Genomic DNA, 50595 nt, shown 5'->3' with positions numbered 1-50595 from the left:
GAGCAGGATAGCTTATCGGTAGCTAACCGTCCCTCCATCCACATGACCAAGCGTTGCACTTATTATCTGAATTCGCGTAAACCATTACGTGCAATCAGCTTATCAAATGCCGGTTTTACTTCCGCAGAGGTGACACCGTAACTGAATGGCAATACCGCTGCGTTAGGACGTTTTGAACCACTCATAATATAGACATCGGGTTTCATCGCGATGATCTTCTCTAGCGCCACGAAGCCGGAGCCGCCTGGCAGCAGGCTGGAACCGATATTCTCGCCACCCGCCGCTTCCACCAGCTTGCCCCAGCCATTGTGGCCGTGCGTGAAGCAGCAGTTTTCGGTGTTACCGGCAATCGGTTCGATAAACACCCGTGCTTTGGTCGGCTGTTTACTGACACGCTGGGCGATCAGCTCAGCACGCTGCTGCCAGAAATCGGTATATTGCTGCGCGCGCTGTTCCTGGTTGAGGATTTTGCCCAGCAGCGTGACGCTTGGCACAGTGTTCTTCGCAGGGTCCATCTCATAATCGACAAACACCACCGGGATACCCAGCCGGTTAAGTGAGTCAATAACGCCGGTTTCTTTCAGGGCCGCTTTGGCGCGTAGCTGGGCAATCATCAGGTCTGGTTTCTGGGCAATCACACTCTCCAGATTCACTTCGCCATGATCGTTGAAGCCCATATCCAGAATGTTTGCGGCCTGCGGCCATGCTTTACTCAGCATCTGCCAGCTCTGCACATCCTGCTTTTTCGGCAGGTTGTTCCACGCCACCACACGGCGGAAAGGATTCTCGCGATCGAGCAGCGCCAGCGCGTAGATATCGCGGCCATCCTGCAGAATCACATGTTGCGGTTCGTGTTTGATGGTAATGGACTGGTTGTCCAGGTCGGTAATCTGCAGCGGCCAGGTCGTCGCCAGTGCGCTGAAGGAACTCAGCGTGGCGCAAGCCAGAAATAACCCTTTAATTTTCACCTGGTTATCTCACCTTATTGTAATGATAGTGAGAATTATTATTAGCGCGGGACACAATGTAAACACTTTATCGGTGAGTGAGTTCAACAGATTGTAAACGAAATTAAAACAGAACAGTCTGGAAAGGCAGGCGGTGAACGCCTGCCGGGGGGCAAACTTATGGTGCCGGTTTCTGCATCACTGCGGTGGTCAGGCGCGAGCTGCAGCACAGCCGGTTTTGAGGGTCGAAAATATCGATTTGCCAGACCTGATGACTGCGGCCAAGGTGCAATGCGCGACAAACGCCACGCACTTCACCGTCGCGCGCGGAACGGATATGGTTAGCGTTAATCTCCAGCCCGACAATATAATCATCGCCGCGCGTGCAGAGATAACCGGCCATTGACCCCAGCGTTTCCGCCAGCACCGCCGAAGCGCCACCGTGCAGCAGGCCAAACGGCTGGGTGGTTCGCGCATCAACCGGCATCACCGCTTCCAGACTCTCCGACTCCAGCGCGGTAAAACGAATCCCAAGGTGGCCGACCATGCAGCCCGCGCTGCACTGATTCAGTTGTTCCAGTGTGGCTTCACGTTGCCAGATAGCCATTTATACGATCTCCAGCAGTGCCTGTAACGGATGTCGCATCCCGCTGCCCTCAACACGTTTTACCTGACTGCGGCAGGAGTAGCCGGTCGCCAGGCAACGCTGACGCGGCAGTTTCTGCAACGCCTGATGCCATGACAGTTCGTAAATCCCCAGTGAGTTCTCGAGGTTTTTACTTTCATGGCCGTAGGTGCCCGCCATGCCGCAGCAGCCGACGCTGATGTTTTCCAGCGTCGCACCAAAGTGAGCAAAAATCCCCTGCCACTGCTTCGGCGTCGATGGCAGCGCCGTCACTTCAGTACAGTGACCAAACAGATACCACGCTTCGCCGCTGGCCGCTGGCGCTTCACGGCGTTCCAGCGCATCCTGCAGCCACTCATGCACCAGCTGTACATGGAAATCACCGCGCGCATCGCCCAGCACCTGCTTATACTCATCGCGATAGCATAGCACCAGCGCCGGATCGACGCCCACCAGCGGCATGCCCAGCTGCGCCACACGGTTGAGGAACTCCGCCGTTTTCTGCGCCGTGCGCGCAAAACGCTGCAGGAAACCTTTAATATGCTGCGCCTTGCCGTTCGGCGAGAAAGGCAGCAGCACCGGCTGATAACCCAGTTTCTCAATCAGGCGCACAAAATCGGCCACCAGCTGTGCTTCGTAATAGCTGGTGAACGGGTCCTGCACCACCAGCACACATTTCGCACGCTGCTCCGCACTCAGCTGTTCGAGGCTTTCCAGCGTATGCTGGCTGGCGCTGTGTCCGGCCAGTTGCTGTTTCAGCGTCGGCGCAGACAGCAGCGGCAAATCCACCATACCAATATGTTTTTTACTCAGCTCACGCACCCACGGCTGCTTCAGGAAGAAGTTAAACGTCTTCGGCGCACGCGCCATCAGTGGCGCATAGCTTTCCACGGTGGCCACCAGATGATCACTCAGCGGACGCAGATAACGGGTGTGGTACAGCTGCAGGAAACGGGAACGGAAACCCGGTACATCGATTTTAATCGGACACTGGGTGGAGCAGGCTTTACAGGCCAGACAGCCCGACATCGCCTCCTTCACCTCATGGGAGAAATCATACTCCCCGCGTTTAGCATGCCAGCTGTTGCGCGTACGCTGAATCAGGCCACGCAGGCTGACGCTGTTTTTCGGCAACTGCTGTTCCAGCGCCAGCGGATCGACGCCCTTCTCTGCCAGCAGGCGCAGCCATTCGCGTGTCAGCGTGGCGCGGCCCTTCGGTGAATGGATACGGTTGCGGGTGATTTTCATCGACGGGCACATCGGGCTGCGCACATCAAAGTTGAAGCACAAGCCGTTGCCGTTACACTCCATAGCTCCGCGCCAGTCGCTGCGGACGTTCACCGGGATCTGACGGTCCCATGTGCCGCGTTTTACCGCGTCCACTTTCATCATCGGGTCATCAACGCCGAGTGGCGCACAGATTTTCCCTGGGTTTAAGCGGTTGTCCGGGTCAAATGCCGCTTTGATGCGGCGCAGTTCGTTATACAGCGTTTCGCCAAAGAAGGCCGGACTGTACTCGGCACGGAAACCTTTGCCGTGTTCGCCCCACAGCAAACCACCGTAACGCGCTGTCAGCGCCACCACCTCATCGGAGATCTGTTTCATCAGCATCTCCTGCTGGGGATCGCACATATCCAGCGCCGGACGCACGTGCAGCACCCCGGCATCCACGTGACCAAACATGCCGTAACTCAGGTTGTGGCTGTCGAGCAGTGCGCGGAAGTCGACAATATAATCCGCCAGATGCTGCGGCGGCACCGCGGTATCTTCGACAAACGGAATCGGTTTGGCGCGCCCTTTGGCGTTGCCGAGCAGACCGACCGCTTTTTTACGCATCGCGTAGATACGTTCAATGCCATCAATGTCATTGCACAGCTGCCAGCCAATCACACCGCCTTCGCCCGCCGCCATCAGCGAATCGAGGCGGTTACACAGTGTATCGACCTGGTTATTAATCAGCGCCAGATCGTCACCGGCGAATTCAACAATATTCAGCCCGAGCATCTGCTTATCCGGTACATCGGTAATCAGTTCATTCACCGAATGCCAGACGATATCTTCACGCGCCAGATTCAGCACTTTGGAATCGACGGTTTCTACTGACAGTGCTTTCGCGTCCACCAGGAACGGGGCGTTACGCAGCGCGGAGTCAAAGGCGTCATATTTGATATTCACCAGACGGCGCACTTTCGGCAGTGGCGTGATATCGAGACGGGCTTCGGCGATAAACACCAGTGTGCCCTCGGCACCGCAAAGAATGCGCGTCAGGTCGACATGCTGCAGGTCGTCGCTGATCACATGGCGCAGATCGTAACCGGTTAAAAAGCGGTTCAGTTTGGGGAATTTTTCGATAATCAGATCGCGCTGGTCACGACAGCTGGACAGCACGGTCTGGTAGATTTTGCCTTCCGCTGAGTGCTCCTGCGCCAGCGTTTCCGCCAGACTGACCGGGATTTCACGCGTGTCGATAATATCGCCGCCGAGCAATACCGCGCGCAATCCCAGCACATGGTCGGAGGTTTTACCGTACACCAGTGAACCCTGGCCGGATGCATCGGTATTAATCATCCCACCGAGCGTGGCACGGTTACTGGTGGAGAGTTCCGGCGAAAAGAAGTAGCCGTACGGTTTCAGGTAAGCATTAAGCTGATCTTTAATCACCCCCGCTTCCACCCGTACCCAGCCCTCTTCAGGATTGATCTCCAGAATACGGTTCATGTGGCGCGACATATCCACCACAATGCCCTGATTCAGCGACTGACCGTTGGTGCCGGTTCCGCCGCCACGCGGGGTAAATACCAGACTGGTAAAACGCGCCTCTCCGGCCAGGCGGGCAATCAGCGCCACATCGGCGGTGGAACGCGGAAAGAGGACGGCATCAGGTAACAGCTGATAGATACTGTTATCAGTCGACATGGTGAGGCGGTCGGCATAGCTGGTGGCGGTATCGCCGGTAAAACCTTGCTGCTCTAACGCTTCCAAAAATGTCAGCACCAGCTGAACGAGACCAGGTGCCTGGGAAATCTGTGGGATCATTATCGGGTGACCAGGATGTTGTGCGAAACGTTTGCGTTTTTTTGTAGTTATTCGTTTTATCACATTTTTTTATGACCTGTCGTTTTTTCAGGAAAGGTAAATGGCGTTTTTTTTCTGCCACTGTCGTTATTGTCATAAATGCATCATGATTAGCAGGTAGCCCTGAGGGCTAAGCGGATGAAAAGCAACTGTGAAGGAATAACCGAGGTAGCAACTTTCGTATGAAAAACCTGCAACGTGGTACGGATATACCGCAAATGCTGTTCTCGCTGATGTTCATCACCATCATGATCGTCGCTTGTTTTTGGGTCGTCCAGCCGTTTATTCTTGGTTTCGCCTGGGCCAGCATGGTGGTGATTGCCACCTGGCCGTTAATGCTGAAACTGCAGGGCTGGCTGTGGGGGCGGCGTGTGCTGGCGGTCACCGCCATGACACTGCTGCTGATACTGCTGTTTATTATTCCTATTGCCCTGCTGGTCAACAGCCTGATTGATAACAGTGCACCCGTGATTGCATGGGCGACATCCGGCCATATTCAGCTGCCACAGCTGCAGTGGCTGAACGATATCCCGATGGTCGGTCAGCGACTGTACCGCAGTTATCACAAACTGCTGGGGGGCGGTGGCGCAGCGCTGATGACCACCATTCAGCCCTATATCGGCCGCACGACCGGGTTCTTTGTCGCCCAGGCCGGTCATTTTGGTCGCTTTATGATGCATCTCGGTCTGATGCTGCTGTTCAGTGTGCTGCTCTACTGGCGCGGTGAGCAGGTTGGCAATGGCATTCGTCATTTTGCCTACCGGCTGGCAGCGCGGCGCGGCGATGCGGCGGTGCTGCTTGCCGCTCAGGCGGTACGCGCAGTGGCGCTCGGCGTGGTGGTTACCGCGCTGGTGCAGGCGGTGCTGGGTGGCATTGGCCTGGCGATGGCCGGGATCCCCTATGCCACATTGCTGACTGTGGTGTTACTGCTATGCTGCCTGGTGCAGCTCGGCCCCTTGCCGGTGCTGGTGCCCGCCATTATCTGGCTCTACTGGAGTGGCGACACCACCTGGGGCACCGTGCTGCTGGTGTGGAGCTGTGTGGTCGGCACCCTAGATAACGTGCTGCGACCAATGCTAATCCGTATGGGGGCGGATTTACCGCTGATTCTGATCCTTTCCGGCGTGATCGGCGGCCTGTTTGCTTTTGGCATGATCGGCCTGTTTATCGGCCCGGTGGTGCTGGCGGTCTCCTACCGGCTGGTGTCGGTGTGGATGCATGAAGCACCACCGCCTGACGAAGCGCCAGAAGATGTGGTGGAGGAACTGGCGGAGATCGAGCGGGAACACGCAGAGCAGGCAGAACAGCACAAATCTCAGCACTGATGCTGTGTCAGGCGGTCATCCTCTGGCCGCCTGAAAAATTTACATGTCACTTCCAAAAAAACATCAGATTAATCCTGCTTACCAGTTTCCAGCTTATTTTGCTGGTTTCAGATGATTTTTTGTCCAAAAGATTATTTTTCACACAGTTTTAGCATTCCGTTTACGTCGGTTGTGTCACAAATGATTATCGCCTTTAAACTAATAAGAGGATTCTTAATGACGCCTGCCGCGCTGATGCATAACATAAAACACATGTTCAGATATCAACTCTCTGATTTCTAAACAACCTTTTCCCCTGAGTGAAGTAAACGAATTGCTGTGTGTAGTCTTTGCCCATCCCATGCGATGGGCTTTTTTTTTGCTTTTTTTCGCACAGTTAACGACTGGCTAATGGTTAACAGAAGGATGTTGTATTGATGTGAATAACGCGGTCTGGTTGCCCCACCAGTGGCAGGGAAAGGATCGGGGAAGGCGCGGCTGGGATGGCGTAGTTTATTCCCCCATCCCAGCCTTCCCCCACTCCATGGGGGAAGGAGCAGTAAGCGTCCTATTTAATCTCAGCCAGATTCAGCCAGGTCTGCACCACGGTATCCGGATTGAGTGACAGACTGTCGATACCTTCCGCCATCAGCCAGGCCGCGAAGTCTTCGTGATCCGAAGGCCCCTGACCGCAGATACCAACGTATTTCCCCTGCTGCTTCGCTGCGCGGATCGCCATCGACAGCAGTGCTTTCACCGCCTCGTTACGCTCATCAAACAGCTCAGAGACCACACCGGAATCACGATCCAGCCCCAGCGCCAGCTGCGTCATATCGTTGGAACCGATGGAGAAGCCGTCAAAGTATTGCAGGAACTGTTCAGCCAGCAGCGCATTAGACGGGATCTCGCACATCATAATCAGTTTGAGACCGTTCTCGCCGCGCTTCAGCCCCTGACGTTCCAGCTCTTCCACTACCGCCTTCGCCTGCGCCACCGTACGCACGAACGGCACCATGATTTCGACGTTAGTCAGTCCCATCTCGTTACGCACGCGTTTTACCGCGGCGCACTCCAGGGCAAAGCAGTCGCGGAAGCTGTCAGAGACATAGCGCCCGGCGCCACGGAAACCAAGCATCGGGTTCTCTTCCTCTGGCTCGTAACGTTCGCCACCGACCAGATTAGCATATTCGTTTGACTTAAAGTCAGACAGACGCACAATCACCCGCTTCGGTGCAAAGGCGGCGCCGAGAGTGGCGATCCCTTCCGTCAGACGCGCAATATAGAACTCAACCGGATCGTCGAAGCCTTTCATCAGCTCGCGGATTTGCTGCTGCAGCTGCGTGGTTTGCTGGTCAAACTCCAGCAGCGCCTTCGGATGCACGCCAATCATACGGTTGATAATAAACTCCAGACGCGCGAGTCCCACGCCCTCATTAGGCAGGCAGGCGAAGTCAAATGCACGGTCCGGGTTACCGACGTTCATCATAATCTTCAGCGGCAGCGCGGGCATTTCGTCAACCTGCGAGCTGCTGATATCAAAGTCCAGCAGATCGTCATACACGTAACCGGTGTCGCCTTCGGCACAGGAGACGGTAACTTTATGACCATCTTTCAGCCGTTCCGTCGCATCACCGCAACCGACCACCGCCGGAATCCCCAGCTCACGGGCGATGATCGCCGCATGGCAGGTACGGCCACCGCGGTTAGTGACAATCGCCGCCGCTTTTTTCATGATCGGTTCCCAGTCCGGGTCGGTCATATCGGTGACCAGCACATCGCCTTTCTGGATACGGTTCATTTCGCTGATATCGTGAATCACCTTCACTTCACCGGCACCGATTCGGTGACCGATGGCGCGGCCTTCCACCACCACCTGACCTTTGCCCTGCAGCGAATAGCGTTCCATCACCTGGCCGTTAGAGCGCACAGTTTCCGGACGCGCCTGCACAATAAAGAGCTGGCCGGTGTGACCATCCTTCGCCCATTCGATATCCATCGGCCGCTGGTAGTGTTTCTCAATCTGCACCGCCTGGCGCGCCAGCGCCTGCACTTCATCATCGCTCAGGCAGAAGCGATCGCGCGTGGCCTGCGGCACATCTTCCACCCGCACCTGCTCGCCGTGTTCCTGCGAATCGGCGTACACCATACGCAGCTTTTTCGAGCCCATATTGCGCCGCACAATCGCCGGACGATCCGCCGCCAGCGTCGGTTTATGGACATAAAACTCATCCGGGTTCACCGCGCCCTGCACCACCATTTCCCCCAGCCCCAGTGCAGCGGTGATAAACACCACCTGGTCGAAGCCGGATTCGGTATCAATGGTAAACATCACGCCAGATGACGCCAGATCGGAGCGCACCATACGCTGCACCCCGGCGGAAAGCGCCACGCCGCGATGGTCATACCCCTGGTGCACACGGTAGGAGATCGCACGGTCGTTAAACAGTGAGGCATACACATGCTTCACCGCCACCATCACCGCATCGATACCCTGCACATTGAGGAAGGTTTCCTGCTGACCGGCAAAGGAGGCGTCGGGCATGTCCTCCGCGGTCGCCGAGGATCGCACCGCAAAGGAGGCGTCCGCATCATCGGCCGAAAGCTGCTGGTAAGCATCGAGGATCGCCTGCTCCAGCACCGGCTGGAACGGGGTATCGACAATCCATTGACGGATCTGTTTGCCGGCCTGCGCCAGCTGATCAACATCATCAATATCGGTCTGGTCCAGCAATTCATAGATACGCTGATTGAGGCCGCTTTGGTCAAGGAATTGGTTGAATGCATCCGCCGTGGTGGCAAAGCCATTTGGCACTGACACGCCCAGGGAGGACAGGTTGGTGATCATTTCACCCAGAGAGGCATTTTTGCCTCCCACCCGATCAACATCATTCATACCGAGCTGGTTATACCAGAGTACGAGCGGCACTTCGCCTTTATTGGACATTGAAGCTATCCTTTATCAGATTTAAATGAGAAGCAGAGAACATTTAAACGTGTTGAAAACACATCTCAGCCTGGCACATCCATTTGGCAAAGAGAAAGTGGTGAATCGTTCAAGCAGGGCAAAATTGTGATTTTAAGAAAACTACCTGTTTATTTATCGTTGTTGCGCAACAGAATAAAAAGCCATTTTGTGAAGTAAAATCATGGTGATATTGTAAAAGTCTATTATCTGAGCACTATTCTTTTTGCGCAACAAAAACGCGTAAAAAAATAACAGTTTAAGCGGTAAAAAAAGCATTAAACTCAACAAATAAAAGCAAAACATCATTTCATTTCGAAATGTTTCTCATATTCAGTTTTATCTGATAAAAATGAAAAATCCATTTTTATTAATTTTGGATAATTCATTTTAATACTGCCGCTGCGATTAATTATTCGCTACCCTACTCTGCATAATTCGGGTTGCAGGATAAAAAACCTGGTGGCATTTTTGAACAGCGCCTGCGCTGGCCACAATGGGTCGAATCACGCAGCAAGCCGCGGGAGCACAAAAAACTATGTGACCAGGGTGACCGGGCACAGCCAGCGCACCAACAGTAGGCGAGCCAAAGTATGACGGGTATATCAACAACAGAGCAGGCCAGAAACGGGAAAGACAACATGGATATCGCGGGCGAACGTACTGTTTTTTATATCTCTGATGGTACTGCCATCACCGCCGAAGTGCTGGGTCATGCGGTGATGTCGCAATTTCCGGTCGGTGTCACCAGTGTCACCCTGCCGTTTGTGGAAAATGAGCAGCGCGCGCAGGCGGTGAAGGGTCAGATTAACGCCATTTTTCAGCAAAGCGGTATCCGGCCCCTGGTGTTTTACTCCATTGTTACGCCAGAAGTGCGCGAAATCATTCTGCAAAGCGACGGATTCTGCCAGGACATCGTGCAGGCACTGGTCGCACCGCTGCAGCAGGAACTGGGCATCGCGCCAGCCCCTGTTGCTCACCGCGCACATGGCCTGAATGCCAGTAACCTGAGTAAATACGATGCACGTATCGCGGCGATTGATTATGCCCTTGCCCACGACGATGGCATTTCACTGCGCGGACTGGAAGATGCGCAGGTGATCCTGCTCGGCGTGTCGCGCTGTGGCAAAACGCCCACCAGCCTCTATCTGGCGATGCAGTTTGGCGTGCGCGCAGCGAACTATCCGTTTATCGCGGATGATATGGATAACCTTAAGTTGCCGCCCGCGCTGAAAGCCCACCAGCACAAGCTGTTTGGTCTGACCATTGACCCGGAACGGCTGGCTGCGATTCGCCAGGAGCGCGCGGAGAATACCCGTTATGCATCAATGCGGCAGTGCCGGCTGGAAGTGGGTGAAGTCGAAGCGCTGTTCCGTACCCATCAGATCCGTTACCTCAACAGCACCAACTACTCTGTTGAGGAGATCGCGACCAAAATCCTCGATATTATGGGACTGAATCGCCACATGTATTAACCACGTCCAGCAGATAACTGAGATTTTTTCGGGTAATGCTGGCGGGCAGTCCGGCGAAATGATGCGTATCGTCCAGCGCCTGCTGCAGGATCTTGTTTGCAGCGTCGAGGAATTCAGCGTGGTCCTGATACTGCGCCCGTGCCCGCGCCAGCCTCTCCGCCACGCCTTTGCCCCACGGCACAGGCATCGACATATACGGGGCCAGCACCTGGCGGTACTCCTGTAAACGCTGCCAGAGCAACGGAAAATCAACCCGCACTTTTTCCAGATCCGTTCCCGCTTTATTCAGCAGCTCCAGTTCACAACGCACAACACGCCGTGCACGCTCCGCATTATTAAGCCGGTCAAACTCCCCCGACTGCTGCAAACCAGCCAGCGTCGGCCACTGATCGCTGCAGTAAAATTCCTCCAGGATATGACCCGGACTCAGCTGCTGAATCAGTTTATCGCGTTCTCCGGCAGGCATATTCAGCATCCGCTCCATCATCACCGAGGCATGCTGCAACATCTGGCTATGCAACTGTGGCAGTTTTTCAAGATCCAGTTCCCCTTCCACCGCAAGGGTAAAGGTCTTCGCTAAGGAAGGTGCGATTAATTCGATGGGAACCATTTTTTCGTCCTGTCATCGTATGGTAAATGAACAAAGAACCGCCCAAAACACTGAAAACGATAGATGAACGGCAATCATTGTAGTCATGAACAGAACTTTGAATGATTAAATCGCACCTTCCCTAATTTGGGGTTGCCACGACGAGTGCGGTTTTGCCGCGCTACCAGGTTAGCCAGTTTCGGCAATACCGTGCGGGAAAGCACTCTGACCAAATCGCCGTCGTAGTCGGCCGCCAGCCAGCCAATGGATGGCAGATCGCCATCCGAAGTATCGGTTCCAGCCTTATATGGCACCGCCACCAGTTCATGCATCACCTCTTTAAGCACCAGGCCACCGCGTATTTTTTCCTTTCTGGCTTGCTTTGCATTCTGCCGCTGCTGACGGCTGTCCTGACTGACAAAGCCGGAATGAATCTTCTCATCCAGGGATGACAGTGCTATCGGGCATTCCTGATATTCCTCCGGCCAGAACTGAGAAGGCACCACCACCAGCAATTCTTTGAAAAAGGATGACTTTGGCAGCGCTCCTGCCACCTCCGGTTTCAGCCATCCGGTCAGGCTGTACTGGATCGCGCGTGCACTATCGAGTTGTTTTGCATAACCGATATGCTGCGGGGCGATGCTCATCAGGTTGCGCGTATCATGCGGCGCACGCGTCAGGATGACGCCCTGGTCCGTTATCGCTCGCCAGGCACGGGTATCCGGAAACAGTAACTGGTCCCCCGCGGCTGGCACGACAGTCGCATGGTACGTCGCCGGTCCGCCAGTGCGTGCGGCACTGGCAAGGGCGGTAACGGTGGGGATGTCGCTGCGTTCCGCCAGCGGGCGCCCCATCTGCAGCCGGGCATGGAGATGAAACTCACTGGCAATCTGCTCACACTCGTCAGCACTGGCGTCATAATGCTGCAGCGACTGCGCCGGCAAACTGCCTTCGGCACGTACCGGCCCGGCGGCTGGCCGCGGCGCATCATATAGATCACCCAGCAACTGCCGCGCCAGATCTTCACGAATAAAACCGCAGCCGTCATGCGCGCACAGAATATCCCAGCCCCCCGTCAGTCTGAAGTCCTGCAGCGAGGGCGAATCAGGGATCACCGCGACGTTAAATTCGCCCACCAGCGTTGGGGAAAGGGGCGCAGGCTGACTTTCATTGCCGGTCGCCTCTGGAAACAGCATACGCTGGCCATAAACGCGAGATTCAGTTGAGGTAAACAGCTGCTGTGTCAGGAATGTGCCCATTTCCACCGGCACACCCCATAGTGAGCCATTTTTGTTCACGCTGCCGCGCAGCAGCTCAGTGCGATACAAGCGGCTACCGTGACGAACGAACAACGGCGGGTCACGGTGTCCAGTCTCAATCAGAATCGGTGAATACTGACGCTGCGGATCAAACAGAATGTTATAGAGAGAACTGGCCAGTTGTCGTTCGCGCGGTATTTTCATCTCATTTTTCAGCGGGATACCGCGCGTGTTGACCAGCGGAATCCGCAGTTCCGTTTCGCCATCGGGTATCCGCGGCCCGCCCGCCAGCCGCTGACAGGCATGACGGATAACCTGATTGCCTTCTTCAACACTCCACGGCGTAAACTCAGGCAGCAGCCATTGTTCTGGTGGCAGATAACGCTGGAATAACTGCATTTCCCGGCTGGTGACATCAAAGCTTCCCGTTCGCTGGCGCAGTTTTACCGCATGGCGCAGCATCGGCACCGCACGCGTTTTCAGTACCGGGCGCAATTGCGCCAGCATATTTCGCTTCACGCTGCCTTTTTTCCCCTTGCGCAGCATTTCAAGCACATTTTCCAGTTCCACGCACATCAGGTGCAGTTCCACCGCCAGTTTTCGCTCATGGAACACTTCCCACGGTATTTCGTTAGCCAGCCTGACGATGTGATTCAGCAGTAGCTGAATATCCATTGCCGCGTTGCTGCGCCACGCGCAATATAATCGGCAACTGGCGCAAAACAGCGCCGCACGTTGTCCGATGTTGCTGCATTTCTCCAGCGCACCGGCATGCAGTGTCTGCCACAGCTTCCCGCTACGCTGTGCATCCACCCAGCCCACGCTCATCATTTGCTGCAGCTGCACCAGCATGCCGGTAAGAATTTCTGCCTTATCCCTGCCAGACCCTTGCGCCACCAATGCGTCAATACGCTTTAGCAGCTGTTTCCCCTTTGCCTGCAGCAATCCGTTATCGATCAACTGCGGGAACTGCTGATGCAAAAGCATGACGGTGCGAAAAAAATAGTGAATATTCAGACCCGGCGCCTGATCCAGCGCCCCGCCGACACCCAGCTGCAACAGCACCTCGGTCGCCGCCTTTAGTACTGGCGCTTCAGCCGGCATCACGCCCTGTTCCGTCAGCGTCAGCACGACATTCAGCACATTGGTGATATTCTGCGCGACGACGGCCTGTGTAAAATCCGGCAACGCGACTATCGTCAGCAGCCGCTCCGCCACCTGCTCTACCTGCGGATTATCCGGCGGCAACACTTTATATTTCAGCAGCGCGCGCAGGCCGTTTAGCGTATTGGAGATGCCCTGCGCCACCGTTCCGGTAAAGTTCGCAGACAACGTCAGTTGCAGTAACTGGCTGGCAACTTTGCTGACCAGTTTGCTGTCTGGCAGTAACACCTGATAATCCAGCGCGGCTTTTAGTGCGTTAAAAATATTGCTGATAGTCTGCGTTCCCGCCTGCATCAGCAATGTGCTCTGCTGCGATGTCATTTCCGTTGTCAGCGCCAGTAAGCGGCTGATGGCCCCCCTGACCTGTTTGTTGTCGGGCTGCAATACGCCATATTCCAGCATCCTTTTCAAACCATTCAGTGTATTGGCAATGCCCTGTCCATCATTTTTGCCGTACCAGGAGGCGTTGACCTGCGCCAGTAATCCTTCCGCCGTTTGCTGCAGCGTCACGCTATCCGTTGCGACGACACCCGACTCCAGCATCGCGCTGATACCGTTAAAGATATTGGAGATGGTTTGTGTGTCCTCATCAGCGAAGTCGTAGCACGCCGCACGTTGTACTAATGTGCTGACCACCTGCTGCAGAGGGGTGTTTTGCGGCGCGACCACCTGCTGCTCCACCAGTGTTTTCAGGCAATTAAACACATGTGCAATATTGCGCCCATCCGCTTCACTAAACAGCCCAGACACCACCAGATCCAGCATCTCGCGGATTGCCTTACCCACTCGTTTATCATCAGACGCGACCACCTGATGATCCAGCATGGTTTTCAACCCGCTAAACACATTGGCGATATTCAGTGCAATGCTTCCGGCCTGCTGCTGTTGCGCTGCCAGCGTGCGCGTGATCGCGTTGCGGAACACCTGCGTGGCCACCAGCCTCAGTAACTGGTAGCCAGCCTTGCGCAGTTCCGGGTTATCGGGCGGCAATACCCGATAATCCAGCATCGCCTTAAAACCGGTAAAACCGTTAGCGATACGCTGTTCGTCTGCCTGGGCAAACGCCGCTGACGCCATCAGCTGCATCAACTGCTCAACGGCCTGGCACAAAACCGGGTTATCAGGCTGCAGCACCCCATGCGCCAGTATCGCTCTCAGTCCCATCAGGGTATTGGCAATATGTTGTGCGGTTGCCTGCTGGAAGGCGCTACCGGCTATCATCGTCATCAACCGCCCGGTGACGCCGACGGCGAGGCTATCTTCCGGCGGCAGCACCTGGTAATCCAGCAGCGCCCGCAGCACGTTAAACACATTGGTCGTTCCCTGTGAATTTGCCGTCCTGAAAAACGGTTGCTGTGTTTTCTCCAGCAAATGTTCTGCCGCCAGACACAGCCGTGGATCATCAGGTGGCAATATCTGATGTTCCAGCAGCGACTTAATGCCATTCAGGCTGTTGGCAATATGCTGTGATGAAAACGCCTTCAGGTGCGGAGAGGACACCAGTACCAGTAACTGAGCAGCGGCGGCACTGATTTTTTCACTGTCAGCGGGCAGGAGCTGATAATCCAGCACTGTTTTCAGTGCGGTCAGGGCATTGGCAATGTTCTGCTCACCGGCGCGTTCGAAAGCGCCCGATGCCACGATCTCCAGCAATGTTCCGGCAGCCTGCTGCACCTGATGACTGGCGGGCAGCAATACCGCATTATCGAGCAATGCTTTCAGTCCGGTCAGAATGTTGGCGACCAGTTGAGCATCACCGTGCGCAGAGAGTGTTGAGCTTGCTGCCCCCTGCGCCCGCATCACAATGAATTTCACGCTATCCGTCAGCGCCAGCAGACGAAGGGCTGCCCGTCGCATCGGCTCACTGTCAGACAGCACCACCCTGTAGTCCAGCAACGCTTTCAGCCCGTTCATGCCATTGGCGATTTCAATGGGCAGCGCATTGTCAAAGTGGCTGCTGCAGAGTAACGTCAGCACGCCTTTGCTCGCTTCCTGCAACTTAACGTCATCCGCCTTCAGCACCTTATAATCCAGCAGGGTTTTTATACCATTCAGGATATTGGTGATGTTCTGCGGTCGTGGCTCTCTAAAATGCTCAGTTGCCGCCAGACCAATCAACCCGCTGGATGCCGCGACAGTCGCCACATCATCTGCCAGCAACGCCCCGTTTGCGCCCCCCTCTTTTAAACCATTCAGGCAAACCGCAATCATGCGGGCATTACACTGTTCGGGCGTGCAAACCTTCAGTACCGCGATTGCCGCTGTGTAAGCAGTACGCAGCGTCACGCTGGCCTGGTCACTCACCCGGGCAAAGCCGACTTTCGCCAGCGCACGCAGCCCGTTGAAGATAGCTGCGATGGTAATAGCATGAGCGTCGCTATTCAGCGCCCGTGTGCCCATAACCGCCATCACTTGCGCCACATCGCTGCCGAAGGTATCCATCAACTTAATCTGCTGATCTTCTGCCTCCTCTGCGGCCATGACGATATCGCACAGCCCTTCCAGGGCCTGCCCCAATGCCTGGTTCAGTTTTCCCATTTCGCTATTGAGCTGCCGGAGGTTCATCTTATAGGCAGAGAGCTTAATGTTTTGCCAGTAGCCAAACAGCTCACGGTAGTCCTGAGCAGACATGCTGGCGTGATTCTCCGCCGGATTACGCTGAGGCAGTGTCAGTCGCCATGCAACCATCGCGATATCCGCCCTGCTGTTGCGACCTCTGCCGCATACTGCGCCGCGGCGCGTGACTGCCCCACGCTGTTGCTGTGCCTGCCAGTAACGTGTCGAACGCTGCCAGCCCGGCGGGGAAATCCCCGCCGGGCAGGTCATCGGCATGCCCGTATTCGCGACAAACGTGACCTTCTGTCCGTCTGTCTTTTTCGGGCACTGACGATTAAAGGCGGCTTCTTTGCTGGCGGCGGCGCACATCGCGTGGGGTGCAGAAGGAATGGCAGAACTATCCGATGACAATGGTGCAGGCTTATCATGCAGCTGTGCCGCAGCAATCTGACTCCAGCTGAGTGCAGGCTTTTGCGACACGTTACCCGTACCGGAAAGATGCGCCACCGCGCTGTTTCCCGGCAGGGAGGGTGTCGCAACTGCCTGAAAGGGTGTCGCCGCAACACAACGCTGCTGATTGTCATAAACTTTGGGCATGCACTGATCGGCCTTTATTCGCTGTCATTATTCGTCGCGCCCGGCAACCTGAATGACGACAGGGAACCCGGTGTAACCCGTCACAGCCTATGAGCTATCGCCCTGATGCAATACAACAAAGCACTGATGCCGGTAATCATTATGATGAGCAGCGACCATTACGCGGTGTTGCTCTGTCCGCCTGCAGACAGTCGTTACCGCTGCGATTTTGTGTCGCCAGACGCGTTTCGCCTGCTTAGCGGTTGAATTCGGCGTGATTTGCTTTATTGTGATCGCCATCACTTCCCGGCACTACTGCCGCTGCGAAGAACAAAATTCAGAGAGTCCCATGAACAAAACAGATGAACTGCGTACGGCGCGCATCGAGAGCCTGATCACGCCAGGAGAACTGGCGCAGCGGCATCCGATCACTGACGCCATCGCAGAAAACGTGACAGCGTCACGTAAACGTATCGCACGTATCCTGTCCGGCGAAGACAAACGCCTGCTGGTGGTTATCGGTCCCTGCTCACTGCACGACCCGGCCGCAGCGCTGGATTACGCCGCCAGACTGAATGAGCTGCGTCTCCGGCATCAGGATCGCCTTGAAATCGTGATGCGTGCCTACTTTGAAAAACCACGCACGGTGGTCGGCTGGAAAGGCCTGATTTCCGATCCGGACCTCGACGGCAGCTACCGCGTCAACCATGGCCTGGATGTGGCGCGTAAACTGCTGCTGGATATCAATGCGCTGAGCATGCCAACCGCCACCGAATTCCTCGATATGGTGATCGGACAGTTTATTGCCGACCTGATCAGCTGGGGAGCCATTGGCGCCCGCACCACCGAAAGCCAGATTCACCGTGAAATGGCTTCGGCGCTCTCCTGCCCGGTCGGTTTTAAAAATGGCACTGATGGCAATACCCAAATCGCCGTCGACGCCATTCGCGCCGCACGCGCCAGCCATATGTTTTTATCGTCGGATAAACAGGGACAGATGACCATCTACCAGACCAGCGGTAATCCCTCCGGCCACATCATTATGCGCGGCGGTAAAGAGCCTAACTATCATCCCCAGGATATCGCGGCGGCAGTTGCCCGTCTGCGCGAATGTCATCTGCCGGAACAGCTGGTGATTGATTTCAGCCATGCAAACTGCCTGAAACAGCATCGCCGTCAGATGGATGTCGCACAGTCAGTAGCACAGCAAATCCGCGACGGTTCGCGCGCCATCGCCGGCGTTATGCTGGAGAGCTTCCTGCAGGAAGGCACGCAGAAAGTGGTAGCCGGGCAGCCGCTGGTCTACGGCCAGTCGATTACCGACCCGTGCCTGGGCTGGGATGACAGCGCTGAAGTCCTGGCGCTGCTGGCCGATGCCGTCGGCAGCCGCTTCAGCTGACAGCCGCTAATCCGCAGGCGCTGGTGAGCGATTTACCAGCGCCGTTTTCCCTTGCGTTCCTCCGCCATTTTCACCGCCTTTTATTAACAAATCTTTACTTGCCTGCCCCGATCAATTGTTGATAATGATTATCATTGTTAAAACGATTGACATTTATCAGGCGAACCAGCACTGCCGCTCGCTCCCGCCAGGTTAACAACTGACAATCACCTGCCAGAACTGCCAAAAATCATGGTAATAAGGAAGCCAGAATGACGACCCCCTATCAGCAATACCAGGCCCTGAAAGCCGCGAATCCGAAAAAATATGCCCGCGACCTGGCCCGAGACATGGGGATTAGCGAAGCGGAACTGACCGATGCGCGCACCGGCCATGAAGCACAACGTCTGCGCAGCGAAATGGCCGATATCCTGCAGGCGCTGGAAGCCGTGGGTGAAACCAGGTCGATCACCCGCAATGAATATGCGGTGCATGAACATGTCGGCCACTACACTAATCTGAACCTCGGCCCGCATGCTGGCCTGGTGCTCAACCCGCGTGCGCTGGATCTGCGTCTGTTCGTCAGTCAGTGGCACAGTGTGTTTGCCCTGCAGGAGCAGAGCCCGCGTGGCGAACGTAACAGTGTGCAGTTCTTCGATGCGCACGGTGATGCGGTGCTGAAAGTGTATGCCACCGACAATACCGATCGCGCGGCCTGGGATGCGCTGATCGCCCGTTTCAGTGCCACAGAAGCCAGCCCGCTGAGTGTGACGCCCGCCAGCGCCGCCCGCTTCAGTGAAAGCGTCGATGCTGCGCAGATTGAGCAGGAATGGCGAGGCATGACCGATGTACATCAGTTCTTCCCGTTGCTGAAACGTCACAATATCAGCCGCCAGCAGGCTTTCCATGCCGTGGCGGACGATCTGGCGTACCAGGTCAGCAATGACGCACTGCGTCAGTTGCTGACTGCCGCGCAGCAGCAGGCGAATGAAATTATGATCTTCGTCGGCAACCGGGGTTGTGTGCAAATTTTCACCGGCAAAGTGGAGAAACTGCTGCCGATGGATAACTGGCTGAATATCTTTAATCCGCAGTTTACCCTGCACCTGATTGAAGACAGCATTGCCGAAAGCTGGATCACCCGGAAACCGGGCTCTGACGGCATCGTCACCAGTCTGGAACTGTTCGCCGCCGACGGCACGCAGATTGCTCAACTGTATGGCCAGCGTACCGAAGGCGAAGCAGAACAACCTGTCTGGCGTGAACAGCTCGCCAGCTTAACCCGCGAAGGAGAAACCGCATGAAATCCTGGCTGATCGCCCTGCTTGCCCTGCCGCTGTCTGCCCTTGCCGCGGAACGCGTCGTCTCTATTGGCGGTGATGTGACACAGATCGTTTACGCGCTGGATGCGCAGCAGGATCTGGTGGGCCGCGACAGCACCAGCCTGCTTCCGGCACAGGTGACTAAACTGCCTGACGTCGGTTATATGCGTCAGCTGAATGCCGAAGGCATTCTGGCGCTGAAACCGACGCTGGTGCTGGCCAGTGAACTGGCGAAACCGTCTCTGGTGCTCGACCAGGTTCAGCAGGCCGGGGTGAAAGTGGTCACCGTGAGCGGAAAGTCCGAGCTGAGCGCCATTAATGACAAGATTACGACCATCGCCCAGGCGCTGCATCGTGAAGAGGCCGGCAAAACGCTGCAGCAGACACTGGATAAACAACTGGCGTCGCTGCCTGCACAGAAGCTGCCGGTCAAGGTGCTGTTTATTATGACTCACGCCGGTATGAGTGCCATGGCTGCAGGCCAAGGCACCGCCGCCGATGCAGTGATTACCAGTGCTGGCCTGCAGAATGCGATGGCGAATGTCCAGCGTTACCAGCCACTGGCGCAGGAAGGTGTGGTCGCCAGTGCGCCAGACCTGGTGGTGATCAGCACCTCAGGCATGGAAAAACTGGGCAGCGAAGCCAATGTCTGGCAGTTACCTGGCCTGGCGCTGACTCCTGCGGGCAAAAACCACCAGCTGGTGGTGATTGACGATATGGCGCTGCTCGGTTTTGGTATCGACACTCCGGGCGCGATTGTGAAACTGCGTAAAGCAGCGGAAGCGGCAGCGAAATGATTGCACGCGTACCGCTGCGCTGGTTGCTGCTGATGCTGGTGGCATTGCTGGTGGCTGGGGTGCTGGCGGCTAATCTCGGCGCGATGCGCCTGTCGCTGACGCAGGTCTGGCAGGCGTCACAGGACAGTATGCTGTGGCAAATCTGGTGGAATATCCGTTTGCCGCGTGTACTGCTGGCGGTACTGGTGGGCGCCGCGCTGGCGCTCTCCGGTGCCGTGATGCAGGGGCTGTTCCGTAACCCGCTGGCCGACCCGAGCCTGCTGGGGATCAGCTGTGGTGCATCGCTGGGTGTCGCAATCGCGATAGTGGTGCCGCTGACGTTACCGTTTATCCTGACGCTGTATCTGCCGATGCTGGCGGCGTTTATCGGCAGCCTGGCGATCACCCTGATCATCTTTGCCATGAGCCGCCTTGATCCGACCGGTTTATCACGGCTGTTACTGATGGGTATCGCCATTAATGCGCTCTGCAGCGCGGCAGTGGGCGTGTTGTCCTGGGTCAGTAACGACCAGCAGCTTCGTCAGTTATCGCTGTGGGCCATGGGCAGTCTCGGTCAGGCACAGTGGTCGACCCTGCTGGCCTGTGCCTCGCTGATTCTCCCCGCCACGCTTCTCATTCAACGCTATGCCGCACGGCTGAACCTGCTGCAGTTCGGTGAAGAAGAGGCCCACTATCTGGGGGTTGATGTTGAGCGTACCCAGCGCCATCTGCTGATCCTTAGCGCTCTGCTGGTGGCCGCCGCGGTGGCGATTAGCGGTGTGATTGGTTTCCTTGGTCTGGTGGTACCGCACCTGATGCGTATGTGTCTTGGTGCCGATCACCGCTGGATGCTGCCAGGTTCCGTGCTGGCCGGGGCATTACTGCTGCTGATTGCCGATACGCTGGCGCGCACCCTTGTCGCCCCGGCAGAGATGCCCGTCGGCCTGCTGACCAGCCTGCTGGGCGGTCCATGGTTCCTGTGGCTGATTTTGCGCCATAAAGGAGGTGTCCGTGGATAAACCCTTACAGGCAGTGGGTCTGCGCTACGATGCGGGCGGACGGGTGCTGATTAACGATGTTTCGCTGCAGCTGAATCGCGGTGAAATGGTGTCGCTGATTGGTCCTAACGGTGCGGGTAAATCGACACTGTTACGGCTGCTAACCGGCTATCTTTCGTCATCGGCGGGTCACTGTGAAGTCGACGGCATACCGCTCGGCCACTGGCCACGACAAAAACTGGCGCGTCAGCGCGCGGTGATGCGTCAGCAGAGCACGCTGGTGTTCCCGCTGAGTGTGGAAGATGTGATTGCCATGGGCCGCGCGCCCTGGCCGCAGCAACCGGTGATGCCGGTGGTGAAAGAAGTCATGGCGCTCACCGACTGCAGCGCCCTCGCACAGCGTGATTACCGCCAGCTTTCCGGCGGTGAACAGCAACGTGTGCAACTGGCGCGCGCGCTGGCGCAGTTGTGGCAACAGGACGGTCCGCAGGGCTGGCTGTTTCTCGATGAACCGACCTCGGCGCTCGATCTCTACCACCAGCAGCATGCGTTGCGTTTACTGCATCAGCTGACCCGCAACGGCAGACTGACGGTATGCTGTGTGCTGCACGACCTCAATCTGGCAGCACTGTGGTCAGACCGCATGCTGTTGCTGCATCAGGGCCAGCTGGTTGCCAGCGGAACGCCTGCCGACGTGATGACAGAAGAAGCGCTGACACGCTGGTATCGCGCCGATCTGCAGGTGGTGCCGCACAGCAGTGAAGCCGTGCCGCAAATTGCCCTGCGTCGTTAACTGGAACAGCTGACGACGATCTTTTTCCCCCAGTCCGGCGCGCGTTGCGCCAAATCGGCATACTCAGGCGCATAGTCAAACGGACGGGCGAGCGCCTGGTGCAACCGCGTCAGTACGCTGATATTCTCCCGCTCCGCCTGCTCAATCGCCTGCTGCGCCAGGTAGTTACGCAGTATCAGCGCCGGGTTGACTGATTTCATTAACTGCTGGCGTTGCTCGTCACTGCGCTCCTCACGCAGCAGACGCTGGCGGTACAGTTGATACCACTGATCAAACGCCTCGCGATCGATAAATTCATCGCGCAGCGGCGATCGGCTTTCCTGCTGTTGCGTGGCACTCAGTAAACGAAAGGTGCGCGTATAATCACTGCCCTCTCGTGTCATCAGCGCCAGTAAGCCGGTGAGAATATCGTTATCCGCTTTCTCTGCCGTCAGCAGCCCCAGTTTGGCTCGCATCTTCTCGCCCCATGCGCGCATCAGTTCGGGTTCATATTCCGCCAGTGCGCTTTTCAGCTGTTCCGTGCTCATCAGCCCCGACAGCGCATGCGCCAGACGATTGAGATTCCATAACCCCACAACCGGCTGGTTATCAAAAGCATAACGTCCCTGATGATCCGAGTGATTGCAGATAAAACCAGGCTGGTAATCATCGAGGAAGCCATACGGACCATAGTCGAGCGTGATGCCGAGAATCGACATGTTGTCCGTGTTCATCACGCCATGGGCAAAGCCAATACTTTGCCAGTGGGCAATCAGACGGGCAGTACGTTTCACGACGTCGCTGAACCATAGCAGATAAGCGTCAGCTTCGCTGACCAGTTCAGGCCAGTGATGTGCGATAACATAATCGGCCAGCTGCTTCACCTTCTCCTGCTCGCCGCTATAGAAGAAATGCTCGAAGTGACCAAAGCGCACATGACTTTCCGCCACACGTAACAGCATGGCACCGCGTTCGGCACTTTCACGATAGACCGGCTCATCACTGGTCACCACGGTTAACGCCCGTGAGGTCGGCACGCCAAGGTGGTGCATCGCTTCAGAGGCAAGGAATTCACGTAAGGTGGAGCGCAGCACGGCGCGACCATCGCCCATGCGTGAATAGGGTGTCAGACCTGCACCTTTCAGATGCCAGTCCAGTTTACGACCGTCTGCCAGTTGCTGCTCGCCCAGCAAAATGCCGCGCCCGTCGCCCAGCTGCCCGGCCCAGACACCAAACTGATGGCCACTGTAGACCTGTGCCAGCGGTTGCATGCCCGGCAGCAATGCTGCACCGCTCCACAGCGCGACACGATCATCACTGAACCAGCTGGCATCGAGCTCCAGTTGCTGGGCCAGCGGCTCACTGTAATAAAACAAACGCGGATTTTTTAATGGGGTGGGATTCAGCGCGGTGTAAAAGCCTGGCAGCTCATTAAACCAGGTATTATTAAACTGCATAGCGCCTCCTTAGCTGCACAACCGAGGCTATTTTTCACGGAAGTTTGGGAAATTATCTCACAGTAAAGCACAGCGGCGGGTTTACCTCAAGGTCAGCCGCGGCGCGGCTTCCCTGCTCTCCCTGCCCGCACAACCGGGCAGGGAGAGGGGCTTACCAGACGAAACTATCGGAAAGTTCTCTTGGCGGACGAATCAGCGCGGCTAATGCCAGCTCATCCACAGGCGGGAACAGCGAACTCTGAATACCGGAAAACGCATACTGACTGACTTTCGCCAGCGTTTGCGCATCATCCACACCCTGTACAACAACCTGATGGCAGTGTGGCGAGATATTGTCCAGTACAGCACTGATAAAAGGTTCAAAAGACAACCTCTTGATATTGTGCTGAATAAAACCTTTATCTAATTTGATGCGGTAAAACATGTTGTCATAAACCGCTTTTGCGGTTGCTTTACCTGCGCCAAAATTTTGCAAGCCGAGATGAAACCGCTCACACAAGGCAGTGAGTAACGGATTATCTTTACCCGCCGATAAATTACCAAAGCTTTCATTAATTTCCAGTTCCAGACAATCGAGTATTGTCATTTTATGCAGCAAAAACTCACTGTCTAAAATCGCCTGGGCGATCGTTTCGTCAATATGAATTGCGACATGCAGATCATGGTGACTAAAGAAATCATGATGCTTTTCAATCAAACTAATTTGACTTTGTAACAGAGAAATGCGCTGTTCAAATGTCAACTGTGCAATCAGCATTTCAACCGGAATGGCAACATTTGCCGTTTCATGCGAGAACCAGGAAACCAGTTCTACTGCAGTCAACTGACCCGTTAGGGTGTAAATAGGATAAAATGCTGCGCCAATACGATAGTCAGCAGCTAAATGGATTTTCATTTTGTTAAGCCATTATTAAGTGGCAATTAGCGCATCCTATAACAACAAAATATGACAATCAATAGCGCTAATGGCTATTCAGGCGGTGATAGTATTATCCAGAGAGAAAATGATCACCTGATGCATAAATAATATTAACGTTTCAAAATCATCAATCGTGCTGATCCGCAGATATCAGGATGCGCAGGAACGGTTTTTTTTCTGTCGCAGCGAGTGACGAAGAAGGAAAATCTGAGTTAAGTAAATATAAAAAGAACGTTTAATTGAAATAGTATCATTCACCCCGCTGTAAACCAATGAGATTATCCTCTCATTTTGTCATGTTTTAAATACGAATTTATCTGAAACTATTCGCAGACTATTAGATAGTTTCATGGATTATTATATGCGTCTGGCCTGCCAGAATACTTTTCGCCAATAAACATTATCCAGTGAGGAACGAATCACCCCCTGGCTGGTCGAGGCGTGAATAAACTGGTTGTCAGTATCATAAATGCCAACATGTAAACCGTTTTCCCCGCTGCCGGTTTTAAAAAACACCAGATCACCCGGTAAGAGGTCTGCTTTGTCGATACGGGTGCCTATATCGGTTTGCGCTTCAGTGGTGCGTGGTAATTGCAGATCGAAACGGTCACGAAAAGTAAGATAAACAAATCCGGAACAGTCAATTCCACCGCGGCTCATGCCACCATAATGGTAAGGCGTGCCACGCCATTCGCTTAGCTGGTCATTTAGCTGGGCAATAACCGTAATAGAATCAGACAGTCGGCCATTCGGTGGCGGTGCAGGATGATGGCTGCTACACCCCGCAATAATAAGAACCATCAGTAACAGCCAGATGCGCATAGCCACTCTTCCGGGAAAACACGAGAGAAGTTACTTTAGCGGTAAATGATTGATTCTGGCAACAGAATAGCAGTCAATCCACCAGAGTGGTCAGGATTTGCTGCCCTTCCACGCTCAGTTTACGGAAGGGAACACCATACACGGATGCGAGGATCTCAGGCTGTAATACCTGCTGCGCATCCCCCTGTGCCACCATCGCGCCACGCTGCATCAGCCATACCTGTTGCGCATGATGCAGGCTGTGATTGAGATCGTGGCCGCTCATTATCACCGTAATGCCCGCCTCACACAGTGCCGCTAACAACCGGTCCAGCGCCACCTGTTGCGCCACGTCCAGCCCGGCCATCGGCTCATCCAGCAGCAGCAAACGCCCCTGTGAATTCACCCCGGGATGAATCTGCAACAACACCGCCGCCAGTCGCACCCGCTGCCATTCGCCACCAGAAAGCAGGTGCAATGACCGCGCCAGCTTATCATCCAGCTGCAGTTCGCCGCTAATCTGCGCCAGTGCGCTGTCACAGGGGCGATCGGCATGGTGGAGATACTGCTGCAGGTAGTGATATACCGCCATCATACCCGGCGGCAGTTGTTGCTGATGCAGCCAGCCGCGGTGACGCGCCAGTTGCTGACCGCTCCAGCTTTCCAGCAGCTGGCCGAGAAACTGAATGTCGCCACTGCCCGGCAGTAAACCGGACAGTCTGGCCAGCAGCGAGCTTTTGCCCGCGCCATTGGGTCCCAGCAGATGGATCATCTGCCCCCTGCCGACGCAGGCGCTGAACGGCGCCACACGGCCGGCAACGGCGGCATCATGCATCTCCAGCAGCATTTACTGCGCCAGCGCCTGTTTAATACTGTTCACCACTTCAGGGGCATCAGGCGCCATGTCCGGCGAGAAACGCTGCACCACATTGCCTTCGCGATCGATCAGGAATTTCTCGAAATTCCACAGAATATCGCCGGTCGCTTTTGGCGCACGCCCTTTGCTTACCATACGCTCAAGGAAACCGCTGCCTTCCGGCGCAATCGCCTGCGGCTGCGCCGCAGTCAGCTGAGCGTACAGTGGATGACGATTCGCACCATTCACCTCGATTTTGCTGAACATCGGGAAGGTCACGCCATACGTCGTGCTGCAGAAGGTTTTAATCTCGTCATTGCTGCCCGGTTCCTGCTCCAGAAACGCATTGCAGGGGAAACCCAGCACGCTGAAGCCCTGTGCCTGCCAGCTTTTTTGCAGTGCTTCCAGCTGTTCATATTGCGGGGTTAAACCACATTTCGATGCCACGTTAACCACCAGCAGCACCTTACCCTGCCATTGCTGCAGCGTGGTTTTCTCGCCATCCAGCGTGACCAGTTCTGTATCAAAAATACTCATACGGTTTTCCTGTTTTTGCGATGAATGTGAAATAAATCGGCCAGTTGTCACTGGCGACGATTATTCAGTAACAGCCAGATAAAAATCGGTGCGCCAAGCGTCGCGGTAACCACACCAATCGGTAATTCTGCGGCGGTGAGCACCACGCGCGCCACGATGTCAGCGGCCAGCAGCACACCCGCGCCCGCCAGTGCACAGCCCGGCAGCAGTATGCGATGATCGGTCAGGCCATTAAGGCGCAATACGTGCGGGATCACCAGACCGACGAAGCCAATCGCGCCCGCCAGCGCCACGCTGACGCCCACCAGCCAGCCAATCGCCGCCACCAGCAGGTTGCGCCACAGTGCCAGTGGCAATCCGAGCTGGCGTGCAGAGGTCTCGCCCAGCGCCAGTAAATTCAGCGCCCGCGCCTGATAAGTCAGCCAGAGAAGCACCGGTAACAACGCCAGCATTAACCCGCGCCAGCGCCAGTCAACGCCACTGAACCCGCCCATCATCCAGTACATCAGCTGACGCAGATCGAGACTGCTGCTGAAGTAGACGGCCCAGGTCATCACGGCGCTGCAGATAATGCCCAGCGCAACACCCGCCAGCAGCAGGCGGCTGACTGAAAGCTGGCGACGGGCAAAACGCAGCAGGATCAGGGTAGCCAGTAGAGCCCCGGCGATAGCCGCCAGGCTGAGACTCCACGGGTGCCCGTTACCCAGTAACACACACAGCACCAGTCCAACCCCGGCGCCATTCGATATGCCGAGCAGCCCCGGTTCCGCCAGCGGATTTTCAAACAGCGCCTGCATGACGGCACCCGCCACCGCCAGCGACGCGCCCACCAGCAGTACTGCCAGCGTACGCGGCAAGCGCAGTTGCCAGACAAACAGTTGTCCTTCGGGGCTGAACCAGCTGGCTGGCGCGATCCAGCGCTCACCGGCGCACAGGCTGACCAGCGTCATCAGCAGAGTGAATGCCAGCAGTCCCCATAGCCAGCGGCGGCCGTTTCGATAAGCGCGTTGCGCCAGGTCGGAAAGCAGAGTCATCGGGCGTCTTGGTGAAAGAAAACAAGGATTTGATTGTAGTGGCTGTGGTGGAAAAAGAAAGCATTGCCTGATGGCAGGCATCAGACCATTAACGCCAGACTCGCAAGCGAAAATCACTGAAGTGGTCGAATATTGACCGCAGACGGCTGCTAAACATAAAGCACAGGGCTTAACAGCAACAGAGCCAGCATTCGCTGGCTCTGAGAAAGTAACTTAGTGGCGTTGTTCCTGTGGCGGGATACGCTGATGGTTATCCCCTTTGCCCTGCCCCTGCTGGCCGCCATGTCCCTGCTGACCGCCCTGCTTACCCGGGCCATTATCGTGACGCGCCTGCTGTGGTTTAGGCTGCTGCCGCGGTTGTGGTTTTGGCTGTGGCTTAGGCTGTGGCTTTGGCGCATGCGCCTGCCAGCCATTACCATTCCAGTAGTCGCCACGCGGTCCACGTTCGCCGACACGTTTGCCATGGTGCTCATGCCACCATTTCGGCGCACGCCAGTCATAACCGTCCCAGTAATAACCGCGGTTGTCGCGATCGCCAATACTGATGGATAACCCAGGGGTGCTAATGTTGATGGAAACACCGGCATTTCCCAGCAGCGGCATCCCTAACAGGACGCAAAATAACAGTGCCGTCTTTTTCATCAGGCTTACCTCTCTTGATAAGATGCGCTTGTTATAGCAATCCCTTATGCCGCTCACTATCAGCTAACAGATGATTTTCATGATAATTCCCAAAGGCTTACACAATCCTGACACTGTGGAGAGAGCATGAAGCACGGAATGATGGAAAAAGCGTCAATCGGGGAGAAAAAATGCAGGAAAAACGACACAGAACGGGAACAATCGACATGAAAAAGGCCGCGTAAGCGGCCTTTTGTATAATCTGACGTTAGTCTTCTTTTGGCGAGGCGTTTTCAACGCGGCTTTTCAGCTTCTGACCCGGACGGAACGTCACCACACGCCGTGCCGTAATCGGAATATCTTCGCCAGTTTTAGGGTTACGCCCCGGACGTTGATTCTTGTCGCGAAGGTCAAAGTTACCAAAGCCTGACAGCTTCACCTGTTCACCATTTTCCAAAGCGCGTCTGACTTCTTCGAAAAACAGCTCTACAAGCTCTTTGGCATCCCGTTTGCTAAGTCCCAGCTTCTCAAACAGGTATTCTGACATTTCAGCTTTTGTAAGCGCCATAGGTTCAATCCCTCAAGGATGCTTGGAATCGCTCTTTCAGTGCCTCTACGCATCTTGCAACGGTAGCGGCAATCTCCTCTTCTTCCAGTGTCCGGCTGGTGTCTTGTAAAATCAGGCTGATAGCGAGGCTCTTATAACCCTCATTTACACCCTTACCACGGTACACGTCAAACAAGTTTACGCCAACTACCTGATTTACGCCAACTTTCTTACACTCAGCGATGATATCTGCTGCAGGAACGTTTTCCGCCACGACTACCGCGATATCACGACGGTTTGCCGGGAAGCGCGAAATCTCACGCGCATCAGGCAGCACGCGGTCTGCGAGCTTATTCCAAAGCAGTTCAAATACTAAGGTGCGACCATTAAGATCCAGCTTGCGTTCCAGTTCCGGATGCACCACACCGATAAATCCGATTTGCTCGCCGTGCAGATAAATTGCGGCGCTCTGACCCGGATGCAGGGCCGGATTCGCAGCGGCACGGAATTCAATCGACTCCAGTTTACCGGTCAGCTCCAGAACGGATTCTAAATCACCTTTTAAATCATAGAAGTCAACGCCCTGACGCGCCAGATCCCAATGCTCTTCATAGCGATTACCACTAATCACGCCGGACAGCATAAGATCCTGTCGGATACCCAGGTCTGCCTGAGTATCAGGGACAAAGCGCAGACCGCTCTCAAACAGGCGCACACGACTCTGCTGACGGTTCTGGTTATACACCACCGCTGACAGCAAACCGCTCCACAGCGACAGGCGCATGGCGGACATTTCCACCGAAATCGGGCTTGGCAGCAGCAGGTTTTCTTCACCCGGATGCAGCAGTGCCTGAACTTTTGGATCAACGAAGCTGTAGGTAATCGCTTCCTGGTAGCCTTTATCCACCAGCATCGCTTTCACACGTTTCAGGGAGAGATCCGCTTCACGGTGCTGTGTCATCACCAGACCAGCCTGTACCGGCACGTCCGGGATATTGTTGTAGCCGTAGACACGCGCCACTTCTTCCACCAGGTCTTCTTCGATTTCCATATCGAAACGCCAGCTCGGCGCAACCGCCTGCCAGCTGCCGTTACCGGTGGTCACTTCACAACCGAGGCGCTGCAGAATATCGGTCACCTGCTCGTCGGCAATCACATGGCCGATCAGACGATCCAGCTTTTCACGACGCAGCGTGATGGTGGCCGCTTTTGGCAGCGTGGCGTCATTCGTCACATCAATCACCGGACCGGCTTCACCGCCACAGATGTCCAGCAGCAGACGGGTCGCGCGCTCCATCGCTTTGTACTGCAGCGCAGAGTCAACACCACGCTCATAGCGATGAGAGGCATCGGTATGCAGGCCATGGCGACGCGCACGACCAGTAATGGCCAGCGGGCTGAAGAACGCACACTCCAGCAACACGTTCTGCGTTTCGCTATTCACACCTGAGTGTTCACCACCGAAAATACCGCCCATCGCCAGCGCTTTACCATGGTCAGCAATCACCAGCGTGTCGTTGTTCAGCTTCGCTTCGCTGCCATCCAGCAGTGTCAGTGCTTCACCATCCTGCGCCAGACGCACCACGATGCCGCCGTCGATACGGTCGAGATCGAAGGCATGCATCGGCTGACCCAGCTCCAGCAGTACATAGTTGGTGATATCCACTACCGGATCGATAGAACGAATACCGCAGCGGCGCAGTTTCTCACGCATCCACAGTGGTGTCGCCGCCTGCACATTGACACCTTTCACCACACGACCGAGATAGCGCGGGCAGGCTTCTGGCGCGTCAACGCGGATCGGCAGCGTGTCGGCGATAGTGGCCGCAACTGGCGCGATTTCCGGCGCATTCAGCGGCAGCTTGTTCAGTACCGCCACATCACGGGCAATACCGATAATGCCCAGGCAGTCGGCGCGGTTTGGTGTCACGCTGATTTCGATGGTGTTATCGTTCAGCTGCAGATAGTCGCGAATATCGGTGCCAACCGGTGCATCCAGCGGCAGTTCGATGATGCCGTCATGATCAGAAGAAATCGCCAGCTCAGAGAAAGAGCACAGCATGCCTTCTGACGGCTCGCCACGCAGTTTCGCGGCTTTGATTTTAAAATCGCCCGGCAGCACTGCGCCTACGGTGGCGACAGCGACTTTCAGGCCCTGACGGCAGTTAGGTGCGCCGCAGACGATATCGAGCAGGCGTTCGCCGCCAACATTCACTTTTGTCACACGCAGTTTGTCAGCGTTTGGATGCTGGCCGCACTCCACCACTTCACCCACGACGACGCCATTAAACGCGCCAGCGACAGCGTCAACGCCGTCCACTTCCAGGCCCGCCATGGTGATTTGATCGGATAACGCTTCGCTGTCAATGGCTGGGTTTACCCATTCGCGTAACCAGAGTTCACTGAATTTCATTGGTATAACCTGCCCTTATTTAAACTGTTTGAGGAAACGTAAATCATTTTCGAAGAAGGCGCGCAGATCGGTCACGCCGTAACGCAGCATGGTCAGACGCTCCATTCCCATACCGAAGGCGAAGCCGGAGTACACTTCCGGGTCGATGCCGACATTGCGCAGCACATTTGGGTGCACCATGCCGCAGCCCAGCACTTCCAGCCATTTGCCGTTTTTGCCCATCACATCCACTTCCGCTGAAGGTTCAGTGAACGGGAAGTAGGAAGGACGGAAACGGATCTGCAGGTCTTCTTCAAAGAAGTTGCGCAGGAAATCGTGCAGCGTGCCTTTCAGGTTGGTAAAGCTGATGTTTTTATCAACAATCAGGCCTTCCATCTGATGGAACATTGGCGTGTGGGTCTGATCGTAATCGTTACGGTAAACACGGCCTGGCGCGATAATACGAATCGGTGGCTGCTGTGTTTTCATGGTACGGATCTGCACGCCGGAGGTCTGGGTACGCAGCAGGCGTGTGGCGTCAAACCAGAAGGTATCGTGATCGGCGCGCGCCGGGTGATGGCTCGGAATATTCAGCGCATCAAAGTTATGGTAGTCATCTTCGATTTCCGGACCTGTCGCCACCGCAAAGCCCAGCTCGCCGAAGAAGGTTTCAATCCGGTCGATGGTACGGGTTACCGGGTGCAGACCACCATTTTCAATACGACGACCTGGCAGGGAAACGTCGATGGTTTCAGCCGCCAGACGCGCATTCAGTACCGCCGACTCCAGTGCTGCTTTGCGGGTGTTCAGCGCATCCTGCACCTGCTGTTTCGCTTCGTTGATTACCGCACCTGCCGCCGGACGCTCTTCCGCGGGCAGATCGCGCAGTGAGGTCATCTGGAGCGTGAGATGCCCTTTCTTACCTAAGTATTCGACGCGTACCAGATCTAACGCGGCGACATCCTGGGCATCTTCTATAACTGCCTGTGCACTGGCAACCAGGTCTGCGAGATGTGGCATTGTTTCCTCTTCTTCCCGCCGCAATGGCAGGTCTGTTTTTTTGTTGGGACACGGAGTCCGGTTATCGTTCGCCAAAAACAAAAAAGCCTCCACAGGGGAGGCTTTTCCGCGCGATTTTCCGTTTCTTTTCTTTGCGCAAAAGCCCCCGATTGTCAGGTGCTAAAGTAAAAAAAGAAACGGAAAATAGCAGCATTCATGCTTGCATTACCTTAATGGTGAAATCTCAACGGTACTATTGAACGGCTTGCGGGCAGAAAAGTCAATCTTTTCGCAGCCTTAGTAAAACAAAAGAGGGAGCAAGCTCCCTCTTTCATCTGACTTACGCCAGAGCTGATTTCGCTTTTTCGACCAGTGCTGTGAAAGTCACTTTATCGAATACGGCGATATCGGCCAGGATCTTACGGTCGATCTCAACAGACGCCTTTTTCAGACCGTTGATGAAACGGCTGTAAGAGATGCCGTTCTGACGAGCCGCTGCGTTGATACGCGCGATCCACAGCTGACGGAACTGACGCTTACGTTGACGACGGTCACGGTAAGCATACTGACCAGCTTTGATAACAGCCTGGAAAGCAACACGATAAACACGTGAACGTGCACCGTAGTAGCCTTTAGCTTGTTTTAAGATTTTCTTGTGACGTGCGCGAGCAATTACACCACGTTTTACGCGAGCCATTTACGCTCTCCTGTTTCTATATTCTGATTTAAAAAAAAATTTAACTTAAGCGTACGGCAGGCAGGCAATAACCAGACCCAGATCGCCTTTAGACACCATGCCTTTCGGACGCAGGTGACGTTTACGCTTAGTTGATTTTTTGGTCAGAATATGACGCAGGTTAGCGTGTTTACGCTTGAAGCCACCAGAGGCGGTCTTCTTGAAGCGCTTAGCCGCGCCACGTACAGTTTTAATCTTTGGCATTTCAAAAATTTCCACTTCGCATTGTTAATAAAATGAATCAGACAGGCGCGTTACCACACGGCACAAGGCTGTGCGGCAACGACTTGAATGGCCTACTGTTTCTTCTTCGGAGCGAGCACCATGATCATCTGGCGGCCTTCGATCTTCGAAGGGAAGGATTCGACAGTGGCCAAATCCAGATCTTCACACAGGTCTTTACGGACGCGGTTAAGCACTTCCATACCGATCTGCTGGTGCGCCATTTCACGACCACGAAAACGCAGCGTGATTTTGGCTTTATCGCCATCTTCCAGAAAGCGAATCAGGTTGCGTAGTTTGACCTGATAGTCGCCATCATCGGTTCCAGGACGGAATTTAATTTCCTTAACCTGAATAACTTTTTGCTTCTTCTTCTGTTCCTTAGAAGATTTGCTTTTCTCATAGAGGAACTTGCCGTAGTCCATAATACGGCATACAGGCGGTTCGGCGTTAGGGCTGATTTCTACTAAATCAACACCTGCTTCTTCAGCTTTTTCAATCGCTTCACGCAGACTGACAATTCCCAGCTGTTCGCCTTCGACGCCTGTCAGACGTACCTCGTTAGCACGGATTTCACCGTTAATCTTATTAGGTCTCGTCGGTAGAACTCGTTTTCCGCCTTTAATACTTTATTCCTCCAATTGATGAAGATTGCGGCTGCGTATCTCTTGCTGCAGCTTCTCGATAACATCATTTACGTCCATGCTTCCAAGGTCTTTACCACGGCGGGTGCGAACGGCAACCTTGCCTGCTTCCACCTCTTTATCACCACAGACCAGCATGTAAGGGACACGACGTAAAGTGTGCTCGCGGATTTTAAAGCCAATCTTCTCGTTTCTCAAGTCCGCTTTTACACGAATGCCCGCATTTTGTAATTTACGGGTCAATTCTGCAACATATTCGGACTGACCATCAGTGATATTCATAATCACTGCCTGTACCGGCGCCAGCCAGGTTGGGAAGAAACCAGCGTACTCTTCGGTCAGAATACCGATAAAGCGCTCCATCGACCCAAGGATGGCACGGTGAATCATCACCGGCACCTGACGCTCGTTGTTTTCGCCGACATAAGAGGCGCTCAGGCGGTTTGGCAGCGAGAAGTCAAGCTGCACGGTGCCGCACTGCCAGGCGCGATCCAGACAATCGTGCAGGGTAAATTCAATTTTCGGGCCGTAGAACGCCCCTTCACCCGGCTGATACTGGAACTCGATACCATTTTCCTGCAGGGCATCTGCCAGATCCTGCTCGGCACGATCCCACATTTCATCGCTGCCAATGCGTTTTTCAGGACGGGTCGACAGTTTCACCACGATTTTTTCAAAACCGAAGGTGCTGTACATGTCGTAAACCATCTTGATGCAGCTGTTCACTTCAGCGCGCACCTGCTCTTCAGTACAGAAGATATGGGCGTCATCCTGGGTGAAACCACGAACACGCATCAGGCCATGCAACGCGCCTGATGGCTCGTTACGGTGGCAGCTACCGAACTCCGCCATACGCAATGGCAGGTCGCGGTATGATTTTAGACCCTGATTGAAAATCTGCACGTGGCCAGGGCAGTTCATTGGCTTGATGCAGTATTCACGGTTCTCTGAAGAGGTGGTGAACATCGCTTCTTTATAGTTGTCCCAGTGGCCGGTTTTTTCCCACAGCACACGGTCCATCATAAATGGCCCTTTCACTTCCTGATACTGGTACTCTTTCAGCTTGGTGCGCACAAACACTTCCAGTTCACGGAAGATGGTCCAGCCATCGTTGTGCCAGAACACCATGCCCGGCGCTTCTTCCTGCATATGATACAGGTCGAGTTGCTTACCGATTTTGCGGTGGTCGCGTTTTGCCGCCTCTTCCAGGCGCTGCAGATAGGCGGACAGCTGTTTTTTGTCGCCCCATGCAGTGCCGTAAATGCGCTGCAGCATTTTGTTGTTGCTGTCGCCGCGCCAGTAAGCGCCGGACGTTTTCTGCAGCTTAAAGTGATGGCAGAAACGCATGTTCGGTACGTGCGGACCGCGGCACATATCGATGTATTCTTCGTGGTGATACAGGCCAGGACGGTCGTCATGGCTGATGTTCTCATCCAGAATGGTGGTTTTGTAGCTCTCGCCACGGGCGGCAAACACATCACGTGCTTCCTGCCAGCTCACCTTTTTCTTGATAACATCGTAATTGGTCTCAGCCAGCTGATGCATACGCTTTTCGAGCAGCTCGAGATCTTCCTGCGTCAGGGTGCGATCCAAATCAACGTCATAATAGAAACCGTTGTCGATAACCGGACCGATAGCCATTTTGGTATCCGGCCACAGCTGTTTAATCGCGTGACCTAACAGGTGCGCACAAGAGTGACGAATGATTTCCAGACCTGCTTCATCTTTTGCGGTGATGATCGCCACCTGCGCATCGCTGGTAATCGGATCAACAGCATCCACCAGCTCGCCATTCACACGGCCGGCAATACAGGCTTTCGCAAGGCCCGGGCCGATATCGAGGGCAATGTCCATCACGCTGACAGGACGGTCGAAAGTACGCTGACTTCCATCAGGAAGAGTAATAACGGGCATGTTACATCCTTAATTGCAGTGGTAACCCACACCAAAGGTTACATACAAAACAGAGTTTTCATATTTAAAACAACAGGTTATCACATCAATTTAACTCACATTTGTTAAATGGGTTCATAACCGGGTCACGGGCATCAAAAGCCAGCATTATTATTGGCTTAAGAAGTCAGACAGTTTACACAGAAATGGGATAACGATAAAGGAACGAAGCGAAAGGAATACCGCAAAATAAAAACGGGCCACGCGAAGTGGCCCGCTATACGCTTACATCGCGTAAGATAACAAAATGGTGGTTTTGGTATCGGTGTGATCAGGTGCAGAAGCCGGTGGATTCTGGTTCCAGGTCACGTTGTACGCCATTTTCAGCGAGAAATGTTCATTGATGCCAATCTGCACGCCGGTTTCGGAGTTCACAGTGGTATCGTCGCTACCCAGCACGGACACACCCTGAATGAATTTGGTGTTGTCGGTCAGCTGCCAGTTATAGCTGAATGCGCCATAAGCCAGCGCCTGAGTTTCGTGGCCGCCTGCATGGTAATCGTCGTAACGCACACCAGGACCGGCTTCCACACGCAGTGAGTGGATTGGACCGTTGAGGATCTGACGACCATAACCAGCCGCCAGTACAGAACGACCATCATAACCGTTGAAACGGTCGCTCAGCCAGCTCGCCTGACCAAACAGGTAGTCACGTTCAGTCATGTTATAACGGGTACGGCCACCGACCTGGTAAGTCTCGGAAGAACGCTCATCGTTAGAAGAGGTGTTCGCCGCGTTGCCCCACAGGCTGTACGCCATGCTGGACTGGTACCAGGTCATATTGGTCGCCGCTGTCGCGGAAGAGCTGGTGGTATTGCCGCTCTGGGACAGGTAGCCCGCAGAAGCGCTGCCTTCGAACGGTTTCTTGGCGGTGGACGGGTCATCCATCGAGGTAAAGACGTTATTGTCCGCCCATACCTGCTGGCAAAACGCTCCCGAGGAGAGCAACAGAACAACTGACAACTTTTTAAGCGCTTTCATGTAAATGTGACCTGTACGGCAGTTTAAAAATGAATAAGTCTGAAGCGTTTTCAGAGCCGATCAATCCAATTTACGGTAAGTTTTGTAAAAAAATATGAAATCGCTTTTTTTACTAAGCATCCGGGCAAAACGCTTCATTAATAAGAAACTTCCCATTAACGGCGCGCATTATAGAGGTTATTAAGCGCGGTTACAGCGGGTAAGCGAGAAGAATTTTTGCCGGCACCGAATGGCATCACTGCATGGTATTTCCCTCCCGTCTTTCCGCGCCATGGTCTACGCTAAAAACATCTTTGATAACAACGAGGTAATTATGAGCTCAACATCATTAACCCGTTATGTCGTAACCTTCCACTACCAGGAAAAAGGCCTGAGCGACCTGAACAAGCTCACCAGCACCATGACGGAAGCGGGATTTTCCCCCACCCTGAATGACGATGAAGGCAAATCCCATGAACTCGGCACCAACAGCTTTGGCTTTATCAGCGCACTGAGCGCTGAGGAAGTGAAGGAGATGGCGGCAGGTTTGGGTGAAGTGGCGCTCGGTGAGCGACCGGAAGTGGATATTCAGGACTGGGAATCCTGGCAGCAGCACGAGCTTTCAGCGTAAAGTTGCGCAATATCTGCGCATTAAACTGGATTTGATGAATATTTAAGCGTTAGAATTGAGCCGATACAGCGAAAAAGAGGAAAACCCAATGTGGTCAGCCATTAGTCGTCTGTTGAGTGAGCAGTTAGGCAACGCCGAAATCCTGCAGCGCAATGAGTTGCGCGGCGGCGATATCCACCCCGCCTGGCATATTCGCTACGGTGAATATGACGTCTTCGTCAAATCCAATCACCGCGATATGTTGTCGCTGTTTACCTGGGAAGCTGACCAGCTGGCACTGCTGGCGCGCAGTCAGACGGTACGTGTCCCCAAAGTGTACGGTGTCGGCAGCGATCGCGACGACAGCTTTTTGCTGCTGGAATATCTGCCCGTTAAACCCCTTGATGCTCACAGCGCCTGGCAACTGGGACAACAACTGGCGCGACTGCATCAGTGGAGCGAGCAACCACACTTTGGCCTCGATTTCGACAACAACATCACCACCTCTCCGCAACCGAACAGCTGGCTGCGTCGCTGGTCAGTGTTCTTCTCCGAACAGCGCATCGGCTGGCAGCTGCAACTGGCAGCGGAAAAAGGCGTGCTGTATGGCGATATGGACCTGATTGTCGACTGCGTAAAACAATCGCTGGCCTCACACCATCCGCAACCGTCTCTGCTGCATGGCGATTTGTGGCCAGCCAACTGCGCGGGCGGCAGCAATGGTCCGTGGATTTTTGACCCTGCCTGCTACTGGGGCGACCGTGAATGCGATCTGGCCATGCTGCCGTGGTACAGCCAGCTGCCGCCACAAATTTACGATGGCTACCAGTCCGTCTGGCCATTGCCGCACGATTTCCTGCAGCGCCAGCCGATTTACCAGCTGTATTATCTGCTGAACCGCGCCAACGTGTTTGGTGGCAGCTGGCTGGGTGAAGCGCAGCGCGCGGTCGGCACCCTGCTGGATCAGGAAGAACTGGGACAAAAACAGGCAAGACCGGCCTGATGCATCAGCATCAGGCCCGCGTTTAACGCAGAAAACCTAACAGTGACAGGAAGAAATAGCCCGCGACGGCAATAATAACCGGCAGGATATAGAGCGGGAAAATTTGCAGGAAAATGGTGTGATGCGGCATCACAATTTTCTCTTCCAGTTGCTGGCGGGTGCGGCCTTCACTGCCCTTCGCCTGCTCCAGAATCATTTGATCCTCAATCCCCTCTTTCAGATGGCGCGACTGCCGCCACATGCGTGCGCCGGATGCCTGTAGCGCCATACCAACAAAAATCAGGATATAGATCAGCCAGAACAGGATATTCAGTCCCCCCTTAAACTCGGGTACGGGTGAATTCTGCCAGAACAGATTCAGGAACGACGTGTTAAAGCGGATCATATCAATCATCACATGGACAAAATCGAGCATTACCGCATCAATTCCCGGCTGCTTTTCACTGTGCTTAAACATAAAGTTAAGCAGTGAAATCAGCGTGGAGATCAGCGCCGGGATAAAAATAATCCAGCCAGCAATTCGCTTGATAATGGCAACGTTGCCAGCCTGTTGGTAAGTCATAGGTTCTCCTTGCACCTCAGATTTCGCTGTAAGTCTACCCGCTGGCGGACAAAACTGCCTGTAAAAAACGTTGCCAGAGATAAATTTAGCGTGGCCCCCCATCTGCACGCCCTTCGCCCGTGGCGCGGCTTCATGCTAAGGTGTGGCAAACCCGCGAATGGAGCTGCTTTATGTCTTATACCCGCCCGGTGCACGCCGCCATTTTTGATATGGATGGTCTGCTGATTGACTCTGAGCCGTTATGGAAACGCGCAGAGATGGACATTCTGGCTACGCTGGATGTCGACCTCAGCCGCCGTCATCAGCTACCGGATACCCTTGGTTTACGCATCGATCAGGTGGTGCGCATGTGGTATGAAGTGCTGCCATGGCACGGGCCGGACCAGGCTGAAGTGGCGCAGCGCGTGATCAGCCGCGCAGTGGCGCTGGTAGAAGAACACCGCCCGCTGCTGCCTGGCGTGGAACACGCCCTCGAATTATGCCGCCAGCAGGGACTGAAAATTGGTCTGGCATCGGCATCGCCACTGCATATGCAGGAACGTGTGCTGGCGATGTTTAATCTGCGCGACTATTTCGATGTGCTGGTCTCCGCTGAATTTCTGCCTTACAGCAAACCTCATCCACAAGTGTATCTCGATGCGGCGACCAGACTGGGCGTTGACCCGCTTAACTGCATCACGCTGGAAGATTCTTTTAACGGCATGATTGCCACCAAAGCGGCACGCATGCGCTCGATTGTGGTGCCACCAAAAGAACTGCGCACTGACGCGCGCTGGTCGCTGGCCAATGTGAAGCTGGATACGCTGGTACAGCTCAGCGAAGCACATCTGCAAGGGTAACTCACAGGCCCCTCACCACCAGATACCCCGATGCCCATTATTCGGGGACACATCCCGATGGCTCCGGAACGGCTTGTCCGTGGAGGACCGCGGGATGGTCGCCCCGCTGTATCTTGATCAAACAGACAACACACGACGCCTTAATCAATACTATCAATATTTGATCTCACCACCAAATAAATAAAACATCATTTCATTTTTATTGAATTGATATACCAACATACCTATCATCAGATCATCCGGAGCATAACGCTGCGCCAGCAAAAAAATCTGAAATAAATTGAGAGGCACTACCATGCAAGTTCGTCAAAGTATTCACAGTGACCACGCCCGCCAGCTCGATACCGCCGCCCTGCGCCGCGAATTTGTCATCGAAACTATCTTCGATGCCGACAACTACACCATGACCTACAGCCATATCGACCGCATTATTGTCGGCGGCGTGATGCCAGTGAGCAAAAGCGTCACCATTGGCAGCGAAGTGGGTAAACAACTGGGGGTCAGCTACTTTCTGGAACGCCGTGAACTGGGCGTCATCAACATCGGCGGCCCGGGCCTGATCGATGTCGATGGCAAAACCTGGGAAATCGGCAACCAGCAGGCGCTGTATGTCGGTATGGGCGCACAGTCGGTCGTATTCCGCAGTGTGGATGCCGCAAAACCGGCGAAGTTTTACTACAACAGCGCCCCGGCGCACACCACATATCCGGATAAAAAAATCACCCTCGAAGAGGCGGTAAAAGCCACACTGGGTGATGCCGCGACCAGCAATCGTCGCACCATTAATAAGTTCATCATCCCGGACGTCCTGCCAACCTGCCAGCTCACCATGGGTCTGACCAGGCTGGAAGAAGGTAACCTCTGGAACACCATGCCATGCCACACTCACGAACGCCGTATGGAAGTCTACTTCTATTTTGATATGGACGAAGAGACCGCCGTATTCCATATGATGGGCCAGCCGCAGGAAACACGTCATCTGCTGATGCATAACGAGCAGGCCGTGATCTCGCCAAGCTGGTCGATTCATGCCGGTGTCGGCACCAAACGTTACACCTTTATCTGGGGCATGGTGGGCGAAAACCAGGTGTTTGATGATATGGACCATGTAAAAGTCAGCGAACTGCGCTGATCCCACGCCAGAACACTCTGGCATCACGCCCTGTACTAAAGAGAGTGAATATGATCCTTAACGCATTTGATCTGACAGGAAAAGTCGCGCTGGTCACCGGCTGCAATACCGGTTTAGGCCAGGCCATGGCGCTCGGCCTCGCGGAAGCAGGCTGCGATATTATCGGCGTCAACCGCAGCGCGGCTCCGGAGACCCAGGCACAGGTGACCGCACTCGGCCGCCGTTACTGTCACGTGGAAGCCGACCTGATCAACAGCGCTAATGTGCCGCAGGTAGTGGAACAGGCGGTCGCCGCATTTGGCCGCCTTGATATTCTGGTGAATAACGCCGGGATTATCCGCCGCAACGATGCCCTGAACTTCAGTGAACAGGACTGGGATGATGTGATGAATATCAACAGCAAAACGGTATTCTTCCTGTCGCAGGCCGTCGCCCGGCAGTTTATCCGCCAGGGTCAGGGCGGCAAGATCATTAATATCGCTTCCATGCTCTCTTACCAGGGCGGCATCCGCGTGCCCTCTTACACCGCGTCGAAAAGCGCAGTGATGGGACTGACGCGACTGATGGCAAATGAGTGGGCGCAGCACCACATCAATGTCAACGCCATTGCGCCAGGCTATATGGCAACCAACAACACCGAACCACTGCGCAATGATGAATCACGTAGCCTGGAGATCCTCGGGCGTATTCCGGCAGAACGCTGGGGCACGCCCGAAGATATGAAAGGCCCGGTGGTTTTTCTCGCCTCGTCTGCTGCCGATTACGTCAATGGCTACACCATTGCGGTGGATGGCGGCTGGCTGGCGCGCTGATGCTCAGATGTCACCGCACTGCACGGCGGTGACGTCTTCATCACTAAGGCAAATTTTTTATTTTTAGTTACAGCGTCACGTATTTAATCTACTGGATATATCCCCTATACTGGATGCATTGACAGTTATGCAGCCAGGTTACCCCCATGACGGCCGAAGGCCATATTATTTTTGCCATTGCCAGCGCCATTTTTGCCAAACGCGCCGAACTGACGCCCGTACTGGCGGAAGGTGACTGGTGGCATATTATCCCGGCCGCGCTGCTGACCTGTCTGTTACCGGATATTGACCATCCTAAATCGGTGCTGGGGCAGCGATTAAAATGGATTTCCGGCCCGGTGGCGCGCGCCTTTGGTCACCGTGGTTTTACCCATAGCCTGCTGGCGGTGCTGGGCGCACTGGCGCTGTTTCAGATCAATGTACCGGCAGATGGCCTGATCCCGGCCGATGCCTTACAGGGAATGGTGCTGGGTTATCTCAGCCATATTGCCGCTGATATGCTGACACCCGCAGGCGTGCCGCTGCTGTGGCCCTGTCGCTGGCGTTTTTGCCTGCCGCTTCTTAATAGTCAGAAAGGCAATCAGCTGGAGCGGGTGTTATGTATGGGACTGGTGTGCTACGCGATGTGGTTTTCACCACAAATGCCATGGCTGGGTGCCAATGGCTGGCCTGCACAGTTAATTAATGTGGTGCAGAATGGCCTGAATCGCATCACCAGCAAACAAATCGTGCAATAATGGTACTGATTAATATCATAAAGTTATAATCAATTACTTTTGGATATAATGCTGTGGCCTGGCTCACTGATAACATACGCCACCAGCTAAGGCTTAATACGCGATACAAAATATCGCAATTTTCTCTGACGATAACACCGTCAGACTTCCACCGGAGAAATGGGATGAATCTGCCTCTGATTCTCAATATTGTGGCGTTTCTCGCGCTGCTGTTTATTCTGTCTCGCACCAGTCGCACTGACTGGAGCTTATCGAAGAAAGTGCTCGCCGGCCTGGTGCTGGGTGTGGCTTTCGGTCTCGCACTGCAACTGATCTATGGCGAAAATGCGCCAGTGGTCAAAGAGTCAATCAGCTGGTTCAATATTGTCGGCAATGGTTACGTCCAGCTGCTGCAAATGATTGTGATGCCTCTGGTATTCGCCTCGATTCTCAGTGCGGTTGCACGTCTGCATAATGCTTCTTCGCTGGGCAAAATCAGCCTGCTGACCATCGGCGTGCTACTGTTTACCACCGCGATCTCAGCAGTTGTTGGTGTATTCGTGACTAACCTGTTTGGCCTGACTGCTGACGGTCTGGTACAGGGCGCGCAGGAAACCGCACGTCTGGCGGCGATCCAGAACAACTACGCCGGTAAAGTGGCTGACCTGACCGTGCCGCAGTTGCTGCTCTCCTTTATCCCGAAAAACCCGTTTGCCGATCTGACGGGCGCGAATCCAACCTCGATTATCAGTGTGGTGATTTTTGCTGCCTTCCTTGGTGTGGCGGCACTGCAGCTGCTGAAAGACGACCAGGAAAAAGGCCAGCGCGTGCTGGCCGCGATCGATACCCTGCAGTCATGGGTGATGAAGCTGGTACGTCTGATTATGAAGCTGACCCCGTACGGTGTGCTGGCGCTGATGACCAAAGTGGTTGCCGGTTCTAACCTGCAGGACATCATTAAGCTGGGCAGCTTTGTTATCGCTTCTTATCTGGGTCTGGCAATTATGTTTGCGGTACACGGTCTGCTGCTGTCAGTTAACGGCATCAATCCGCTGCGCTTCTTCCGCAAAGTGTGGCCAGTGATTACCTTCGCATTCACCAGCCGCTCCAGCGCCGCCAGTATTCCGCTGAATGTGGAAATGCAAACCCGTCGTCTGGGCGTGCCAGAATCGATTGCCAGCTTCTCTGCTTCTTTCGGTGCCACTATCGGCCAGAATGGCTGTGCAGGTCTGTACCCGACCATGCTGGCAGTCATGGTTGCGCCAACAGTTGGTATTAACCCGTTCGATCCGCTGTGGATTGCCACACTGGTCGGTATTGTGACGCTCAGTTCCGCTGGTGTGGCTGGCGTGGGCGGTGGTGCCACCTTTGCCGCGCTGATTGTACTGCCCGCAATGGGCCTGCCGGTGACGCTGGTCGCGCTGCTGATTTCCATCGAGCCGCTGATTGATATGGGTCGTACCGCACTGAACGTGAATGGCGCGATGACTGCCGGTTCCCTGACCAGCCGCTGGCTCGGCCAGACTGACCAGGCAGTGCTGAACAGCGACGAACGTACTGAGCTTTCCCACCAGTAACACGCTGTCCGTTATCCAAATAAGGCCGGATTTTCCGGCCTTATTTATTATGAGCACAGCAATACCCGCTTTCAGTGCCCCGCCCTGTTCATCTGTCTGATAATGCCCCCGTTTTGCCGCTAATCACGGCAAATCCCTGCTGTTTACGGGCGTATACCTGTCACTGTTCTATAGTTAAGGATGCCTAATTACGACAGCAACGGGAGCACGCAACAATGTCGAAAGGAACAGAGCACAAGGAGCTGAGTCACCACGCACCCGCAACCGGACCTGAATCGGCGAAACCCGGACTGGATTCGCTGGCCCCGGAAGATGGTTCCCACCAGCCAGCCGCGCAACCGAGCGCGCCTGGGAAACAACCCACGGCGCCAGGCAGCCAGAAAGCGCCGAATACCCGCAATGGCAAACTCGATCAACTCGACGCTTATCGTAAAGACAATGGCGAAAGCTTTCCGCTAACCACCAGTCAGGGCACGCGTATTGCCAATGATCAAAACTCCCTGCGCGTCGGAACCCGTGGCCCCACGCTGCTCGAAGATTTTATCCTGCGGGAAAAAATCACCCATTTCGACCATGAGCGTATCCTGGAGCGCATTGTTCATGCGCGTGGCTCCGCGGCACATGGGTATTTTCAGGTTTACCGCTCGCTGCGGGATATCACCAAAGCCGATTTCCTCTCCGATCCGGATCTGATTACGCCCGTGTTTGTCCGTTTCTCTACCGTACAGGGTGGCGCAGGTTCTGCGGACACCGTGCGTGATATCCGCGGATTCGCCACCAAGTTCTACACCCAGGAGGGAAACTTCGATCTGGTGGGCAACAATACGCCAGTGTTCTTTATTCAGGATGCGCATAAATTCCCTGATTTCGTCCATGCGGTGAAACCGGAGCCACACAATGAAATCCCGCAGGGCGCCAGCGCACATGACACGTTCTGGGATTACGTCTCGCTGCAGCCCGAAACCCTGCACAACGTGTTCTGGGCGATGTCCGATCGCGGCATTCCGCGCAGCTACCGCACGATGGAAGGTTTCGGCATTCACACCTTCCGCCTGATCAATGACGAAGGAAAAGCCACTTTTGTGCGTTTCCACTGGAAACCGGTGGCCGGGAAAGCCTCACTGCTGTGGGATGAATCGCAGAAGCTGATCGGCCGTGATGCGGATTACCACCGTCGCGATCTGTGGGAAGCGATTGAAGCCGGAGATTACCCGGAATATGAGCTGGGCCTGCAGCTGATCCCCGAAGAGGATGAGTTTAAGTTTGATTTCGACCTGCTGGATGCCACCAAACTGATCCCGGAAGAGCTGGTGCCGGTCGAATTAGTCGGCAAAATGGTGCTGAATCGCAATCCGGATAACTTTTTCGCTGAAACCGAGCAGGTGGCGTTTCATCCAGGCCATATTGTTCCGGGCCTCGACTTCACCAATGATCCGCTGCTGCAGGGACGCCTGTTCTCCTATACCGATACGCAAATCAGCCGCCTCGGCGGCCCTAACTTCCATGAAATTCCGATCAACAGTCCGGTCTGCCCGTACCATAATTTCCAGCGTGGCGGCATGCACCGCATGGAGATCGACAGCAACCCGGCTAACTATGGTCCCAACTCGATTAATGACAACTGGCCGCGTGAAACTCCGGCCAGTCCGCATCGTGGGGGGGTCGAAAGCTATCAGGAACGTATTGAGGGCCACAAGGTGCGTGAGCGCAGCCCGTCATTTGGCGAATACTATTCGCAACCGCGCCTGTTCTGGCTCAGTCAGACACCCGTCGAGCAACAGCATATTATCGATGCTTTCTCCTTCGAACTCAGCAAAGTCACGCGCGCCTATATCAGAGAAAGGGTCGTCGATCAGCTGGCGCATATCGAAATTCAGCTGGCGCACGCCGTCGCAGAAAACCTGGGGATTGCGCTGACCGATGAACAGCTGCAGATTGCGCCACCGAAGGATGTCAACGGACTGAAAAAAGATCCCAGCCTGAGCCTGTATGCCGTGCCTGGCGGCACCATCAAAGGGCGTCAGGTGGCGTTGCTGATCAGCGATGGCGTCAAAGCCGCCGATGTACTGGCCATTTTGCAGGTGCTGGAAGCCAGTGGCGTTCATGGCAAACTGCTGGCGGCGCATATGGGTGACGTACGTGCTGATGACGGTTCCACCCTGCCAGTGGATGGCACATTCAGCGGTCTGCCCTCTCTCACCTTCGATGCGGTGATTGTGCCGGACGGCAATATTGATGCCCTGCTGCTGCGCGGTGATGCGCGTTACTTCCTGCTGGAAGCGTATAAACACCTGAAGGTAATCGGCCTGAGCGGTGACGCGCGTCGCTTTAAGGCGCAGTTTGGTCTGGCGGATGAAGAACATGAAGAAGGCATTGTCGAGGACAGTAAGGCCGAAGGTGTGCTGATGAGTGAATTTATCGCAGCGCTGGCGGCACATCGCATCTGGTCACGCAGTCAGAAAGCGCTGTCTGTACCGGCATAATTTCAGCTTATTCTGCTGGTATCTTCTGCACAATGGTTCGCGATTCTGGAGCGACAGTCAGCAAAGCGTTAAGCGCTGTAAGCATTAGATAACAGACGGTAGTGACGTCTTGTAATTTTCCTGCTGCGGGATAATGTTACAGCCATGTATGCAGGAGTCATCATATGAAAAAGATCGTCGCTTCATTACTGGCATTAACCTTAGTCAGTCCGCTGGTCGCCAGCGCGCATCCTGGCGGCTGGGGTCCCGGTGGTCCGGGTCCTGGCTGGCATGGTGGTCCGGGTGGCCCAGGCCCGCTGCGTTTTTTACCTTCCGCAGCCGAAGCTGTGCTGATTGGTGGCTTAACCTACTATCTGCTGAATGGCAGCTACTACCAGCGGCAGGGAGATACTTACGTGGTAGTGGAACGCCCGGTCGATACGGCACCGACACCGATGCGCGCGCTGGATTATAACGGTGAACGCTTCTATGTTGCCGATGGCCATTACTACCGTCGTGATATTAACGGCAGCTATATCGAAGTCCCGCGTCCGCCGGGACTGTAAAGAAAAAACCGGGAGTTGATGCTCCCGGTTTTGCTGTCACCGTCAGGGGCAGAGTTTTACCTCAAAGTTATTTTCACGCAAATTCGCGATCAGTTTGACATGATAAAGGCTCACATCCCCGCTGGCATTGCTATTCCCGCGTGCCACTTCCTGCACTCCATTCCAGTTGCGGTAAAGACAAACCGCGACACCCTCTGCAGGCTGCCCGTTTCTGGTCACATTGGCCGTAAAGTTAAACCTTCCACCTAAGTAATCAGGGTAGATCCCTCCGGTGAAACCGGTATAGCGCCAGCTCAATACCGGCGGCACAACGGCCTTAACGGTTACGGTAATATTTAATGGCGTTGGGCTGGTTTCTTGCTCCGTCGCCGCCTGGCTCACCGTAATCACCGAGATCCCCGTACCGCCAAAGGTCATGACACCGTCGCTCGTCACTTTCACCACGGGCAGATTATGAGAATGGAACGTCAGCGCACCACCATTATTGCCACCGGTGATGTTGAGCTGCTGTGCTGCGGCGCCCTGATCAACCGTAATCGGCTCAGGTCCTTGCAGCGGCGCAGAATTTTTTAACGCTGCAGTGACATTGAATACCGTTGATTGCCCCAGGTAATTATCGCTTTCCTTTTCTGTCACGGTGACAGCGACGGGCTGACTGCCGGTGCCTTTTCTGGCCGTCACCACACCACTACTGCTGACCGCAATTTTATCGCTATCACTGCTGTAGTACGCCAGCTGCCCCCTGTTTCCACCACTTAGCGTAACCGGCAAACTGTCATAAACAGTTAACTGCATATCCTTCGCCTGCAGCGGCGTACCGGCATTTTTCTTCACCGTGACCGGGATGATCAGTTTCTCCGGCGCATCGTGGCTGACCGTGGCGGGCTGGCTGACAGTAATCTGGGTATTTCCTCCCTTAAGGAAGGTCATCAGACCGCTATCGCTGACCTGTACGACAGCAGAATCAAAGGAGGTGTAAACCGTCTTACCACCGACATTACCGCCAGTGATATTCAGCTGTTGCGCAGCGCTGCCGTAATTCACGCTGACAGCAGAGGGGCCCTGCAGCGGGATCGCCGGATAGCGTTTCACCATCACACTGATGGTATATTTCTGGCTCAGGTAATTTTCACTCTCCGCTTCGGTGATCGTCAGGCTCACCGTGGTATTGGTGCTGGTTAGCGCCGTCAGTCTGGCGTCTGCACTGACCGTAAACACGCCAACCGATGGCGTGCTAAACGACAGCGGCCCGTTATTGCCGCCACTGATCCCAAGTGGTTTGGTTTCGCCCACATACAGCGTCAGGCTCTCAACCCTGAGAGGCGTTCCCGCGCTTTTGCCGACGGTCACGGGGACGGTCAGCGGTGCAGGTGCCTGCTCAGTGGATGTCGCTGGCTGGCTCACTGTTATGGTGGCGCTCCCGGCGCTCAGGAAGGTCAGCCTGCCATCACTGTCGACACTCACCACGGCGGAATTGCTGGAACGGAACATTTTCGTCGCACTGTTGCCGCCGGTAATGGTCAGCTGCTGTGCCGCTGCACCGTAGGTCACGCTGACACTGGCAGGATTGCTGACCAGGGGCGCCACATCCTGACGCAACAACGTCAGTGTCAGGCTTTTCGTCGCGCCACCCTGCAAGATCGTTTCCACCCGCCATTGCCCTTCGCCAAATTCGGCGGGTGGTTTCAGCGAGACGCTGCTTTCGCCCGTGCTGCTGGTTTCACTGGTGCCTGCAGACTGACCGTTACTGCGCCACTGCAGGGTACGCTGGTTGATGCCCAGATTGTTGCTCTCACTCAGTCTGGCGTTAAACACCAGCGCACTGCTCCCCACCACTACCGACGTCGGGTTACCGGCGGCGGCTAGCGCCAGATCGGGCTGCACCATTACCACTTTAAACGCCCGCGCCTGCTGCTGGCGCTGCGGCGATTTATCGCGCCGTGATGGCGGTTGCAATGACGCCGACACGGTATCCTCGCCCGCGGCATGGATGGCGGTATAATCTACCTGCGCATACCCCTCTGCGTTGGTGACGCTCTGCGGCTGCGCCAGCTGCCCCGGCGCACCTGCGCGCTGGCTCCACCAGACGTCGCGTCCGGCCAGCGGTTTACCCTGCGCATCGGTTACCTGAATGCGAAACAGCAGACTGCCGGTACTGTCTGCCGCCAGTTTGACCTCAGAGTCGTTGACAATCACGCCATCACCCTGCTGCAGTGAGAAGGACAAGCCCACCAGCTTTTGCGTCGGGCCGGTTACCGTTTTACTTTGCGCACTGCCCTGCAGTGAAGAGACGCTGACGGGCGTGACCTGGAACGCAATATACTTGCTGAAATCGGCCGTCGTGACCTGATAATGCTCACCCTGTGCGACCGGTTGCAGTTGATCAAGCGCTTGCGATGGCGAGTCGAGGCGATACCACTGCAGTTTTGTCGCACCTTCGGCCTCCCCCTCGTTATCGTGATAGCGATAGCTGCCAGTCAGCGTGTTACCGAGCAGTGGCTCACCCGCGATGTCCACATCACTGACCGAAGGCGCAAAATCGCCCGCGCCAATCATTAACTGATAATGCGCCGTCGTGACGGGCGTGGTATCCGCCGCAGTAATATAGGTTTCTGCGGTAACAGTAACACTGCCTTTTTGTAGCGGCGTGACTCGCCCGCTCATCTGATCCACCGGCGCTTTCAGCGGATCGCTGCTGGTGTAACGCGTCACTGCGCCTGCATTGCCCTTCACCCTGTTCGTCACGGCTGCGCTCCCCGCCCTGGCGCGAACCTCGGCGGGATCAAAATAGATGCGCCAGTTTTTTGCCTGCGCTTTATAAGCCAGCACAATATTGTTATTACGCTGTACGAACGCGGTACGTGACTGATTCAGGGATGGCATGGCGCTGGCGCGTTCAGGATCAAGCATCTCCCGCCATGAGCGGCCAAACTGCCAGTTCAGTTCCATGCCAACCCGGGTATCGTCATTCTGATTGCTGATAAAACGCCGCTCGCCGCGTAGCGCCAGCAGCGGCAACGGTTGCCAGTTAATACCCAGTTCAAAGCCATGAGGGTCTTCACTGGCCTGCTGACGCTGACCATTGATATCCACTTTGTCGCCATACCACTGAAAAAAACCGCTCTTCAGCGCCACATGGCTGCTCAACGCAAGCTGCAGGTTGATATCCCAGCCACGGGCCGCGCGTTCATACTGGTCGTAGTGCACGGCATCGGTAAACGGGGCTTCCGGACTGAGCCGCCAGTCGCTCAGCGGGAGATAGTAATTGAATGCCCCCTGCAGCCGTTTGCCACCCAGCTCCAGCCCGGCCCCCAGGCGGCTATGGTGACGCGTCAGATCCTGGTCATAGAACAGGTTACCGCCGACTAACAGATCAGGCGTCAGCATATGACGCCAGCCCGCCCCCATATTCACGATATTGCGCTCAGCCCAGCGATGCGCGCTCAGCTGAGTGAATAAAGTATGGTTTTCTGAATGATAGAAGGGGTAGAGATAATCCAGCCCCATTTCACGGTCGCGTCCCTGCAACCCGGTGCCCAGAGTCACGCGTGCATGCGCACCGCCACCATTAAGCCAGGACGCGATCTCCTCACTGGCAGTCTGGCTTAGCAGCTGGCTCGCTTTTTCCGTCGCAGAGCGGCTGGCACCCTGTTGTTGTGCTGACTGCCAGAACCCACTCAGCCACAACGCATCTGCGGCGTCACCCGCTGCCGTCTCAGCGGCGAGACGCTCTGTCGCCTGACTGATGCCGCAGAGAGTATAAATAAGTAACAGTAATGGCAGCCGCGAATTCAGATAATAAGTGCAACGCTTGGTCATGTGGATGGAGGGACGGTTAGCTACCGATAAGCTATCCTGCT

40 protein-coding genes, 1 other RNA gene, 1 pseudogene and 1 other annotated feature are annotated in these 50595 nt (G+C 55.0%); of the genes and pseudogenes, 18 read left to right on the top strand and 24 right to left on the bottom strand.

The window, feature by feature from the left end:
• Positions 1 to 71: 71 nt before the first annotated feature.
• The 3 genes and pseudogenes from ACSZO1_RS07625 to ydiJ form a co-directional block, all read right to left on the bottom strand.
• Positions 72 to 968: pseudogene (locus ACSZO1_RS07625) on the bottom strand (ABC transporter substrate-binding protein); the annotation flags it as partial.
• Between the two features lie 157 nt (positions 969 to 1125).
• On the bottom strand, positions 1126 to 1554 hold the full coding sequence (locus tag ACSZO1_RS07620) for a hotdog fold thioesterase (protein ID WP_437611112.1): 429 nt from the start codon (positions 1552 to 1554) through the stop codon (positions 1126 to 1128).
• Positions 1555 to 4608, bottom strand: a complete 3054-nt coding sequence (gene ydiJ / locus ACSZO1_RS07615; RefSeq protein WP_437611109.1) for a D-2-hydroxyglutarate dehydrogenase YdiJ — start codon at positions 4606 to 4608, stop codon at positions 1555 to 1557.
• Between the two features lie 221 nt (positions 4609 to 4829).
• Between ydiJ and ydiK the strand changes: the two genes are divergently transcribed.
• Entirely contained in the window at positions 4830 to 5972 is a 1143-nt protein-coding gene (ydiK, locus tag ACSZO1_RS07610) for an AI-2E family transporter YdiK (protein WP_437611107.1), read from the top strand.
• A gap of 256 nt (positions 5973 to 6228) precedes the next feature.
• An RNA gene (gene rprA / locus ACSZO1_RS07605) (antisense sRNA RprA) lies at positions 6229 to 6333 on the top strand.
• A 186-nt stretch (positions 6334 to 6519) separates the two neighbouring features.
• On the opposite strand, the gene ppsA is transcribed toward rprA, so the two are convergent.
• Positions 6520 to 8895: a phosphoenolpyruvate synthase gene (ppsA, locus tag ACSZO1_RS07600; RefSeq protein WP_437611105.1), complete on the bottom strand. Its 2376-nt coding sequence runs from the start codon at positions 8893 to 8895 to the stop codon at positions 6520 to 6522.
• Between the two features lie 659 nt (positions 8896 to 9554).
• Between ppsA and ppsR the strand changes: the two genes are divergently transcribed.
• Complete coding sequence (gene ppsR / locus ACSZO1_RS07595; RefSeq protein WP_437611103.1) at positions 9555 to 10388, top strand: posphoenolpyruvate synthetase regulatory kinase/phosphorylase PpsR; 834 nt, start codon at positions 9555 to 9557, stop codon at positions 10386 to 10388.
• On the opposite strand, the gene ACSZO1_RS07590 is transcribed toward ppsR, so the two are convergent.
• On the bottom strand, positions 10360 to 10998 hold the full coding sequence (locus ACSZO1_RS07590) for a hypothetical protein (RefSeq protein ID WP_437611101.1): 639 nt from the start codon (positions 10996 to 10998) through the stop codon (positions 10360 to 10362). The two genes, ppsR and ACSZO1_RS07590, sit on opposite strands and share 29 nt — an antisense overlap.
• Positions 10999 to 11081: 83 nt before the next feature.
• Entirely contained in the window at positions 11082 to 16553 is a 5472-nt protein-coding gene (locus ACSZO1_RS07585) for a hypothetical protein (protein WP_437611099.1), read from the bottom strand.
• 105 nt (positions 16554 to 16658) lie between these two features.
• Here ACSZO1_RS07585 and ACSZO1_RS07580 point away from each other — a divergent pair, with 105 nt between their 5' ends.
• The 6 genes from ACSZO1_RS07580 to ACSZO1_RS07555 all read left to right on the top strand — a co-directional run bounded on the left by ACSZO1_RS07580 (position 16659) and on the right by ACSZO1_RS07555 (position 21799).
• On the top strand, positions 16659 to 16799 hold the full coding sequence (locus tag ACSZO1_RS07580) for a hypothetical protein (RefSeq protein ID WP_437611097.1): 141 nt from the start codon (positions 16659 to 16661) through the stop codon (positions 16797 to 16799).
• Positions 16800 to 16881: 82 nt separating this feature from the next.
• Positions 16882 to 17931, top strand: a complete 1050-nt coding sequence (locus tag ACSZO1_RS07575; protein ID WP_437611095.1) for a 3-deoxy-7-phosphoheptulonate synthase — start codon at positions 16882 to 16884, stop codon at positions 17929 to 17931.
• Positions 17932 to 18182: 251 nt separating this feature from the next.
• Positions 18183 to 19214, top strand: coding sequence for a hemin-degrading factor (locus ACSZO1_RS07570; RefSeq protein ID WP_437611093.1), 1032 nt, complete (start codon positions 18183 to 18185; stop codon positions 19212 to 19214).
• Positions 19211 to 20029, top strand: a complete 819-nt coding sequence (locus ACSZO1_RS07565; protein WP_437611091.1) for a heme/hemin ABC transporter substrate-binding protein — start codon at positions 19211 to 19213, stop codon at positions 20027 to 20029. Before ACSZO1_RS07570 ends, ACSZO1_RS07565 begins: the two co-directional genes overlap by 4 nt.
• Positions 20026 to 21027, top strand: coding sequence for a FecCD family ABC transporter permease (locus ACSZO1_RS07560; protein ID WP_437611089.1), 1002 nt, complete (start codon positions 20026 to 20028; stop codon positions 21025 to 21027). Before ACSZO1_RS07565 ends, ACSZO1_RS07560 begins: the two co-directional genes overlap by 4 nt.
• Positions 21020 to 21799 carry a heme ABC transporter ATP-binding protein gene (locus ACSZO1_RS07555; protein WP_437611087.1) on the top strand — a complete coding sequence of 260 codons (780 nt, stop codon included), beginning with the start codon at positions 21020 to 21022 and terminating at the stop codon, positions 21797 to 21799. The genes ACSZO1_RS07560 and ACSZO1_RS07555 overlap by 8 nt, the downstream gene beginning before the upstream one ends.
• Here ACSZO1_RS07555 and ACSZO1_RS07550 read toward each other — a convergent pair.
• The 16 genes from ACSZO1_RS07550 to ACSZO1_RS07475 form a co-directional block, all read right to left on the bottom strand.
• Positions 21796 to 23235 carry a protein adenylyltransferase SelO gene (locus ACSZO1_RS07550; RefSeq protein ID WP_437611085.1) on the bottom strand — a complete coding sequence of 480 codons (1440 nt, stop codon included), beginning with the start codon at positions 23233 to 23235 and terminating at the stop codon, positions 21796 to 21798. The two genes, ACSZO1_RS07555 and ACSZO1_RS07550, sit on opposite strands and share 4 nt — an antisense overlap.
• A gap of 151 nt (positions 23236 to 23386) precedes the next feature.
• Positions 23387 to 24130 (bottom strand): EAL domain-containing protein, encoded by a 744-nt coding sequence (locus tag ACSZO1_RS07545; RefSeq protein ID WP_437611083.1) that lies wholly within the window; start codon positions 24128 to 24130, stop codon positions 23387 to 23389.
• 381 nt (positions 24131 to 24511) lie between these two features.
• A complete protein-coding gene (locus tag ACSZO1_RS07540) occupies positions 24512 to 24976 on the bottom strand; it encodes a C40 family peptidase (RefSeq protein ID WP_437611081.1) in 465 nt (154 codons plus the stop codon).
• A gap of 73 nt (positions 24977 to 25049) precedes the next feature.
• Positions 25050 to 25802, bottom strand: coding sequence for a vitamin B12 ABC transporter ATP-binding protein BtuD (gene btuD, locus ACSZO1_RS07535; RefSeq protein ID WP_437611079.1), 753 nt, complete (start codon positions 25800 to 25802; stop codon positions 25050 to 25052).
• Positions 25803 to 26348 carry a glutathione peroxidase gene (locus ACSZO1_RS07530; protein WP_437611077.1) on the bottom strand — a complete coding sequence of 182 codons (546 nt, stop codon included), beginning with the start codon at positions 26346 to 26348 and terminating at the stop codon, positions 25803 to 25805.
• Positions 26349 to 26395: 47 nt separating this feature from the next.
• Positions 26396 to 27382, bottom strand: coding sequence for a vitamin B12 ABC transporter permease BtuC (gene btuC, locus ACSZO1_RS07525; protein ID WP_437611076.1), 987 nt, complete (start codon positions 27380 to 27382; stop codon positions 26396 to 26398).
• Positions 27383 to 27595: 213 nt separating this feature from the next.
• Positions 27596 to 28024, bottom strand: coding sequence for a DUF2502 domain-containing protein (locus ACSZO1_RS07520; RefSeq protein ID WP_437611074.1), 429 nt, complete (start codon positions 28022 to 28024; stop codon positions 27596 to 27598).
• 247 nt (positions 28025 to 28271) lie between these two features.
• Complete coding sequence (ihfA, locus tag ACSZO1_RS07515) at positions 28272 to 28571, bottom strand: integration host factor subunit alpha (protein ID WP_017802142.1); 300 nt, start codon at positions 28569 to 28571, stop codon at positions 28272 to 28274.
• A 4-nt stretch (positions 28572 to 28575) separates the two neighbouring features.
• Entirely contained in the window at positions 28576 to 30963 is a 2388-nt protein-coding gene (pheT, locus tag ACSZO1_RS07510) for a phenylalanine--tRNA ligase subunit beta (RefSeq protein WP_437611070.1), read from the bottom strand.
• 15 nt (positions 30964 to 30978) lie between these two features.
• The gene (pheS, locus tag ACSZO1_RS07505) at positions 30979 to 31962 is read right to left on the bottom strand and encodes a phenylalanine--tRNA ligase subunit alpha (protein WP_437611068.1); all 984 of its coding nucleotides are present in this window, start codon (positions 31960 to 31962) and stop codon (positions 30979 to 30981) included.
• 76 nt (positions 31963 to 32038) lie between these two features.
• Positions 32039 to 32168 (bottom strand) — a sequence feature (Phe leader region).
• Positions 32115 to 32159 (bottom strand): pheST operon leader peptide PheM, encoded by a 45-nt coding sequence (gene pheM / locus ACSZO1_RS07500; protein ID WP_001386830.1) that lies wholly within the window; start codon positions 32157 to 32159, stop codon positions 32115 to 32117. Its footprint overlaps the feature before it by 45 nt.
• Before the next feature lie 113 nt (positions 32169 to 32281).
• Positions 32282 to 32638 (bottom strand): 50S ribosomal protein L20, encoded by a 357-nt coding sequence (gene rplT, locus ACSZO1_RS07495; protein ID WP_437611066.1) that lies wholly within the window; start codon positions 32636 to 32638, stop codon positions 32282 to 32284.
• A gap of 45 nt (positions 32639 to 32683) precedes the next feature.
• Entirely contained in the window at positions 32684 to 32881 is a 198-nt protein-coding gene (rpmI, locus tag ACSZO1_RS07490) for a 50S ribosomal protein L35 (protein WP_004157374.1), read from the bottom strand.
• A 92-nt stretch (positions 32882 to 32973) separates the two neighbouring features.
• Positions 32974 to 33525, bottom strand: coding sequence for a translation initiation factor IF-3 (gene infC, locus ACSZO1_RS07485; RefSeq protein WP_437611114.1), 552 nt, complete (start codon positions 33523 to 33525; stop codon positions 32974 to 32976).
• Positions 33526 to 33528: 3 nt separating this feature from the next.
• Positions 33529 to 35457: a threonine--tRNA ligase gene (thrS, locus tag ACSZO1_RS07480; protein WP_437611060.1), complete on the bottom strand. Its 1929-nt coding sequence runs from the start codon at positions 35455 to 35457 to the stop codon at positions 33529 to 33531.
• Between the two features lie 264 nt (positions 35458 to 35721).
• Positions 35722 to 36477 carry a DUF481 domain-containing protein gene (locus ACSZO1_RS07475; RefSeq protein ID WP_437611058.1) on the bottom strand — a complete coding sequence of 252 codons (756 nt, stop codon included), beginning with the start codon at positions 36475 to 36477 and terminating at the stop codon, positions 35722 to 35724.
• A gap of 313 nt (positions 36478 to 36790) precedes the next feature.
• On the opposite strand from ACSZO1_RS07475, the gene ghoS reads away from it, so the two are divergent.
• Positions 36791 to 37087, top strand: coding sequence for a type V toxin-antitoxin system endoribonuclease antitoxin GhoS (gene ghoS, locus ACSZO1_RS07470; RefSeq protein ID WP_437611056.1), 297 nt, complete (start codon positions 36791 to 36793; stop codon positions 37085 to 37087).
• An 88-nt stretch (positions 37088 to 37175) separates the two neighbouring features.
• The gene (locus ACSZO1_RS07465; RefSeq protein WP_437611054.1) at positions 37176 to 38069 is read left to right on the top strand and encodes a fructosamine kinase family protein; all 894 of its coding nucleotides are present in this window, start codon (positions 37176 to 37178) and stop codon (positions 38067 to 38069) included.
• A 22-nt stretch (positions 38070 to 38091) separates the two neighbouring features.
• Here the strand turns inward: ACSZO1_RS07465 and ACSZO1_RS07460 are convergent, their stop codons facing one another.
• The gene (locus ACSZO1_RS07460; RefSeq protein WP_437611052.1) at positions 38092 to 38631 is read right to left on the bottom strand and encodes a YniB family protein; all 540 of its coding nucleotides are present in this window, start codon (positions 38629 to 38631) and stop codon (positions 38092 to 38094) included.
• Between the two features lie 170 nt (positions 38632 to 38801).
• Between ACSZO1_RS07460 and hxpB the strand changes: the two genes are divergently transcribed.
• From hxpB to ACSZO1_RS07425, 7 genes are all read left to right on the top strand, one after another.
• A complete protein-coding gene (hxpB, locus tag ACSZO1_RS07455; RefSeq protein ID WP_437611050.1) occupies positions 38802 to 39470 on the top strand; it encodes a hexitol phosphatase HxpB in 669 nt (222 codons plus the stop codon).
• Between the two features lie 295 nt (positions 39471 to 39765).
• The gene (gene kduI / locus ACSZO1_RS07450; protein WP_437611048.1) at positions 39766 to 40602 is read left to right on the top strand and encodes a 5-dehydro-4-deoxy-D-glucuronate isomerase; all 837 of its coding nucleotides are present in this window, start codon (positions 39766 to 39768) and stop codon (positions 40600 to 40602) included.
• A 50-nt stretch (positions 40603 to 40652) separates the two neighbouring features.
• On the top strand, positions 40653 to 41414 hold the full coding sequence (gene kduD, locus ACSZO1_RS07445; protein ID WP_437611046.1) for a 2-dehydro-3-deoxy-D-gluconate 5-dehydrogenase KduD: 762 nt from the start codon (positions 40653 to 40655) through the stop codon (positions 41412 to 41414).
• Between the two features lie 146 nt (positions 41415 to 41560).
• Positions 41561 to 42151 carry a metal-dependent hydrolase gene (locus tag ACSZO1_RS07440; RefSeq protein WP_437611044.1) on the top strand — a complete coding sequence of 197 codons (591 nt, stop codon included), beginning with the start codon at positions 41561 to 41563 and terminating at the stop codon, positions 42149 to 42151.
• Positions 42152 to 42315: 164 nt separating this feature from the next.
• Positions 42316 to 43707, top strand: coding sequence for an L-cystine transporter (locus ACSZO1_RS07435; protein ID WP_437611042.1), 1392 nt, complete (start codon positions 42316 to 42318; stop codon positions 43705 to 43707).
• 215 nt (positions 43708 to 43922) lie between these two features.
• A complete protein-coding gene (katE, locus tag ACSZO1_RS07430; protein WP_437611040.1) occupies positions 43923 to 46190 on the top strand; it encodes a catalase HPII in 2268 nt (755 codons plus the stop codon).
• A 164-nt stretch (positions 46191 to 46354) separates the two neighbouring features.
• Positions 46355 to 46735, top strand: a complete 381-nt coding sequence (locus ACSZO1_RS07425) for a DUF6515 family protein (protein ID WP_437611038.1) — start codon at positions 46355 to 46357, stop codon at positions 46733 to 46735.
• 42 nt (positions 46736 to 46777) lie between these two features.
• Here ACSZO1_RS07425 and ACSZO1_RS07420 read toward each other — a convergent pair.
• The coding region (locus tag ACSZO1_RS07420; protein WP_437611036.1) for an inverse autotransporter beta domain-containing protein at positions 46778 to 50595 on the bottom strand (3818 nt) is incomplete at its 5' end.

It is taken from the genome of Erwinia sp. V71 (assembly GCF_965644245.1).
In the GTDB taxonomy this organism is placed as follows: Bacteria; Pseudomonadota; Gammaproteobacteria; order Enterobacterales; family Enterobacteriaceae; genus Erwinia.
The sequence above is the reverse complement of the archived record's forward strand: the minus strand, read 5'-3'. Positions and strand labels throughout refer to the sequence as shown.

Excerpts from the sequence above, each read along its gene's own strand:
- ACSZO1_RS07620 (WP_437611112.1), bottom strand. The coding sequence starts at position 1,554 with ATGGCTATCTGGCAACGTGAAGCCACACTGGAACAACTGAATCAGTGC.
- ydiJ (WP_437611109.1), bottom strand. The coding sequence starts at position 4,608 with ATGATCCCACAGATTTCCCAGGCACCTGGTCTCGTTCAGCTGGTGCTG.
- ydiK (WP_437611107.1), top strand. The coding sequence starts at position 4,830 with ATGAAAAACCTGCAACGTGGTACGGATATACCGCAAATGCTGTTCTCG.
- ppsA (WP_437611105.1), bottom strand. The coding sequence starts at position 8,895 with ATGTCCAATAAAGGCGAAGTGCCGCTCGTACTCTGGTATAACCAGCTC.
- ppsR (WP_437611103.1), top strand. The coding sequence starts at position 9,555 with ATGGATATCGCGGGCGAACGTACTGTTTTTTATATCTCTGATGGTACT.
- ACSZO1_RS07590 (WP_437611101.1), bottom strand. The coding sequence starts at position 10,998 with ATGGTTCCCATCGAATTAATCGCACCTTCCTTAGCGAAGACCTTTACC.
- ACSZO1_RS07585 (WP_437611099.1), bottom strand. The coding sequence starts at position 16,553 with ATGCCCAAAGTTTATGACAATCAGCAGCGTTGTGTTGCGGCGACACCC.
- ACSZO1_RS07580 (WP_437611097.1), top strand. The coding sequence starts at position 16,659 with ATGCAATACAACAAAGCACTGATGCCGGTAATCATTATGATGAGCAGC.
- ACSZO1_RS07575 (WP_437611095.1), top strand. The coding sequence starts at position 16,882 with ATGAACAAAACAGATGAACTGCGTACGGCGCGCATCGAGAGCCTGATC.
- ACSZO1_RS07570 (WP_437611093.1), top strand. The coding sequence starts at position 18,183 with ATGACGACCCCCTATCAGCAATACCAGGCCCTGAAAGCCGCGAATCCG.
- ACSZO1_RS07565 (WP_437611091.1), top strand. The coding sequence starts at position 19,211 with ATGAAATCCTGGCTGATCGCCCTGCTTGCCCTGCCGCTGTCTGCCCTT.
- ACSZO1_RS07560 (WP_437611089.1), top strand. The coding sequence starts at position 20,026 with ATGATTGCACGCGTACCGCTGCGCTGGTTGCTGCTGATGCTGGTGGCA.
- ACSZO1_RS07550 (WP_437611085.1), bottom strand. The coding sequence starts at position 23,235 with ATGCAGTTTAATAATACCTGGTTTAATGAGCTGCCAGGCTTTTACACC.
- ACSZO1_RS07545 (WP_437611083.1), bottom strand. The coding sequence starts at position 24,130 with ATGAAAATCCATTTAGCTGCTGACTATCGTATTGGCGCAGCATTTTAT.
- ACSZO1_RS07540 (WP_437611081.1), bottom strand. The coding sequence starts at position 24,976 with ATGCGCATCTGGCTGTTACTGATGGTTCTTATTATTGCGGGGTGTAGC.
- btuD (WP_437611079.1), bottom strand. The coding sequence starts at position 25,802 with ATGCTGCTGGAGATGCATGATGCCGCCGTTGCCGGCCGTGTGGCGCCG.
- ACSZO1_RS07530 (WP_437611077.1), bottom strand. The coding sequence starts at position 26,348 with ATGAGTATTTTTGATACAGAACTGGTCACGCTGGATGGCGAGAAAACC.
- btuC (WP_437611076.1), bottom strand. The coding sequence starts at position 27,382 with ATGACTCTGCTTTCCGACCTGGCGCAACGCGCTTATCGAAACGGCCGC.
- ACSZO1_RS07520 (WP_437611074.1), bottom strand. The coding sequence starts at position 28,024 with ATGAAAAAGACGGCACTGTTATTTTGCGTCCTGTTAGGGATGCCGCTG.
- ihfA (WP_017802142.1), bottom strand. The coding sequence starts at position 28,571 with ATGGCGCTTACAAAAGCTGAAATGTCAGAATACCTGTTTGAGAAGCTG.
- pheT (WP_437611070.1), bottom strand. The coding sequence starts at position 30,963 with ATGAAATTCAGTGAACTCTGGTTACGCGAATGGGTAAACCCAGCCATT.
- pheS (WP_437611068.1), bottom strand. The coding sequence starts at position 31,962 with ATGCCACATCTCGCAGACCTGGTTGCCAGTGCACAGGCAGTTATAGAA.
- rplT (WP_437611066.1), bottom strand. The coding sequence starts at position 32,638 with ATGGCTCGCGTAAAACGTGGTGTAATTGCTCGCGCACGTCACAAGAAA.
- rpmI (WP_004157374.1), bottom strand. The coding sequence starts at position 32,881 with ATGCCAAAGATTAAAACTGTACGTGGCGCGGCTAAGCGCTTCAAGAAG.
- thrS (WP_437611060.1), bottom strand. The coding sequence starts at position 35,457 with ATGCCCGTTATTACTCTTCCTGATGGAAGTCAGCGTACTTTCGACCGT.
- ACSZO1_RS07475 (WP_437611058.1), bottom strand. The coding sequence starts at position 36,477 with ATGAAAGCGCTTAAAAAGTTGTCAGTTGTTCTGTTGCTCTCCTCGGGA.
- ghoS (WP_437611056.1), top strand. The coding sequence starts at position 36,791 with ATGAGCTCAACATCATTAACCCGTTATGTCGTAACCTTCCACTACCAG.
- ACSZO1_RS07465 (WP_437611054.1), top strand. The coding sequence starts at position 37,176 with ATGTGGTCAGCCATTAGTCGTCTGTTGAGTGAGCAGTTAGGCAACGCC.
- ACSZO1_RS07460 (WP_437611052.1), bottom strand. The coding sequence starts at position 38,631 with ATGACTTACCAACAGGCTGGCAACGTTGCCATTATCAAGCGAATTGCT.
- hxpB (WP_437611050.1), top strand. The coding sequence starts at position 38,802 with ATGTCTTATACCCGCCCGGTGCACGCCGCCATTTTTGATATGGATGGT.
- kduI (WP_437611048.1), top strand. The coding sequence starts at position 39,766 with ATGCAAGTTCGTCAAAGTATTCACAGTGACCACGCCCGCCAGCTCGAT.
- kduD (WP_437611046.1), top strand. The coding sequence starts at position 40,653 with ATGATCCTTAACGCATTTGATCTGACAGGAAAAGTCGCGCTGGTCACC.
- ACSZO1_RS07440 (WP_437611044.1), top strand. The coding sequence starts at position 41,561 with ATGACGGCCGAAGGCCATATTATTTTTGCCATTGCCAGCGCCATTTTT.
- ACSZO1_RS07435 (WP_437611042.1), top strand. The coding sequence starts at position 42,316 with ATGAATCTGCCTCTGATTCTCAATATTGTGGCGTTTCTCGCGCTGCTG.
- katE (WP_437611040.1), top strand. The coding sequence starts at position 43,923 with ATGTCGAAAGGAACAGAGCACAAGGAGCTGAGTCACCACGCACCCGCA.
- ACSZO1_RS07425 (WP_437611038.1), top strand. The coding sequence starts at position 46,355 with ATGAAAAAGATCGTCGCTTCATTACTGGCATTAACCTTAGTCAGTCCG.